The organism is Solimicrobium silvestre (genome assembly GCF_002976435.1).
GTDB classification, from domain to species: domain Bacteria; phylum Pseudomonadota; class Gammaproteobacteria; order Burkholderiales; family Burkholderiaceae_D; genus Solimicrobium; species Solimicrobium silvestre.
Window position 1 is genome coordinate 57,672 of the sequence record NZ_PUGF01000006.1, and the last position, 57,671, is coordinate 115,342.

Consider the following 57,671-nt stretch of genomic DNA (forward strand, 5'->3'; position numbering starts at 1 on the left):
CCCGATATTGCGCAACGTCATAGCGGTTATCAGGTAGGCGGCACTTCGCCGTTTGGGACTAAAAAAGCCTTGCCTGTTTATGTGGAAAAAGCTATTTTAGATTTACCAAAAATTTATATAAATGGTGGACGGCGTGGTTATTTGGTGGGAATTGCTCCGCAAATTTTGATTGAAACGCTGCAAGCTAAAGCGGTTGAATGCGCGCTCGCACAAGCTAGTTAAATGTTTGATTTCATTAATCGAGTGCCTGACAATATCATTTCAATTTAGGCGAAATATTTTATGAAAAACCTGCTCGCAGCTCTTCTTTCTCTTCTAGTTTTTAACTCAGCATCAGCCGCAACAACGGATGAAACTACTTCATCTTTTTCAGCGCCTGCGCATCGGGTTACTTTTGAATTCCACAGCGCATTTTTAATGAATCTGCATCACGTTTTGGTTGATGCTGCCGTTCATGATGGCAAGCTTGAGACATTACCTTGGCAAGAAAAACCAAGCGCCGCTGAGTGGCAAACTTTGCAGAACGCAGTAACTTTTTATCGGGATAATTACGCAAAGCGCAGCCTGTTATTTGATAAAACCATGACCGACATTAAAGTAGCATTAAGCGTGGACGATACGCGCCGCGATGCAACTGGTTTAAATTTACCTCCCGACCTGATCGCTGTACTGAACAGTGTTGCGCCAATCTATGCGCGCGGTCTGTGGTCAATTCAAGACCGCAGCAACCAGCTATGGATACAACAGGCTAAATCGCTTGATGCGTTGTATGGCGCCGAAGTGCAAGCTGGGATTGAGCATTACCTGCAACATGGCTTCCCGCTCACACCAGTACGCGATGACGTGGTAGTGGAAACCGGGGATAGAAGAGGCGCCTATACCGATGAGCAAACGGTACTGCCAAGTGGCCGGGCTGACTATTCTGGGCTGGCAACGCTGGAAATGCTGTACCACGAAGCGTCGCATATTAATGTGACCGATACATTGAGTGATGCAATTGACGCTAGGTTAAAGGCGACTGATCGATCAGATAAATTCCAGTTATGGCATGCGGTGCAGTTTTATACGGTTGGTAAAGTGGTTCAGGACGTGTACAAGCAACGAGCTAATCTTGATTACCGGCCTTATGCGGATAAAAACGGGGTATATCAGCGCGGCTGGTCTATTTTCGTGCCATCGCTGAATGATATTTGGCTGCCTTATATGAACGGAAAATCAACACTGCAAGAAGCCGTTACGGCGATGGTGGACAAACTTCCGGCTACTTAAGTTGACGCATTTGATCAGATTAAACCCCATACTCCCAAGGCTTCTTGAAAAGAAGCTGTCTTGCACTACACTAAATTGAGCAGATAATCTGCTGCTGGTCGCTTGGTCTTTGCTACGTCAGATCAAGCGCTTAAGTGTTTAACTTCCCATTTAGCAAAGGTTGGACTGTGAGTATGCCAATGCACGCGATCGCCGATGAGATTCCCGATAAGTTTATTGCCAAGTGGCAAAATACGACCAACGTCATGGCCGATATTTTTGATGTGCCCGCTGGCTTAATTATGCGTGTCCTGCCGGAGCAAATTGAAGTTCTGGTGTCTAGCCATACCGCTAAAAATCCCTATGAAGCGAAGGAAAAGGCAAACCTGCATACCGGCTTGTACTGTGAAACCGTGATGGCTAGTCGCACGATCTTGCAAGTGCCAAATGCACTGCTGGATGAACATTGGAACCACAATCCAGATGTTGCGCTGAACATGATTTCCTACCTTGGGGTTCCGCTGATGCTACCTAACGAGGAAGTATTCGGGACGATCTGTGTGTTAGACAACAAAACGCGCTCGTATCAAACCAAATATATAGATTTGCTGTGGGAAATTAAAAAAAGCATTGAGGCCGATTTTAAGATCATTGAACAGCAAGCGAAACTTCAAGCTAGTTACGCTGAAGTGCTGCAAGCCATTGAAAGCCAAAAAAGAGATGCCGTAAAACTGGAGCAGGCGAATACAGAGTTAAGCATTGCGCTCGCCTCATTGACAAAAATGCAGTGCGAACTGGTGCGAGCAGAAACGATGGCGGCCTTGGGTTCGTTAGTAGCAGGCGTTTCCCACGAACTCAACACACCGCTTGGCAATAGCATGATGGCCGCGAGTTCGTTGCAATATCAAGTTGCGACATTGGCGGCTGAACTACCCAAAGGCATCACGCGCGGACGTATTAACGAATTCGTTGCCACATTGGGCGAGGCCGCAGATATTTTGATGCGTAGCTTGAGCCGTACTGCAGACATGGTGAGCAGTTTCAAGCAGGTCGCTGTAGATCAAACCAGCTTGAATCACCGCAGCTTTTCCTTAAAGGCGACCATCGCTGACATCCTGATGACATTGACTTCACCTATCAGCGAGAGTCAAGTCGTGGTCGAAAGTGATATTCCTGCCATGATCACGATGGATAGCTACCCGGGCCCGCTTTGCCAGATATTGAGCATTCTGATCAGTAATTCAATTATGCATGCGTTCGTTGGTCGCACTCACGGCAAAATCACGGTCAGCGCTGAGTTGCAGGAAGATGACATGGTTCGCTTAATTATCTGCGACGACGGAATTGGTATACCTAAAGCCAATTTAGCACGTGTATTTGATCCTTTTTTTACTACCGCAATGGGGCACGGCGGTAGCGGGCTGGGATTACACATCGCGTATAACCTTGCTCATTCCGCTCTGCGCGGCACTATCGTCGTTGAAAGCTTGCCAGATCAAGGAGCGCGTTTCACACTTACCCTGCCTAGAGTTGCTCCTGTTACAGAGCTTAAATAGGTTTCAAACTCCTGCATCGGAGATTAGCCAGCATTCACACCCCACCCATGCCATGTGACAAGTGTCGCAAATAATTCTTGACGCAATGTGACTTATGTCACACAATCGCTTCATTGGTCACAAACCGGAGCTGATTTGATGTCTATTCCATCCATTACCGAACTGAGTCTGCTAAAAGCGCTGTGGAAGCAGCAGCCGCTCAGCGCTCGCGAAATTCACGAAAGCGTTGTTGAGGAACTGAACTGGTCGTTTTCATCTACCCGCAAAACACTTGAACGCATGCTGGAAAAGCAGATGGTTAGCCAGCAAACCCTGCACGGGGTTTTGGTCTATCAGCCGAGCCTGGACAAAGTCAACACACTAGCCGCCTTCGCACATGATTTCGGTCGACGCGTGATGGAGATGGATGCGCCGTTACCCGTCAATATGTTCACTGGCAGTAAACTGGTCGATCAGCGCGAGTTAGCTGAACTGGAACAATTGTTGCGTGACTGGCCGACAGATCAGGAGTAATCATGAACGAGATCATCACTAATTTTTCTTTGTTATTCCTGCAAGCCAGCATCAGTTGCACGGTCGTCGCATTGATTGTGTGGGGCGTGTTAGCACTCGCTGTGCGAATATGGCCGGGCTTGTCGATTCAACGTTCGGTATGGTTGCTGGCGCAAGTGGCAATTGGCGTTGCCTTCTTGTTGGTTTGGGTACCGCAAACTGCGCATCTGAGCATCCTCCCTACCTTTACTATTGCGGCAACCAGCAAACACGACATGCCAACACATATCGATATGGCGCGTCCAATTGTGGAGCAAACAAAATTAACAGATCCAGCAAGCGACGAGGAAGTTGGTACTTTTAACGTGACTCACCTTGCATGGATTTGGTTGGCAGTGTACAGCGCAGGATTAGCGCTCAACCTAACGCGCTGGTTGCTGGCAAAACGTAAGCTACAGGCTTTGCTTACGACTTCTGAAGTGCTAACTGGTGAGGCGTTGCGTACACATCCGGCGCTAAACGAATTACCTGAATATGCACTAAACCGCGTGCAAATAATGGAGACCAGTGCGGCAGTGTCACCGATGTTAGTCGGGGTTGGGCTCAACAAGACGACGCGCTTGTTGCTGCCGCAGCACTTGCGTAGTTTTAACACTGAACAACAACGCTTAATTGTCGCCCACGAGCTAACTCACTGGCGCCGGCATGATCTGCTATTCCTACATCTGAGCACACTATTGCAAACTCTATTCTGGTTCAATCCAATATTGCGCAGCCTCGGTAAGCGACTGAATTGGGCGCAGGAATTAGGCTGCGATCAGCAAGTGTTGACTGGTCGCTCGCAACAGCAGCGTCAACACTATGCGGCAGCTCTGGTTGGGCAATTAAAAGCGCAGCAAGCCCTGTTCGACACAGCTCTTCCTGCACTGGCATTCGGCGCAATGCAAGGCGCCACACTTGCCACCCGCATTAATTTAATCCGACGCAATACCTTGCCAAACTCAAACTGGCTTAGCAAATACACAGTCGCGGCTGGACTGGCTGGTGTGCTAATTTGCAGCATGTTATTGCAACCGGCTTTTGCCTTGCATGATGAATCCGTTGATCTGTCCACCAGTGTTGTAACGAATCAGAATGCGCATGCTACTGAATCAACTGCCACGTTACCGCAGTGGAGCAATCCAGTCAGCGACGTACACATTAATGCGTTCTACGGAGTGCAAGGCAAGCTGACCCCAAACGGACATCACGGAATTGATTTCTCTGCCAAGCTGGGCACTCCGGTATTAGCAATGGCGGACGGCACGGTTATCGCCTCTACTGAGCAATGGGAAAACGATCCGCATTACGGACGTGGACGTGTCGTGGTGATTCAGCATCCAGATAATTTGCGTTCGCTTTACGCCCATCTGGGCAGCAGCACAGTAAAAGTCGGCGACGTCATCAAGGCCGGACAAGTGATTGCCTATTCAGGCGCGAGCGGCAAAGTTACCGGTCCGCACTTGCATGTAGAAGCCTGGCAAGGTGAGCAGTTGATCGACCCGCAGCGCCTGCTGGCAGGATTGGACGAACATGCATCCCAGTCGGCATTGCGGGCACGTAACGCGATCAAAATGAACTAGCTTCTAACCGCGGCCGCCGCCGTGCTAACCCCCTATTAATCTTCACGCAAACTGCATCGCGCTGGCCTAGCCAGTGCGGCGTCAGCGTACCCAAATTCGAAAAAAATTAACATGAAAATACGCTATCCTGCGCTGCTCGCACTGACCAACTTCGTCATGTTATACGGAGCAACTTACGCCAGTGACGATCTGGTCAATATAGTAAATGTGGAAGCGGCTCACTATGACCAGCGCCATCAAGAAACTGCCAGCATTATTGTAGTGAACCATGATGATTTATTACGCTTTGGCGATACCAGTTTAGCTGATGCCCTGAAGCGCATTCCCGGCATCAGCATCGGCGGCGCTGGAAGTGGACTCAATGGCGAACGCGCCGGCGAAATTCGCCTGCATGGATTAGGTGGGGGTTACACGCAAATTATGTTGAATGGCGTGGTAGCACCAAATGGCTTTACGCTGGAATCATTGTCACCTGAGTTGATTGAACGTGTTGAAATCATGCCGACAGCGTCCGCCGAGCTGGGCGCGCAAGGCATCGCGGGTACGATCAACATCATCCTAAGAAAATCCGTAGCCCATCCGCGCCGCGAATTCAAACTAGAGCTGGGCGAACAAGATGGCGCACGCAGTTCTCAACTCATGCCCACGCTCAGCGGCGAAGTGGCAGGTACACTTAATAATGTGGACTACGTTGTGGTGGGAACGCTCAGCCGCACGCGATTAACAACGAGCACAGAGATTGACACCAGTGCAGCGGATGGCTACCCCGCCGCCATCGATACACTGCATCGTTTAACGCAGGAACAAAAAGACAGCCGCACCGACAACCTGAATCTGACACCCAGATTCACTTTTCATCTGAGCGACGACGACAGTTTAACTTCACAAAGTTATATCAACGCCAAACATGCAACGGTTGCACAGACCGACCAAGACACGACTCTGCTTGGCACAACTAGTCAGTACCCAGCCAGCGACAGACAATTCGATTTGGAATCAACCGTTCTACGCAGCGATCTTAACTGGACTCACACCTTCGATGAAGATACGCGCTTCACACTGAAAGCCGGTGCCAGCGATAGTTTCCGCCATTCCGACTTCCGCTTCTTTGGCACAGATGGCAGCGCCGATGGTAGCGGCTTACATCTGGTACAAGCGGGTATTAACGAATATGGAATTACTCTGGCCGGGAATCTCAACTTTTCACTTACGCCAACCCACGCAATAACGCTAGGTTGGGACGGCGCGCAAACACGACGCAGTGAAAGCCGGATGGAGCAGGATTATGTTCCTGCCACGCTGCAGAACCCGCCTGCCGCCACACAAAATGATCGCTACGACGGTACCATAACGCGGGGCGCTTTGTTTGTGCAGGACGACTGGGACATCAGCGCAGCTTGGTCATTGTCCGCGGGTCTGCGCTGGGAAAAAATGCGCACGGCAGTTATCAGCAACGCCCTATTATCTGCACCGGAAAGTAGTAACGAATTTAGCTCCATTGTCAGTCCGCTCATACAGACCTTGTACAAATTTTCGCCCGATGATCAGTTGCGCATAGGATTAACGCGCACCTACAAAGAACCGACAATGGTTGAACTGATTCCACGCCTGTACACGGTAGATAACAATAACAGCCCGACCAATCCAGACACACAAGGCAATCCGGCATTGCGTCCGGAATTGGCGTGGGGACTGGATGCAGGAGTTGAACATGAAATTGGCAAAAATGGATTAATCGGCGCAAGTATGTTCGTGCGCCGGATTGACGACGTTATAGCTGAGCAGTTATTTCAAGAAGGGATTAACTGGGTGCTGCAACCGGTCAATGCCGGACGCGCCAATGTACATGGAATAACCCTTGAAGCTAAATTTACGCTGAACAGCTTGCTAGAAGTAGCGCCGCCAGTGGAGCTGCGGGCCAACCTGACACGCAACTGGTCTAACGTCGAAAGCCTGCCTGGGCCGAATAATCGGCTCGACCAACAAACACCCTTAAGCGCCAATCTTGGCCTCGATTATCATTTGCCGGGAAATGAATTTACGCTCGGCACAAATTTTAATTTGACTAGCGGCGGCCCAGCACAAACTACGGCGCAGTTAGCGTCGTATAGCGCCCCGGTACGCAGTCTTGATGCCTTTGCGTTATGGGCTATCGACAGCCAAAGTCGGATACGTTTTAGCGCCGACAACTTACTACATCAAAATCAGATTAACGCATTCAACTATGCCGACAACGGTAGTAGTGAACGTACTATCTCCACCATGCGTACGGCAACTACGCTGCGTTTGACGTGGGAAGTTAAGTTTGGAATGTAATGCGCAAGTATTGAATTAACACCTGTAAAATGTTTCCCAAAATACCTAAATATAACGACGTCGGAGATCAATTGCTACCTACCAAATCTGCCCCCATCTCCCGAAACGCACGGGTCGACTTTCTACGTGGCGTTGCCATATCCTGCGTACTAATTTTACATTTCGCCCTCGCTTTCGGCTTTAAAAATAGTCCGCTTGGAACGCTGTTAAGCCCAGCGTTATTACATGCAATCGCGTTCAACGGCAACTTCGGCGTCACGATGTTTTTTGTCATTTCCGGATTTTTAATTACCTCCAACTCCCTCAGCCGTTGGAACAATTTAAAAGAGATTAATGCACGCACGTTTTATCTATTCCGTTTTGCCCGCATCATGCCCAGCCTGTTATTGGTACTGGCTATCATCGTCACGCTCGGCTGTTTGGATATACCGTTTTTTGACAATTCAGATAACAACCATCATCTGCCCAGTTCTTATTTTTTAATTTCCATCGGGTCAGTGCTCAGCTTTTGGCATAACGTGCTGATGCAAACTAGCGGTTATATTAATTACTGTATTGACGTGTACTGGTCACTCTCGGTTGAAGAAGTATTTTATCTGGCCCTTCCTTTGGTCTGCCTGCTGTTACGACGTACATGGCTCATCGTCGCAGTTTGCATTACGGCCATCGTCATCGGCCCGATTTACCGCAGCCAGCATACCAATAATGAGATTTTCTTTATGTACGGTTATTTTGCCTGCTTCGACGCGATTGCTTTCGGCTGCATTACGGCGTTGCTGGCGCGACGGGGAATTATCCCAATCAAATTCAATCGTGTATTACGGCTGGCTGCGGCCATCGCGCTCGGCGTGGTTTACCTACGCGGTATCGACGGGCATGAAATTTTCGGCTTTTCGCTAATCGCCCTAGCCAGCGCAGCTTTTTTACTCGGCGCAGCCAATGATAATAGCCCGGGCTGGAGCACTGGCCGGCTCAGTAGCGGTGTGCGCTGGGTGGGACGATATAGCTATGAAATTTATCTGTTCCATATCGTCGTGCTGGGGCTAATGCGTAATGTATTGACCAAAGAGCAGCTCAGCTATTCAGCAAGATTGCCATGGTTTCTATTATTTCTCGTATTAACGGCGTTAGTCGCTTGGCTGGTGGCGCGTTATGTTTCTGAACCGGCAAATACAGCAATTCGGCGACGCTATGGCCATTAAATTAATTCAATTTATTTTTCATGATTCCAACAATATTCCTGTTTGTGATACGTCTTCACAAGTATGGAAACGACGCTGAACCCCAACCAATCGATGGCTACACAAGATAAGCACATTAGCGACACCGTTTTGCGCGAGCAAGCGCGGCTTGGGAATTTTATCCGTCAGCGCGTTGCGGACCAGAGCGAAGCCGAAGATATCTTGCAAGATGTTTTTTACGAATTGGTCGAAGCTTATCGTTTGCCTGAACCTATCGAGCAAGTTGGGGCATGGCTTTTTCGGGTGGCGCGGAATCGCATCATCGACCGGTTTCGCAAAAAAAGAGAACAGCCACTGCCCGAAACAGAGGCTGATTCCGGCGACGAATATTGGTTGGAGCAAGTCTTACCAGCAAGCGACGCAGGGCCGGAAGCCGCCTATGCGCGCGCGGTGTTATTAGAAGAGCTGCACGACGCGCTCGACGAATTACCGTTAGAGCAGCGTGAGGTATTCATCGCCCATGAACTAGAGGGGCTCAGCTTTAAAGAATTGGCAGCGCTCAGCGGAGTCGGCGTAAATACCCTGCTGGCGCGCAAACGGTATGCGGTGCTGCATCTGCGTACACACTTGCAAGCGATCTATAACGAATTCAATCTGTAAAGGAAGTGTGCAATGAATTTCAAATTAAGAGTATTGAAAAAAATAGTATTTGTGGTGTTCTGCATCGCGGCATTAAGTTGGCTGGTGATGGTGCTGTGGAATTGGCTCATTCCTTCGCTGTTTATCGGGGCACGTGAAATTGATTATGCCCGTGCCATCGGCTTGCTAATCTTAAGCAGAATCTTGTTTGGCGGGCTGCGCGGCCATCACGGTCACCATGAACGTCACGCTGATCATGAACACTGGCATAGCCGTTGGCATCAACATCGCTGGGAAAAAATGACGCAGGAAGAGCGCGAGAAATTTCAGAACGGCATACTTTCTGCGCGTGATAAACATAAGCAAGAAAACCAACAATAAATACGCCTGGCTTTATCTTTTTTTCAGCGAAAAACAAGTGGAGGGAATCGACATGACTACTACGGCTAACTGCAAACAAAGCCCGGGAATTATCGTACCGGTTGTGAACTTTAAGCGCTGCGAGGGAAAAGCAGATTGCGCTGTCGTCTGCCCCGAGAATGTCTTTGAAATCCAACGCATCAAACCAGCCGATTATCAGAAATTAAATCTGCTAAATCAATTTAAATTACGGGTACATGGAATGCAGGTTGCCTACGCCCCGAATGCCGATGCCTGCAAAGCATGTGGCTTGTGCGTAACGGCATGTCCGGAAAAAGCGATTACTTTAGCCAGGCTTGCTTGAGTATTCCCAACACTCATTTACCAAACAAATCTGAATGTGTGCCGGTACGATCAAATCTGACTTCATCACCATCAATCCGATAAATCAACAACCAATCGGGTTCAATATGAAGGTCTCGCCTCGGTTTCCAATCACCTTGCAATGGATGATCTTTAAAATCACGCGGCAGTGCTTGACCATCCAACAATAACTGAATTACATCGCGTAGCTTATTCATATTCTTACCGCGCTTTTCTGCCAACTTTACGTCGCGTTTAAACTGCCCCGAGTAACTTGGCTTGCGCATTAAATACCCAGTTTTTTAAATAAATCTTGCGCACTTGATGCATGAAAAACGTCTTCATTCTGGTCGCTCTTACGGATTGTTTCAGCAGTTAATGCATTGGGTACGGCACTTTCTGCAATGTATAAACGCATTAAATCGCGAATAATTTGCGCCGCAGGACGGTGACGCCCGGCCGCCACCGCCATGAACTGATCCCGCAACTCCGACTCCATTTTGATGGACATTTGTACTTCTTTTACCATGTTAGCCTCGCTCTGGTTGGTGTTAGCGCTACCATAAGGTGTTCAATGAATACCTTTTAGGTATTCATTGAACAGTCTAGCATGCCAATTTGACTGTTTTTTGATAGTTTTCAACGCTTTAGCTTAAAATACCGTCCATTCCAACTCAATACCCATTCTCTTCATGTTGAATTCTGTTCTAGCCCCACTTGGTTTTGTGATCATTTCCTACTTAATCGGCTCCATATCTTTCGCGGTCATCGTCAGTAAAGTGTTCGGCTTATCTGACCCACGTACTTATGGTTCTAAAAACCCTGGAGCAACCAATGTACTGCGCAGCGGTAATAAAGCGGCTGCGGTGCTGACCTTGATAGGGGATGCGTTTAAAGGCTGGTTAGCGGTCTGGTTAGCGCAAGCGCTGAATTTACCGGAACATGTTATCGCCCTGGTCGCGCTGGCGGTGTTTTTAGGGCATTTATGGCCGGTGTTTTTTAAATTTGAGGGTGGTAAAGGCGTGGCGACAGCAGCAGGCGTCTTGCTGGGTTTAAATGTTTGGTTGGGGCTCGGCACTCTGGCAACTTGGGTCGTCGTCGCTTTTTGCTTCCGTTATTCGTCGTTAGCAGCTTTGATGGCAGCGTTGTTTGCACCGTTTTATTCAGCGCTGATATTTGGCACGGCCAGCCCGGTTTTTTGGGCGGTATGCGTGATGAGTGCGTTACTTATTTATCGCCACCAACAAAATATTCGTAATTTAATTGCTGGTAAAGAAAGTCGTTTGGGTAGTAAGAAAACCGCTAATTGACGCAATTTTTAGCGATTTTCATACCCGCTATCTTTTTAATAAATACTATACAAGCTGATCCAAAGGCCATTTAGGTCGCACATTAAACGCGTAATCAAACTGCGCCTGGCTTGGATCAGCCTTCAAACGCATTGCACCAGCAAAGGCGATCATCGCGCCGTTGTCGGTGCAAAATTCTAATTCCGGATAATAAACCTCAAATCGCTTCTTGGCGGCAGCCGCATTCAAGCCTGCGCGTAGTTGCGTATTCGCGCCAACACCACCTGCAATCACCAGACGCTTTAAAGCGGAATGACGCATCGCGGTGCTGCATTTAGCGACGATCACATCGACCAACGCATCCACAAATCCACGTGCGACGTTGGCTTTATCTTGCTCCGTCAATTCCCCGACATGATTTTTAACCACGGTTAATACCGCGGTTTTCAAACCGGAAAAACTGAAATTTAAATCTTTGGAATGCAGCATCGGGCGCGGCAAGTTGTAAACACTTGGGTCGCCCGACTCGGCCAAACGCGAAATGGCAGGACCACCGGGATAAGATAAACCCAATAGTTTGGCCGATTTATCAAACGCTTCGCCAGCAGCATCGTCCAAGGTCTCGCCCAATAAAGTGTATTTCCCAACCCCTTCCACGCGCATTAATTGGGTATGTCCGCCGGACACGAGCAGGGAAATAAACGGAAATTGCGGCGGCTTGGAAGACAGCAAGGGCGACAATAAATGCCCTTCCAGATGATGAATTCCCAACATCGGTCGGCCCAACGCCAAGCCCAGACCGCAAGCCACCGACGCACCCACCAACAACGCACCAGCTAAACCCGGGCCTTGCGTATAGGCGATGGCATCAATCGCGCTTTTGTCTAAGTTTGCTTCACGCAAAACCTGTTCTAACAGCGGCAAAGCACGGCGAATATGGTCGCGCGAAGCCAGTTCTGGCACCACACCGCCATATTCCTGATGCATAGTAATTTGGGAATACAAAGCATGTGAAAGCAGGCCGGTTTCGGTATCTACCAAAGCCAAACCAGTTTCATCACAGGAAGATTCAACGCCGAGTACGATCATTTGCAATACCGATTTTTTACAATGCGATATTGTAGCTGATGTGGTGAGTAGGAAAAAACGTAACGGAACTAAACAGGTGGATTATTTCTTAAAAATATCAGGCCGCGATTTATTACGTTGCTCGTAAATAGTCCGGGCGTCCAGCTGGGCGCGCTCTAACGTACACATTTCAGGATGGTCGTCATGCAGGGTAAAAAAGTCGCCAGCTTGGGCGCGCATGACATATTTGATCGCTTGGGCATCGGTTAAATCAAAAAACTCGGTCATTAAAGTTGTGACTTCGTCCAGATATTCTTCGTAGGTCATCATGTTGCATCCAATCAGGTTGTGCGGCGGTGTTATGTATCTTAAATTCGTCTTAAATTCATTTAGACGAATTTTAGCCCTAACTACTACCGCCGGACAACCTAAAGGAGCTTTATCTTCAGATCAGGCTATCTGCTGCCACGTACTCAATGCCTAATTCACGCGCCACGGCTTCATAAGTCACCTTGCCCTGACAGACGTTTAAGCCGTTTTTAAGATGCACATCTTCTTTGCAAGCCAGCTTCCAACCTTTGTCTGCCAATGCCAAAGCATGACGGATCGTGGCGTTGTTCAGCGCAAATGTAGACGTACGGGCAACTGCGCCGGGCATATTGGCAACGCAATAGTGCACAACGTGGTCAACAATATAAGTCGGCTCAGCGTGGGTAGTTGCATGCGAAGTTTCAAAACAACCGCCCTGATCAATTGCCACATCCACCACGACCGCGCCGGGTTTCATTTTTTTGATCATGTCGCGGGTGACTAACTTCGGCGCTGCTGCGCCTGGTATCAAAACACCGCCAATCACTAAATCGGCCGCTAACACGGAATCTTCCACGGTTTGCGCGTTGGAATACAGCGTGCTGATACGGTTACCGTAAATCAAATCCAAGTGACGCAGGCGATCGATATTTTTATCTAATATCGTCACACGCGCACCGACTCCAACTGCGACTTGCAAGGCACTGGTTCCGACAACACCTGCGCCTAAAATCACCACGTGACCGGGAGCCACTCCAGGTACGCCGCCCAGCAACAAAGCCATTCCCCCTTTGGATTTTTCTAAGTGTGCTGCACCCGCCTGTATCGACATACGCCCTGCTACTTCGCTCATCGGAGCCAGCAAAGGCAAGCCGCCGCCCGGGCCAGTAATGGTTTCATAGGCAAAACAAATTGCGCCGGATGCAATCAACGCTTTGGTCTGTTCTGGATCAGGTGCCAAATGTAAATAGGTGTACAGAATTTGACCGGGGCGCAACATCGCGCATTCAACGGGTTGCGGCTCTTTGACTTTCACAATCATGTCGGCGCGCTTAAATATTTCCGCCGCGCCAGCTACCATTTCCGCACCCGCGGCCTGGTAGTCGGTATCCAGCAGACCGATTGCGGTTCCGGCATCGCTTTGGACGATGACTTTGTGGCCGCGCAAACACAACTCCCGCACGCTGGCCGGTGTTAAACCTACCCGATATTCATGGTTTTTAATTTCTTTTGGTACGCCAATTAACATGTTGTCTCCCTTTGTTTTTATTTCGGAAAAATGCTTTGTATTGAACTTACTACCAACTTAAGTAAATAACTTATGCCAAAAATATTCTATTCGGCAATATTTCAGGCATAAATGTTTTGTTTTGAATGTCAGGTTATCGGTTTATGAAAGTTTAAGCTTGCGCGCAAATTTGTAAGTGCTGAACTACCCCGTTGCTTAACTACACTGTCATTTACGTCATTCCCGCGCAGGCGGGAATCCAGGAATTCACACGCCTAGCGTTGAAGGCACTACGCGCCACTGGATCCCCGCATTCGCGAGGATGACGTTTTTGAAGGCTTGTGTTTTTTTGCGTAAAGCCTAAAAAATAAATCTTATTTCCATCAGAAAACAATTAGTCTACTCCAACAAAAAAGCCATCTGCAAGCAGATGGCTTTTTTGTGGCTTTTAATCAACGAGACTAATCCAGTGCCTTCACCATATCTTCAATAACCTTCTTAGCGTCACCAAACACCATCATGGTTTTATCCATATAGAACAACTCGTTATCCAAACCGGCATAGCCTGACGCCATAGAACGTTTATTCACGATGACTGTTTTCGCTTTATAAGCTTCCAAAATCGGCATACCGGCAATCGGCGATTTAGGATCTTTAGCAGCCGGATTCACCACGTCATTTGCGCCTAACACTAATACCACATCGGCCTGGGCAAATTCGTTATTAATATCTTCCATCTCAAACACCTGGTCATACGGCACTTCGGCTTCAGCCAATAACACGTTCATATGACCCGGCATACGACCCGCTACCGGATGAATCGCATATTTAACGCTAATGCCTTTTTCCGTCAGGTGTTCGGTCAATTCTTTTAAGGAATGTTGAGCACGCGCTACCGCCAAACCATAGCCGGGCACGATAATCACGGTTTCAGCATTACCTAATAAAAACGCGACATCATCAGCCGAACCGGATTTAACGTTACGTGCTGCTTGAGTACCGGTAGCTGCTTCGGCAGGTGCGCCGCCAAAGCCGCCCAACAACACATTAAAGAACGAACGGTTCATGGCTTTGCACATGATGTAAGACAGAATTGCGCCAGATGAACCGACCAATGAACCGGCAATAATCAACATGGAATTGTTGAGTGAAAAACCAATCCCGGCAGCGGCCCAACCTGAATAACTGTTCAACATGGAAACCACGACCGGCATATCCGCGCCGCCAATCGGGATGATGATGAGTACGCCCAGCGCAAAAGCGATTGCCGCCATCACCGCAAATGGCGTCCAGCTTTGTGTCACGCAAAACGCAATGCCGCAACCGAACATGGCTAATGCCAACACTAAATTGAGCATATGTTGGCCGGTAAAACTGACCGGTGCGCCCTGGAATAAACGGAATTTATATTTGCCGGATAATTTACCGAACGCGATCACCGAACCTGAAAAAGTAATCGCACCAACAAAAGTACCGATAAATAATTCGATTCGATTTCCGAATGGAATCAAGCCACCTTTTTCAGTCAGGTTAAATGCCCAAGGTTCAGACACTACCGCAACCGCAATACAGACTGCCGCCAAACCGATAAGTGAATGCATCGCCGCGACCAGTTCCGGCATTTTGGTCATTTCTACGCGCTTTGCTAACGTTGCGCCGATCACACCACCGACTACGACACCACCAACCACTAACGCCAAACCCATTCCTGAGCCTGCCAACTGCGATTTTAATTCCATCATCATCGCAATCGTGGTTACGACTGCAATCGCCATCCCCGCCATACCGAAGGCGTTACCACGTCTGGCTGAGGTTGGGTGCGACAAGCCTTTTAACGCCTGAATAAAGCATACCGAAGCAATCAAGTACAACATCACGACTAAATTAATACTCATTATTTGTGCTCCTTGCTGTCAGCACTTACCTGCGCTTTTTTAGGCTCTTTTTTCTTAAACATTTCCAGCATGCGCTGCGTGACTAAAAATCCACCGAACACATTCACCGCCGCCAAGGCAACCGCCAGGGTTCCCATGACCTGCGCCAGCAATCCTTCAGTGAGTCCTGCTGCCAACATCGCGCCCACAATAATGATGGCGGAAATCGCGTTGGTAACTGCCATCAGCGGAGTATGCAACGCTGGCGTAACAGTCCATACGACGTGATAGCCGACGTAAATCGCCAGAACAAAAATAATGAGATTAGTAAGCGTGTGACTGACTTCCATATTGACCTCTTTGTGTAAGGGAAATATCCCGTTGTCGTTTAAATTTGCCGCTGATTTACGTCGTAATTTGATTCACACTATTTAGGACTTATACAAAATTGTTCCAGCAAGGCGTGCCGACGCAGACAGTACTTTAGTACGGCAAGGAGAGCACAACGCAGCTGGGGCGATTTTGAGTAAGTCCTATTAGTTAAACAATTTTTCCTTTTTTAGACCGGTAATCTGATTTTTTTCATCGACAAACACGATCTTTGGCTGATACTTTGCCGCGTATTCTTCCGTCATGTGCGCGTAGGTACAAATAATCATCAAGTCACCTAATTGCACGCGCCGGGCAGCTGCACCGTTGAGTGAAATTTCACCGCTGCCACGTAGGCCTTTAATTGCGTAGGTGGCGAAACGTTCGCCATTGTTGACGTTGTACAGCTCTATCCGTTCACCGGGCAGAATGTCGGCCGCATCCAATAAATTTTCATCAATCCCGCATGAGCCCTCGTAGTTCAAGTCACATTGCGTGACGGTAGCACGATGAATTTTGGCTCTGAGCATATTACGTTGCATTGTTTTTTCCTTACTTTCTTAACTGATTTTATTAACTTGCTTCTTTACTTATTAATTTACTAGGATTTACGCAAAATTGTTCCAGCAAGGCACGCCGACGCAGACAGTACTTTAGTACGGCAAGGAGAGCGTAACGCCGCTGGAGCGATTTTTCGTAAGTCCTATTTACTTCTTTAACACTTCACCACCTGAACAGATCAATGTCGCGACAACTATTTCATCCTCACGATTAATCGCCAAGGCAGCATCTTTATCGATAATTAATTTTAAAAAATCCAGCACATTACGCGCATATAAAGCGGAGGCGTCGGCTGGCACCAGCGTAGCCAAATTCGGCACGCCGATAATATGTACGCCATATTTAGTAACAGTTGTTCCGCATTCAGAGAGTGGGCAATTACCGCCCTGCTCTACCGCCATATCCACAATCACCGAACCCGGCTTCATGGCTTTAACGGTTTCTTCCGAAATTAAGATAGGCGCTTTACGACCCGGAATTAACGCCGTAGTGATGATGATATCGGCCAGCTTGGCGCGTTCATGCACCAGTTCAGCTTGACGCCGCATCCAGTCGGCCGGCATAGAGCGCGCATAACCACCCACACCTTGCGCAATTTCTTTTTCTTCATCGGTGATGAATGGCACATCAATAAACTTGGCACCCAGCGATTCGACTTGTTCTTTAACTGGTGGACGCACATCGGAGGCTTCAATTACTGCACCTAAACGCTTGGCCGTTGCAATTGCCTGCAAGCCCGCCACACCCACGCCCATAATCAATACTCGCGCTGCTTTCACTGTACCGGCAGCGGTCATTAACATCGGCATAAACCGGCCATAGGTATTGGCTGCCAACATCACTGCTTTGTAGCCTGCAATATTGGCTTGCGAGGACAACACATCCATCGCTTGCGCACGCGTAATGCGCGGCGCCGCTTCCAGAGCAAAAGCATGAATACCGCACGCAGCCATGGCAGCGGTGTTTTCAGTATCAAAGGGATTCAACATACCGACCAGCACACTGCCTGACTTCATTAATGCCCGTTCGGCACTGTCTGGAGCGCGGACTTTGAGCACCAGCTCACAACCGAAGGCATCAGCTGCGTTCACAATTTGCGCGCCCGCAGCAACATAGGCTTCGTCGGGAATGCTTGATGCAATACCCGCGCCGGCTTGCACCAGCACCTGATGCTTGGCAGCGAGATATTTTTTAATTGTTTCTGGGGTCGCCGCAACCCGAGTTTCACCTGACTTAGTCTCGGCGGGGATGCCAATTTTCATACATTCACTCCCTTTATTAATGAAATATTAATTCAGTGATATTCAATATCATTCAAGCAAAACCCGTGGAAATAGCATCAACATTCTTATTTCAATGAGGCACCGAAGTTTCGCACAACAAACTTATATCTGTGAGCGAGCTTCGCGCTCCTTGTTGCAAAAATGATGCACCAATGACACATTCAGCAGCCTTACGCGACCCCGTACTATATAGGGATACTCACTTAATTTCATCCTTTGCGCTTGAGATTTTATACATATTTTGCATTAGCAAATTACCCTTTCAACGCTTAACTGGGCAAGAACCGTTAAAATAGCGACCTTATTGATTCTGAAATCCAATAATTAGGACTTACACAAAATTGTTCCAGCAACGAGTTTATTAAACCCTTGCCGACGAAGACAGTACGAATGTACGGCAAGGAAAGGTGTAGCAGGGAATTCAACAACATCGTTGTTGCCTGCGTAACGGCACTGGCTTGCCAGTGTGCGCCCTACAAGGGCAACGCCGCTGGAACTGTTTTGTGTAAGTCTTATTAATTCTAGATCACCAGCAGACCACTAAGAGGAAGCCAATGTCGGACATCTGGAAACCAGCCGTAACGGTTGCAGCAATTATTGAGCGCAATGGACTCTTTTTTATGATTGAAGAAGAAACGTCCGATGGGCTGCGCATTAACCAACCCGCTGGCCATTTAGATCCGGAAGAATCGTTGATTGACGCCGTGATACGCGAAACCAAAGAGGAAACTGCGCACGAATTTATGCCAAGCTATTTGGTGGGCACGTATTTGTCACGTTATATGTCCAAGCGGCGCGGGATTCCGGTCAGCTATTTACGCTTTGCGTTTGCAGGCAAACTTGGGCAAGAATACCAACAGCCGTTGGACGTGGGCATAGTACGCACCATGTGGATGAGTTATGACGAATTAGTCGCCACCAAAGAACGGCATCGCAGCGAATTAATATTACGCTGCATCGACGATTATCTGGCTGGCGCACGCATACCGCTATCGTTCATCTATACCGATAGCAGTGTCACAGAACCTCTTTAATTAATATTTGTAAGTAGCAAGGTAGTAACGATGGCAAAGAAACGCGTAGTAATTGGTATGTCAGGCGGGGTTGATTCCTCGGTTTCTGCACATCTGCTGAAAGAACAGGGCTATGAAGTAATCGGCCTGTTTATGAAGAACTGGGAAGACGACGACAATTCCGAATTTTGCTCTAGCCGGCAAGACTGGATAGACGCAGTCAGCGTCGCCGATGTGGTGGGCGTGGACATTGAAGCGGTGAATTTTGCGGCGGAATATAAAGACCGGGTGTTCTCTGAATTTTTACGTGAATACCAGGCTGGCCGCACTCCGAACCCCGATGTGTTGTGCAATGCTGAAATTAAATTTAAAGCTTTTTTAGATCACGCCATGCACTTGGGCGCTGACTTTATCGCCACAGGACATTACGCTCGGGTGCGCGAAGTGGATGGTCGTTTTGAATTGCTCAAGGCACTCGATTTAAGCAAAGATCAAAGCTATTTTTTGCATCGATTGAATCAGGCGCAACTCTGCAAAACTTTGTTTCCACTCGGTGAAATTCATAAAACCGAAGTACGCAAAATTGCCGAACAATTACAACTGCCTAACGCAACCAAAAAAGATTCCACCGGTATTTGTTTTATCGGCGAACGCCCGTTCCGCGAATTCTTAAATCGCTATTTGGTACAAAAACCGGGGCCGATGAAAACGCCGGAAGGTGAATTGGTGGGTCAGCATATTGGTTTAAGTTTTTACACGCTGGGGCAGCGCAAGGGTATCGGCATCGGCGGCATTAAGAGTCATCAAAATGCCGAAGGTAGTAGTGATGCCTGGTATGTGGCGCGTAAAGATATCGCCAACAACACGCTGTATGTTGTGCAAGGGCATGATCATCCCTGGTTACTGTCACCGACGTTAGCGGCAGACCAAGCTAGTTGGGTAGCAGGCAGTCCGCCGGAAACCGGGCAATTGAATGCTAAAACTCGTTATCGGCAGGCTGACGTGGCGGGGCTATTTGAAGCCACTGGCGCTAACCAGTTTAATCTGGCATTTACTGACCCGCAATGGGCAGTTACACCGGGACAATCGGCAGTGTTATACCAAGGGGACGTGTGTTTGGGCGGCGGAATTATTTGTAGCTGACTTACAGGTGGGTTATAGCTGACTGCTCGCATCAATACACAAGGCTTATGCAAACGATTTGCATAAGCCTTGTAAATATTAAATCAAAATCCTGCGACCAATCTCAACCACCTGATCACACGGCAGCCGATAGAAATCGGTTACGTGCATGCTGTTGCGCATCATCACGGCAAATAACGTCCCTTGCCAACGCTTAAACAGTCCGGCATCTTCATTGACCACCACTGTTTCCAATCCCAAATAATAAGTTGCCGCTTTTAAGTCCAACTCGCAAGATGAAAATGCCGGTTGTTGCAGCAACTTGGGAATATCAGGACGATCCATAAAGCCGTAACGCGCACTAATTCGCCAAAAATTTGGAGCCAATTCAGTCATGGTAAATCGCTCTGCATCGCTAATCCAAGGCACCGTTTCCACTACCACATTCACGGCGATAATTTTTTGTTGCAGCACTTGATTACGCTTCACATGCCAACGCATAACTGGCGGCGTACCTTCTGCCGTTCTAGTCAGAAAAACAGCGGTGCCAGCAACTCGGGAAATTTGTTGTGCTTCAATATCAGCCATAAATTGCGCAGCGGGTATGACGTTTTCATTGATCGCCTTTGAAACAGCCGCAACGCCGCGATGCCAAACCTGCATAACGCTATACACCAGCGCAGCCAGCAACAGTGGTACATAACCACCATCCAATAGCTTGACTAAATTTGCCGCAAAAAATCCGCCGTCAATAATCAAGAATACACCAGCGACCGCGCCACTCGCCCAGAGACTCCAACGCCATATTTCACGCATGGCAATAAACAATAATACCGATGTCATCAACATGGTCAGCGACACCGCAATACCGTAGGCTGCTGCCATATTGTCCGACGATTTAAAAAACAAGGCCATGCCGACCGTGACTATCATCAGCGTCCAGTTGATAGTACCGACATAAATTTGTCCATAACCGAATTCCGACGTTTGCTTAATCTGTAGACGCGGCAACCAGCCTAATTGAATTGCTTGCCGAGTCATGGAAAATGCGCCGGTAATAATCGATTGGCTGGCAATCACGGTTGCCACCGCCGCCAGTAAAACCATTGGAATTAACAGCGGTGCTGGACATAAACGATAAAAAATATTGTCAGCGGTTTCTGCACCGGAGAGCACCAGCGCAGCTTGCCCCGCATAGTTCAATAACAGGCTTGGGAATACAATCGCTGTCCATGCCAGACGGATCGGGCGTGCTCCAAAATGCCCCATATCGGCATAGAGCGCTTCCGCTCCGGTGACACATAAAAATACACCACCCAGCACCAGGAAACTGGTTAGCCCGTTCGACATTAAAAATTTCACACCATACATGGGATTAATCGCCACCAGCACCGATGGATGTTGAATGATGCCCCAAATTCCGAGTAGCGCAATACACAAAAACCAGACTGCCATCACCGGACCAAACGCTTTACCGATGCGCTCAGTACCCATCGGCTGAATCGCAAACAAGGCCAGCAAAATGACTACGGTGGCGGGCAAAACATAGGGCTTGGCCGCAGGGAACACGATATTTAATCCCTCCAATGCCGACAGAACCGAAATCGCGGGGGTAATCGCGCCATCACCATAAATTAGTGCCGCCCCCAACAAACCGGCCGCGACCACCAAAGGCCGTTTGCGCTTTTTAATTCCCAATAGTGCCATCAGTGCCAAAATACCGCCTTCGCCATTGTTATCAATGCGCATGGCAAATGACACGTACTTGACCGAAGTAACAATGATTAAGGTCCACAATAACAAGCTCAACAAACCAAGAATCACTGGAGCAGAAGGCGTGCCGCCAGATAAAGCCAACACCGTTTTCAGCGTATATAACGGACTAGTTCCAATATCACCAAACACGACCCCCAGCGCGGATAATCCTAATGCCGTAATTCCTGCTTGCTGCTTATTGATTAGCAACGGTGTTTTAGCTGGTGCCAGCGGTGCTGCTTGCGACATAAATTATCCTATCAAGTCCATGAATAAGTGTCGCAGCATGTTTTGCGACAGTAGTTGAAAGTAGCAATTATTAGTTTTAAAGCCAGATGAATGGGCAAGCATAGCCGATTTAGCTAGCGCCATGGTGACAGCTCTGTGATATGGATAAGTTGAATTACTTTTGGTTCGATTTTTTTATTTTTCAGAATACCAGGGTATTTTTTAAAAAAATACCTCGATTAATAAATAAAGCTAATGAGCTAATAACATACTCATTAAAAAATGATTTTTAATCGATCGGAAAGCCATTGGATAGGTTAAATATTAAAATAAATATTAGGAGTATATGAATTCACTGCTTTTTACCAAAAATTTCAGCTAATTCTACGTAAATAAAAATGGCAATACTGCATCAGCCAACGTTGAAGCCCACAAGCAATGGAAAAGTGACTACACTACCCGAATTATTAATCTTGGAGCCATCGATGCAAAATCTGTTTTTGCGCTACACCACGCTACTACTTTCTGGCGCCATCTTCATCTTCAGCCTGTTATTTTTCAACGTACATGAAAGTATTAGCTGGTTGCTGGTCATTTCAGCCGCCTTAATTTGCATTGGTGTGCATGACATCATCCAGACCAAAAGCTCGATATTACGTAATTACCCGATCTTGGCGCACTTCCGTTTTTTGTTTGAATTAATCCGCCCAGAAATTCGTCAGTACTTTTTAGAAGAAGATACCTCGCCCAATCCATTCTCGCGCAATCAACGTTCAATTGTTTATCAGCGCGCCAAACAACAGTTAGATAAACGACCTTTCGGCACGCAGCTCGATGTCTATCAGGCGGGTTACGAATGGATCGGTCATTCCATTACCCCTGCACCGATCACCACCCACGACTTCCGCATCACCATCGGCGCAGATCGTGCCCAACCATACTCTGCCAGTATTTTTAATATTTCCGCGATGAGTTTTGGCGCGCTTTCTGCCAACGCGATCCGCGCTTTAAATCAAGGCGCACATAAAGGTAACTTTATGCACGACACTGGCGAAGGCAGCATTAGCCGCTATCACCGGCCAGAAAACGAGCATGAACAAGGCGGCGATTTAGTGTGGAATATTGGCTCCGGTTATTTTGGCTGCCGCAATCCCGATGGCAGTTTTAGCGAAGAAAAATTTACCGCCAACGCCAATCTTCCGCAAGTCAAAATGATTGAAGTAAAGCTCTCGCAAGGCGCCAAACCAGGTCATGGCGGTTTGCTGCCCGGCAGTAAAGTGAGCGCAGAAATTGCGAAGGCACGCGGCGTAACGGAAGGCGTTGATTGCGTTTCACCTTCATCACACAGTGCATTTAGCACCCCGATTGAATTGCTACAGTTTATCGAAAAATTACGCACCTTATCAGGCGGAAAGCCTACCGGTTTTAAATTTGCAGTTGGTCATCCATGGGAATTTTTTGGCATTGTTAAAGCCATGCTAGTCACTGGCATACATCCCGACTTTATTGTTGTGGATGGTGGCGAAGGCGGCACCGGAGCAGCTCCGGTTGAATTTACCGACCATGTCGGCGTGCCATTGCAGGAAGCGCTGTTATTGGTACATAACACGCTGGTTGGTTGCAATTTACGCGATAAAGTGAAGATTGGCGCGTCGGGCAAAATCATCACCGCGTTTGATATTACCCGCACCCTGGCGTTAGGCGCAGACTGGTGTAATTCCGCGCGCGGCTTCATGTTTGCGCTCGGCTGCATACAATCCCAAAGCTGCCACACCGACCGCTGCCCAACCGGTGTTGCCACGCAAGACCCACTGCGCCAACGCGCTTTATTTGTACCGGATAAAGCAGAACGGGTTTTCCACTTTCATGACAACACATTAAAAGCGATGTCAGAGCTCATCGCGGCTGCCGGACTGACTCATCCGAACCAATTACGTCCGCATCATTTAGTGCGCCGTGTTTCACCGGATCAGGTGCGCTTGGTATCAAGTTTGTTACCCTATCTAGCGACTGGTCAACTGCTTGAACCGGTGCAATTGCAAGGACTGCCAGATGTCTACGCGACCTACTGGCCAATTGCTCAGGCGGAATCGTTTCATCCTATAAACTAAATCCAAAGTTAAGCGAGCACAAGGTTGCTCGCTTATTCTTTATGCCGATTTTTTTATTCCAATAAATACATCCACCGCCTGCTCACCTAAATACTGCTCAAAATCAGTTTTATAGCATCGAGCCTGTTCAGGATGTTGTTCAAAATATGCCCAGACTTGGCCCCACGTTTGAATCAGGGCCGCAGGCATTGCGCCACGCGCCTCAAATACCAAATAATCACCGTCACATATTGCGACATGGCTGAATTCGTGACCGGCTGCGCTCACCAAGGCACCGACGGTCAGATCATATTCACCGCTCGCATCGGACTCATAACCAGAATACACGCCAAACACGGCTGGCTCTGAAGGCTGATGCGGAATGCTATTCAGTGCATCCGTTGCGAACAACGTGCCCCACAGCGCTGGAATTTTGGCGCGTGATGAATCAAATTCATCGCAGTTTTTAGTCCTAACCGCCAAACCCGCGACCCTGAATTCAGTTACTTGCTTAATCAATGGCTTCATTATTGCTATTCCGTTAAAAAATAATCGCGAAATTTTATCATTGAATTAATACATTCATCGCGGTGCAAAAAAATCTTGCAAATAAGGCTAACTTCAATAATAATCTAAATAAGAATAATTATCATTTAGATTTGGAGTAGTGTATGATTCCGTTAAAACAGCCCGTACCAGCTAGTCAGCAAGAAACTAAAGATGCCAAAAAGACCGAAAAAGTCGAAACATTGCGCATCCTGAGTAAAGACATCATGCGCAATTTACGCGAATTGGAAATTGATCATGAGGGCCGGATTTACCGCTTGCGTATTACCCAGTTGAATAAGTTAATTTTAACGGCTTAAAACACCAGCCATTACAGTGAGAAATTTTCATGATTAATCAATCTGCAAATGCCTCAAGCAGGCCTGAAATACTAATTGCTGCGGTGCTACATTTAATGTCGCATTACAGCACCAATAACGCGCTCAATAAAGATCACGGTGTTTGCGTAAAGTTGGCAGCTGTTATCGAAAGACATTTGACGATTTTGTCTGAACTTCCCGACTTAGCACCCGTATTACGTGCTACCTGCGAGCAACTGTCGGAGCAATGGACAATGGTTGTGGAGCACACCATGCCGCAACAAAGCAAAAGTGGCTTGCTAGCACGCTGGCGCAATGGTGCGCAGCTCAACTAACTGACCTGAACTAACCTTACTCAACAAAAAGTGAGAACAAAATGATCGTTTGCGTTTGCCATAATATTTCTGAAAGTCGTATCAAAACTGCTATCCAGCAGGGGATAAACAGTATGCCTTTGTTACGCGAGAATTTGGAATTAGGAACTTGTTGCGGCAAATGCAAGTCATGCACGAAAAAAATTCTACGTGAATGTATGCCGCATGAAGATCACAAACACGGACAACATCACCCAATCCACTTTCATGCAATGGCTGCCTGAAGTAATGCATCGAACCCATGCCGATACTTAAAACCCTATTCGCCAAACTACACCGCGCTACGCCGTTAATAATAATTATTGCTGTACATGTCAGTATCTTTGCGTTGTTGCAAAACAGCTTTTCCCCCAATACCGTCGCACCCGGTTTAGCTGTCAAGGAAGTCACCGTTAATTTTATTACCCCTGATCCAGTCAGCGAAGCACCGCCAGTACCAAAAGCATCTACACCACCAAAGACCGTGCCGATTGCTACGCCCGCTAAACCGACTATTCTGCCTACGCCTGTCGAAACAGCACTTGCAGCACCCGCACCAACTCATGAAGCGGTGAACACAACAACAGAAAGCGTAATTGCTCATCCTCAACCAGCTGAAACTACGCCGGTTGCAAGCACAGCACCGGCCGTACCGAAAACAATTACGGGTGTAAGTTATTTGCAGGAACCACAAGTGGTCTACCCGATGATATCGAAACGCATGAACGAACAAGGACGAGTCCTGTTGCATATTTTGGTCGATGAATTCGGTGTACCGCAAAAAATAAAAATTCAACAATCATCGGGCTCAGAACGACTCGATGAAGCAGCCAAAGTCGCTGCCGCCAAAGCCCTATTTAAACCTTATCGCGAAGATGGTAAATCACAGCCCGTATATGTGGTGGTACCTATTAATTTTCGGCTCAATTCTTAATATTTAGATTGGATACTTACTATGTCAGCCAACCCCTACAGCATCGAAACCCTACTTACAGACGGTGATTTTGTCACACGCGGCGTCACTTTTTTATTAATCGCTATGTCTATCGCTTCCTGGCTGGTGATTGTCACCAAATCATTGCAATTATGGCGCTATCGGCATTCATCAAAAGCCGCTGGGCAAACGTTTTGGGATACCACCAGCGTCTCTGAAGGCCTGTCTACTCTGGGTAAAGAAAATCCGTTTTCCGACATTGCTCAAGCTGGTGTGACTGCCATGCGCCACCACACTGCACATAAAGGTCATTTACATGACCAGCTCACGGTTTCTGACTGGGTAACGCTGTCGTTACGTCAGGCGATTGATGAAACTACCGCAAAATTACAAGCTGGTATGGCGATCTTGGCCTCAGTCGGATCAACCGCTCCATTTGTTGGATTATTTGGTACCGTGTGGGGAATTTTGCATGCTCTGGTATCAATCGGCACGTCTGGTCAAGCCGGTATTGAGCAAGTTGCAGGGCCTGTCGGCGAAGCATTGATCATGACGGCGCTCGGTTTGGCGGTAGCGATTCCAGCCACCTTTGGTTATAACGTATTAGTCCGCGGTAATAAAAACATCATCGCCAAACTGAATAAATTCGGCTTTGATTTACACGCCCTGTTTGTCACTGGCGCACGCTCAACAGATGAAACAAAAAACGCACCGGCCAAGTTAGTTGCAGTGCCCGTAGTGGCTAATATGGGAGCTGCATAATGAGCATGGGTTCTTTATCTGACAGCGACGAAGACGACTTCAATCCCGAAATAAATACCACGCCGTTAGTCGATGTGATGCTGGTATTGCTGATTATTTTCATCATTACGATTCCCGTGCTCAACCACAATATCAAAATTGATTTGCCGCATGCCTCCAGCAAGGTAGATAAGGTGAAACCGGAAAATATTCAGTTAGCCATTGATGCCGATGGCCAACTGTTCTGGGATAAAGAATTACTCGACCAGAGCGAATTGCAAGCGCGTATTGCCAGTGCCGCATTAAAAGAACCGCAACCGGAATTACATCTACGCGCCGAACGGCTCACGCCATATGAAAAAATTGCTCAAGTCATGTCGGCAGCGCAGTCAGGTGGTTTAACCAAGATCGGTTTTGTTACCGAACCAGGAAAACACTAATTTCAGCTTAGGATTTAAGACTAAGTTCGCTGGGAAATACCGGCGATGTAATAAGAATTACGTATTACTACTTTACCCTTCACTTACCTTCTAGCCAGCTTTCATGCCAGCGAATTGATTTATTATTCACTGGAGAAATATGGCCTTTTTACATCAATCAAGTGTTGCAGTCGCCGTTACGCTGGCACTGCAACGCCTAGCTAATGCAGAGCAATTAGCTGACCCTATCCCCTTAGATGAAATCACCGTCACTGCTACGCGCAGTGCCAGCGATGTGAATAAGGTCGCCGCCACCGTCACGGTACTACCAAGCGAAAAATTAGATACCGGTTTGGTTCACGACATCAAAGACCTGGAACGGCTAGATCTCGGAATTTCGATACGACAGGCACCAACCCGCTTTGGTGCATCGTTTGGCTCCACTGGCCGCGCAGGGAATGAAGGCATTAATATTCGCGGATTGGAGGGCAATCAAATATTATTGCAAGTCGATGGAATTCGTCTACCGAACGCGTATTCATTCGGCCCGCAAAGCACCGGGCGTGGCGACTATCTCGACATGGATTCCCTGAAAACCGTTGAAATTTTACGCGGCTCCAGCTCGTCTTTATACGGTAGTGATGGTTTGGCTGGCGCAGTCAGTTTTATTACTAAAGATCCTGAAGATTATTTCGACTCGGCTGACAAAAACACTTACTTCAGCGTAAAAAATGCCTTTAACTCATTGGACAATAGTTGGGGTTTAACTGGCACTGCGGCACTGCGTAATGATCAGCTACAGGCCCTATTATTACTGTCACATAAACAAGGGAACGAAACCAAAAACATGGGCGATCGTGACGCGCCCAACTTCACTCGCGACCAACCCAACCCACAAGACAAAAAAAGCGACTATGCGCTGGCGAAACTGGTGTTCAATATCGATGCGCAACAGCGTATTAAACTCACTGCCGAAAGCCTACGCCGCGACAGCGATACCAATGTTCTCACTGCTCGCCTGGCACCGCCACCGCCTGCATCCGACAACACATTAATTGTGCCGCCGTTACGCCCAAATACGGTGCTCGATTTGCAGGCCGCCGATAACCTACAGCGTGACCGCTTCAGCTTGAATTACATCTACGAGGAGAATAATAACCCTTGGTGGCAAACCGTAGATTTGAACGCTTACCATCAGTCCAGTGAAAACCAGCAAGCCAGCTTTGAAACGCGTAATACCGCAGCAAACCGGATACGCGACAACAGCTACTCTCAAGACACCACGGGCATCAGCGCGCAATTCAACAGCAAACTAGGACAGCAACAGCAATTAATTTACGGCGCTGACTGGAGTCGCGCCAACATCAGCTCGCTACGTGACGGCACCGTGCCAGGCAATGGGGAAACATTTCCCACCAAAGCGTTTCCCGACACAACTTACTCACTGTTCGGCGCTTTTCTACAAGATGAAATCCAGGTCGGTAACTGGAATATCACCCCAGCACTGCGTTACGACAAATACACATTAACCCCGCACACAGACGGGCAATACAAAATTAGTTCTGCTGCATCAAACGGCAATTCTTTTTCACCAAAACTAGGCGTTGTCTATCAAGCCCAGCCGGGATTAAATTTATTTGCACAATACGGACATGGCTTCCGGGCTCCGACGCCGGAGATGGTTAACAACGGTTTTTCCAATCCGGCTCATGGCTATGTCACCATTTCCAATCCGAATTTAAAACCGGAAGCAAGCAACAATTTTGAACTCGGCCTACGCGGCCAAACCGGCACCTTACGCTACAGCGTCAGTGCCTTTATAGGGCGCTATAGCGACTTTATCCGGCAAACCATAGTAAGCGGCGCTGGTACACCAACCAACCCTACCGTTTATCAATATGTGAATATGGACAAAGCGCAAATACACGGCATGGAAGCGCGTGCCAAATGGGAAGTGAATCCCAAACTCAATGTGTTGGCGGGGCTGGCGATTACACGCGGCAGTCTGGAGCAAAACGGAATTAGCAATCCCCTTGATACGGTTGATCCCGCCAAACTCAATTTAGGTATTAATTATCAGTTCAGCGATGCGTGGAGCAGCAATGCCACGCTTACCCATGTTGCCGCCAAATCTGCCAGTCAAAGTGAATTCGGAAACCGTGATTTTTTACCGGGTAGTTATCAGGTTTTTGATCTGAGTACCCAATACCGCTTTAACAAAAACTTAAGCGTGAACGCAGGAATTTTCAACCTGTTCAATCACAAATACTACCAGTGGTCAGATGTCCGAGGAATAGCGGCCAACTCCGTGTTCAAGGATGCTTATAGCGCTCCAGGCCGCAATGTCAGTTTAAATATCACGTATCAATTTTAAATTCGCAATTTTAAATACACCACTTTAAAAAGGAACAATCATGCAAAGCAATGTACAAAAAAATTATTCGGAATCCAGTGACTTATCTACTGACTTGCAAGCCCGCTATCAAAAATTAAAGCAGCAAACAAAAATTCGGGTTCGAGATGCGGCACAACAACTTGGTGTGAGCGAAGCGGAATTAGTCGCCTCAGGTATGAACGAAAATGTGATCCGGCTGGATGGGCCATTTCACGATTTAATGGCCCGCATTCATGAACTCGGCACCGTGATGGCACTTACTAGAAATGAATCTGTCGTGCATGAAAAAGACGGGATCTATCTCAACATGAGTTGTCAGGGTGAAGTCGGCATGGCATTAGGTGCCGAGATCGATTTGAGAATTTTTTATCGCCATTGGCACCACGGCTTTGCTGTCATTGATATGCTTGAAACCGAACACGAAACCCGGGCGCAGCGCAGCCTGCAATTTTTCGATGCGCAAGGTACAGCGGTGCATAAAATCTACTTGCGCAACCACAGCAATGTCACAGCTTTTAGCCAATTGGTTTCTGACTTTGCATCACAAGATCAAACTAGCCAGCTCGCCATTTTGCCTGCTGCGGTAAAGTCACGCATCAAACCGGATCAAGAAATTGACGTAGACGGATTAAGAGCCGCCTGGTCATCCATGCAGGACACGCATGAGTTTTTTGGTTTATTGAAAAAATTTGAAGCGGACCGGCATCAGGCACTGCGCCTGACAAAAACTGAATTCGCTTATCAGGTGAGCCTGTCATCGGTACGGCTGTTATTACAAACCGTCGCCATGCGCGCAACGCCGATCATGGTGTTTGTTGGCAATCAGGGCATGATACAAATCCACAGCGGCCCAATACAAAACGTTAAGGTGATGGACTCATGGCTAAACATTCTCGACCCCGGCTTTAACCTGCATTTACGGGAAGACGATATTGCCTCCGTCTGGGTGGTAAAAAAACCGACTGCCGATGGCATCGTTACCTCGCTCGAGTTATTTAATGCCGACAATGAAAACATCACCATGTTTTTCGGCCAGCGCAAACCGGGCAAGCCGGAACTCACCGAATGGCAGGATGCGATCAACGAACTGTCCTGAGCTAATCTACAAAAAATCATCCTATGAAAATAAGTGCCCTACTAGTTATGCTGGCCTTACTACCCAGCGCACATGCCGCACGCGTGATATCGATAGGCGGCTCGATGACTGAGATCGTGTATCTACTCGGTGCCGAAAAAGAATTGGTGGCCGTCGATAGCACCAGCCAGTTCCCGGCTGCCGCGAGTAAATTACCGCAAATAGGCTATCAACGCTCCTTGTCTACCGAGGGCATCTTGGCACTGCGCCCCGATCTGGTGTTAGCCACTGCTGACGCAGGACCACCGGTAGTTCTAAAACAATTACAGCAGGTTGGTGTCAAACTCAATCAGGCACAGGTTCAACATACCGCTGAAAATGTGCTGGAAAAAATCCGCCTGATTAGCCATGCATTGAATCTGCCCAGCACCAGTTTGGAACAGCAATTTCAACGGCAATGGCAGAGCACTAAAACTAAAGTGGCTGAGTATGGATCGCATCCAAAAGTGTTATTCATTCTGGATCACAGCGGTACCAGCAGCATGATTGCCGGTGACCAAACTGCCGCGCAAGCCATGATCGATTATGCCGGTGGCAGTAATGCGGTACGCGGCGTAACTGGCTATAAACCACTGACGGCGGAAGCTGTGATTATGGCCGCGCCCGCCGTAATTTTGATTAGCCAGGAAGGGCTGGATGCTATCGGCGGTGTAGATAAATTGCTGCAACGCCCAGGATTATCCATGACACCAGCCGGAAAAACACGCCGGATTGTGGTCATGGATGCGGCCTATCTACTCGGTTTTGGACCCAGGCTGCCGCAAGCAGTTCTGGATCTAGCAACTAAAATTCATTGAAAGTCATTGCTTATGGAAACGACGTTGACCCACACCAAATTACCTCGCTTACATCAGGCCTGCCCGGTATTGGCCTCGCTAGATTTTGAGCGCAGTTATCAATGGTATTCCCAATTAGGTTTTCATCGGGCACACGATCATCCTCTGGTACTCAAACGTGACGATGTGACCTTGCATTTCCGGGCTTGCAAAGAGTCGCACATCGCGGCCACGACTTCATGCAGAATTGCCGTGCACAACATCGCTGATTGGTATGAATTTTGTCTCAATTTGCAGATAGTCCATCCCAAAGCGCCTCTTACTACGCAGCCGTGGGGATTGCAGGAATTTGCAGTTCTGGATGTGGATAATAATTTACTAGTGTTCTTTTCATGATCCTGGCTCCAGCACAACAGTCTCTGCAACTTCGCAGCGTGAATCTGACCATTCCAGTCTTGCTGCTAATTTTATGCGCCATCATTATTATCAGCATCGGCAGTGGCGCAGTTCCCATCGCGCCGCGACAAGTACTGGCTATTTTAGGTAGCAAAATAGGCTGGGGTGGAGAGTGGATTAAACTCGCCGATTTTTCTGATCAGCAAGCCGCGGTGCTATCGCTAATCCGCCTGCCACGCGTATTGCTGGGCATATTAGTCGGCGCTGGTCTGGCTTGCAGCGGCGTTGCATTGCAGGGCTTATTCAGAAATCCATTGGCTGATCCCGGCTTAATCGGCGTGTCAGGTGGCGCGGCGCTAGGTGCGACTTCTGTGATTGTCATGGGCGCGACTTGGCTACCTGGTTTGTCGCAAAGTCTGGGCTTATTCACGCTACCGCTCGCAGCATTTTTAGGTGGCTTTGGCATTGCCTTTTTAATTTATCAATTAGCCCGCAATGGCGGAATAACGGCCTTACCGATCATGCTGCTGGCCGGCATTGCAGTGAATTCATTAACAGGCGCTGCTATTGGCAGTTTCACCTATATCGCCGACGACGCCCAATTGCGCAGCCTGACTTTTTGGAGCATGGGTAGTCTGGGTAACGCAAGCTGGGACATCATCGCCTTGCTCACCCCAATTGTTACGATTGCAATCTATGGCATGGCACGTTTAATTCCAGCTTTAAATGCCTTGGCATTAGGAGAAGCCGAAGCTGGTCACATGGGTTTCAATACCAACCAAATCAAACGCTGGGCAATCTTCTGGAGTGCCTTGGCAGTTGGTAGTTTAGTGGCGTTTACCGGCATGATCGGTTTCATTGGATTGGTAACGCCGCACGTTATCCGATTACTATGCGGCCCGAATCATCGCATCGTCATGCCCGCCTCTGCTTTACTCGGTGCTATTTTTATTTTACTGGCCGACTTATGCGCCCGTACCGCGGTTGCTCCGGCAGAAATTCCGATCGGGATATTAACCGCCTTAATTGGCGCGCCATTCTTCCTCGGGTTACTTCTCAAACAACGCGCTAACTGGAGAGGCTAATGCTCATAGCTGACAATATTAAAGTACGCATCGGCACCAATACACTGCTCAACAAAGTTTCAATTACTATCAAGCCCGGTGAGTTAGTCGCCGTGCTTGGCCCCAACGGGGCTGGCAAATCTACCTTGCTGAAAGCCTTGTCCGGCGAACGTAAGCCGGAACACGGTAGTATCACCCTCAACCAGCGGCCACTACAGCAGTGGAGCTCACGGGAGCTGGCTTATATGCGCGCCGTGCTGCCGCAGGAATCCCATCTGTCGTTTGCGTTTTCGGTACAGGATGTAGTGCTGTTTGGCCGACTGCCGCACTGCCAGGGACGGATGGGTGGTATTTCACGACATGATGTGTCGATTGCCAAACTGATGATGGAAAAAATGGGCGTTAGCCATATGGCGCAGCGCGACTTTACCCAATTGTCCGGCGGTGAAAAGTCCCGTGTACAACTTGCTCGGGTCTTTGCCCAGATTTGGGAGCCATGGCAAGACTTGCCGCGTTACCTGATGCTGGACGAACCGACCGCGGCACTCGATTTGCCGCATCAACATTATTTGTTACAGGCTGCCAAAGAATTATGCCGTGATCAAGCCGTTGGCATTGTGGCGATACTGCACGATGTTAATCTGGCCGCTCAATATGCTGATCGTATTGTTTATCTAAAACAGGGACACGCATTAGCCAGTGGCAATGTACGCAGCATGTTGACAGCCGATTATATTAAAAGCTGTTTCGGTATCCCCAATATCGTGATTGATCATCCACTCACAGGAGTTCCGGTAATGTTGCCCGCACTGTGATCAAATCTTTATTTCACTTTTGCTATTTTTGAACTATCATCATTCTTTCAATCTGGTCGTTTTAAACGCTCAACTACTTTTTTATAGAATATGAGAGGTCGCTATGAAAGGTGATGCTAAAGTTGTTAAATTATTGAATGCACAACTCACTAATGAATTAAGTGCTATCAATCAATATTACTTACACTCCAGAATGTACAAAAACTGGGGATTTGACAAGATCGCCAAGAAAGAATTTGAAGAATCTATCGGCGAAATGAAGCACGCTGATAAATTAATTGATCGCATCTTGATGTTAGACGGCTTACCTAATCTGCAAGCGCTACATAAACTCATGATCGGCGAACATACAGCTGAAATGTTGGAATGTGATCTGAAACTTGAAACCGCTGCGCAAAAAACCGTTAAAGAAGGTATTTCCGTCTGCGAAGCACATGGTGATTATGTTTCTCGCGAATTATTCCAAGAGATTCTTGAAGACACCGAAGAACATATTGATTGGCTGGGAACTCAGATTGATTTGATTGCTAAAGTAGGCATACAAAACTACTTGCAGTCACAAATGAGCGCTGGTAGCTAACAAATAAAAAAGGACGCTGAGCGTCCTTTTTTGTGCCTGCTTATTTCTAGCTTATTTCAAACTCATTGCGGAATCGTTTCTTTAAACGAAGGACGCTCTGATAATTTATCAAATAACTTAGCCAAATTCGGATAATCAGTGCGCCAGTCAAGTTCAGGAAAGCGGAAGCTTAACCAACCTAAAGCGCACCCAACGCAAACGTCTGCCAGGTTGTAATGCACACCGCCGCAAAATGGCGCGTCACCCAAACCCGTCGACATTGCTTTTAAACCTGCATGAACCTTACTCATCTGGCGCGCAATCCAGTCGTTGCTTTGCAACTCTGGAGCACGTTGGGTTAATTCCAGACGAACCAAAATTGCCGCATCTAACACGCCATCTGCCAAGGCTTCCCAGCATTTGACGCCAGCACGTTCCCGCCCGTGGCTTGGAATTAATTTGCTGACTGGCGTTAACGTATCTAAATATTCCACGATGACATGGGAGTCAAACATGGAACTATTGTCTTCCATGATTAAACAGGGGACTTTGCCGATGGGGTTTGAGCTTTGAATAGTTGTGTCTGGTGCCCAGACATTTTCCAGAATTAAATCGCATTCAAGTTTCTTTTCCGCTAAAACAATGCGGACTTTTCGTACAAAAGGGCTTGCCGTTGAGCCAATTAGTTTCATAGGTTCTCTAAATTTTAGTGTAGTCAAATTATAACATTGCGCCTATTCAAAACCGTTGCGCATAAAAAATATACCCGTTGAACAACAATTCCCATTGACCTTTATAGAAACCCGTTGCCTGCTTATGGCATAAGAAATGGTAAAATCACGTCTGACCAAACTAGGCTGTGAATTACAGTGCATATTCAACACTTATTGCAGAATGAATTACAGCACGTACTACAGAACGCATTGCAGCGAATTCTTACTTTATCAGCCTAGTCGACTAATGCATAATAATTTTTGGCATTCTTGAGCATTCCCCACCATTTTTTTGTTTTCAACACACATCATGTCACTCACAACTCTCTCCGCACTTTCCCCTCTAGACGGTCGCTACGCAAGTAAAGTTGATCCTTTGCGCGCCATTTTGTCTGAAACAGGTTTCATGCATCATCGTGTCAAAGTGGAAATTTCCTGGCTTCAAGCACTCTCCAATGCCGGTTTTGCAGAAATCAAACCATTTTCCGCGAGTGCGAATTCATTTTTAGATAAAATTGCCAGCGAATTTGGCGAGGCTCAAGCAGCGCGGATTAAAGAAATTGAAGCAGTGACCAATCATGATGTAAAAGCCGTTGAATATTGGATTAAAGAGCAAGTCAAAGATGTTCCTGAATTGCTGGCAGCTTCAGAATTCATCCATTTTGCCTGCACGTCTGAAGACATCAACAATACTTCGCACGGCATGATGTTGTTAGCTGCGCGTAATCAAGTTATGTTGCCAGCTTTGCGCAACTTAATCGCCAAACTGACTGAAATCGCGCATGACAACGCGGCCTTGCCGATGTTGTCGCGTACTCACGGACAACCTGCCAGCCCAACCACGTTAGGCAAAGAAATCGCCAACGTCGTGGCTCGTTTGCAAGGTGCGGTAACACGAATTGCTGCTGTTGAAGTACTGGCAAAAATGAATGGCGCAGTAGGTAATTACAACGCCCACTTATCAGCTTACCCTGATGTTGACTGGGAAGCTTTTTCCAAGCAAGTGATTGAGCAACGCTTAGGCTTAAAACATAACCCGTACACAATTCAAATTGAGCCACACGATTACATGGCTGAAATGTTTGATGCGTTTGCACGCGCCAACACGATTCTGCTCGATTTAAACCGCGATATCTGGGGTTACATCTCCATCGGTTATTTTAAACAACGTACCAAAGCAGGTGAAATTGGTTCTTCAACCATGCCGCACAAAGTTAACCCGATTGATTTTGAAAATTCAGAAGGCAATCTTGGTTTGGCAAATGCAGTTCTGAAACATCTTTCAGAAAAATTACCGGTTTCCCGCTGGCAGCGTGACTTAACCGACTCCACTGTATTGCGTAATATTGGCGTGGCATTCGGCTACACATTATTAGCCTATGACAGTTGCTTACGCGGTTTGAATAAACTGGAAGTGAATCCTAGTCGCATTGCAGAAGATTTGGATGCAACATGGGAAGTATTGGCCGAGCCAGTGCAAACCGTGATGCGTCGTTACGGGATTGAAAATCCGTACGAACAATTGAAAGAATTAACGCGCGGTAAAGGTATTTCTAAAGACGCATTGCGTGAATTTATTTTAGGTTTGGCGATTCCAGAATCAGCGAAAAAATTATTGCTTGAAATGACACCAGCCAATTACATTGGTATTGCGGCTGAGTTAGCTCGCAAGGTTTAAAGCGCAGGGTTATACCTATATTATAAAAATCCATCTTTTAGCGAAGATGGATTTTTTTTGCTATGATCAGTCCTCATTAGAACTAAATTACTTTTAAGCATCTAACCAGAATATGAAAAAATACACGAAAACAGCCATGTTTTTCCACTGGTTGACTGCCCTACTCATCATCGCGGCCTTTTGGCTGGGCCTGACGATGGTTGATATTCCCGGCATTACCCCAACCAAGCTGCGTTATTTTTCCTGGCATAAATGGCTGGGCATTACCATTTTAGGTTTAAGCTGTTTGCGCTTGTTATGGCGTCTCGGTAATCGCCCACCAGAGTATCCAGCCAACATGACGTCATGGCAAAAAAAAGCCGCTTCCGGCTTGCATATTCTATTGTATGTATTAATTTTCAGTATTCCTATTTCGGGTTATTTATACAGCTTAGCTTCCGGCATTCCAGTGATCTACTTGGGTATTTTCCCTTTGCCAGTCATCATGGACCCAAATCCAGAACTTAAACCGCTGCTAAAACAACTGCACTACGTTTTAAACATGACTTTATTGGCCAGTTTTTGCTTGCATGTATTGGCGGCGCTAAAACACCAGTTCTTTGATCGTGATGGCGTATTGAAACGTATCCTTCCTTAACTTATTGGCTTAACTTATTGGATTAAATCCTTGGGACAAAATGATGACTAATTCTTTCAAAAAAATAGCTGCTACCAGCATCGTTGCAGCTCTCCTGGTTTCTAGCCTGGCCTATGCTTCACTCGCCGCGCTCAAATTTGATGCAAAAAATAGCAATGTCAGCATTACCATCAAACAAATGAATGTGCCGATTAGTGCAAAATTCACTAAATTAAATGCGGTAATTGACTACAACCCAAGCGCACCTGATACTGCCAAAGCCGGCGTAGAAATTGAGATTGCCAGCTTTGATCTGGGCGACCCTGATTACAATAAAGAAGTCTTGAAAAAAGAATGGTTTAACGCGGCGCAATTCCCTAAAGCCAGCTTCGTATCAACCAGCATGAAATCGGCGGCCAATGGCACATTAACTGCCACCGGCAAGCTCACCATTAAAGGGAAAACAGTGGATGTGAGTTTTCCAGTAAGCATCAAAAAAGAAGGTAGTAATCAGGTGTTTGACGGCGTTTTACCGATCAAACGGCTGACTTTTAATATTGGCGAAGGTGACTGGAAAGATACCAGCATGGTCGCCGATGAAGTAGTTATCAAGTTTCACGTAGTAGCCGCGCAATAGCCGCGTAATAGTCATCCCTTCCATTTTTTATTCAACAGGATATCGACATGAAATTATCTCAATTAGTCGCTCTCGCTTTAATCGTCGCAGCACCGCAAGCCTTCTCGCAAACGTACAACATTGATCCTAATCACACTTACCCAAGTTTTGAAGCCGACCATTTTGGCCTGTCAACATGGCGCGGTAAATTTGATAAAACCAAAGGTACTGTGACGCTTGATAAAGTCGCTAAAACCGGTAGCCTGGATATCATCATCGATGCCAGCTCGATTGATTTCGGCCATGCAAAAATGAATGAGCATGCTAAAACACCGGATATATTTAACGTCGCCAAATACCCAACCATTACCTACAAAGCCAGCAACTTCAAATTTGACGGCGAAAAACCGGTAGCAGTGATGGGTGAGTTGACCTTGTTGGGCGTAACAAAACCAGTAACGCTGACCATCAACAAATTCAAATGCATTATTCATCCGATGATGAAACGTGAAGTCTGCGGCGCGGATGCGTCGGCTGAATTCAACCGGACCGATTTTGGTTTGAGTGCCTATTCCCCGCCTTTTGCACCAGAAGTAAAACTCGCGATTCAGGTTGAAGCCATTATTGCCGACTAACTGAAACCGACTAAGAAAGCCATATGAATAGCGTTCATTTTTTGAGAAACTTAGATGAGTGAACGCTATCTACGCAGCATTCGATTATTAGCAGAATGCATGCAGCAATTTGAAAAACAGTCAGGCACATTTATCCGCCAGTTGGGTCTCACCCACGCCCAATTCGACATCATCGCTACGCTGGGTAATACGACAGGAATGAGCTGTAAAGAGCTCGGAGAAAAAACCCTGATTACCAAGGGCACGCTGACTGGCGTGCTAGATCGTTTAATCGCCAAAGAGTTAATTAGTCGCACGCGCAGTTGCCAGGACAGGCGGCATTTTTTTGTTTGCCTGACACCTAAGGGCGAGCAGGTTTTTACTGACACATTTCCTAAAGTAATCAGCATGATGCAACAGCGTTTTGATGATTACGATGTAGCTGACTTTATTAGTCTAGAGCAGCAATTGAGCAAACTTAAAGCCAGGTTGGAATAGCTGGGATGTTTATCAGCGAGCAGTTAAGTTTGTAATCCCAAAAATGAATCGCTGTTTTCAACGGTACGCGAATGGCTGGTGAAGTGCGGGTAGCGACTTGATGAAATAATGATTGCTATGATTGCTATGATTGCTATGATTGCTGAGTGCCCTTTCCGGCCTGTCGACTTGCTCCAGACCGGCCATTCAAAAACAGTGTGCCTCTGCAAAACTTGATTATTCTAGTTGTTCGATTTTCCGATAGAACTCTACGCTGAATAAACACGTTGCCCGAAGTAGGTGCAGGTGCTGGTGATATCCATTTATAAGTAGCTTCGCTCGCGATGGGACAATTTACACCTCTACGTGGTGCGTTAAAGAGTTCGCAATGAGTGATTGAGTTTGACTTGGCTCATCGACAAATAGCAATATATATTTTGGTGCAGACATTTTTAAGCTTTTTCTTTTAACGTGCAAGGTGGAAGACTCTACCAATTCAATAATCAAATTTGGCTTATCTACTAAAGAACATGGGCTTACTATCTCAAATGAAAAGTTTAATTTCCGTTTGGCAAGCTTCCACTTTTCTAGCTCTTCTTTAAATATAGCTATGTTTTTAATTTGCTCGACCGGAATGTCAGCAAAGAATCGGTCAGCACAACGAAGATAAAGAAAATTCCGGTCGAGTTGATGGTGCTGATTTTTGAGCTTCCATCGATCGCCTAAAACTAGTATTAGGGTATAAATAGAAATTGTAATCATTAGTACATGTGCCCAATGGCGCTCTATTGGGTCTTTTATGCTAAAGCCAAAAGCAAAAGATGAGATTGGTACCTCAACGAGAAGCATCAAAAGTAACATTATGAATGCAGTCTGATAGTCACTTTTATTCATAAAAGGAATAGATGCCCCATCCGGCAAGTCCGGTTCATATTTTTTTCGGCTCAACCAGCATAAAAATCCATAGCAGAGGGAATAATGAAACCGGAAGCTACTAACTAATGCTGGAGGAAAAAATTGAACCAAAACTCTTAAAAACGGTAAATTTTCCTGGGCACCTTTAATTGATCGAAGCAGTCCTTGATAGATTTCAACGAAAATCTTTGGCGATACTAGCAACCCAAGGAAATAAAATCTCAAATCATCAATCGGATTTAACATGGGGAAAATTTTGACTAATATCCTCAAAAAAATTAGCAAAAGTATGCATATGCCGAACACTTCAATCCATTTTTTGTGTGTAATAAAAGTCAAATATGTTCGAACTGGTGCTAATTGTTGTACTTGCGAAAATCTATCAATTCGAAACATTCCTGCTCTTCCTAAAAATTAACAATAATAAAATATTGAAGCGAGTAACAAATGGCGCGCACTATTTCTTGAGGTCTTGCTTCACCGGTTCTGTCAGTGCTTCTAAGCGGCGCTGGGTATTCATCAACATTCCGGCGACGAAAATTATTGTAGGTAACAGTAAAAAAATGGAGCTATACAAGGGAAGCTCGGCCTTACTAACAATGCTGACCCACACGCAAGAAATCGGTATTGCGATCATAAAAAACAACGCGATCAGCTGCGTTAAGATGGACATTGGCCACTCAATTACGGCTAGAGCCTTAGCTCGCCGTATGGCGTTGATCTTTTCAGTAGTAACGTCAATGGAATTTGCTGATTCCATCTGATAATTTCCTCAATGAGTCCAACTTTGATTTGCGACGCAAGTTTGTGCTAAAAAGAGCAAGGCACCCTAAAACCTTGAACGCCCCCTTAACCTACGCATTGGAGCCACAAACAAGTACTAGACAGTATCATAAAATTAAAATTCGGCAACATTATTAACGTTGAAGTCCATATAACCTACAACCAACTTTAGATGCGAATTGGTAATCCTTTGAAATGTGAATATGTAAATACAATTCAACGTGTGATTACTTGGAACATGCTCTTCGCGCGTCAATGGATAAAAACTTATCTTATTGGTAGTGCAAGCGATTGCCCCAACTGGCAGCGATAAGCAAGGAAACCGTGATATTTTCTTGTCTTCCAGGTTACATCGTATTGAATTAACACTAAATATTTGTTGTAAATCCCCTTCCACACTCGTCAAAAGAATTGCCTTTGATCACTATTTAAATTATTGTATTCACCCGTAGCACAGGCTCCTAAAAACTGCCGATTTGAATTTGAACTATCTAGAGAAAGAGTAGCGATGAATGAGACTTTTCAGGTCAAAATTAATGGGATAAAAGATGGGGTTGAAATAGATCACGTTATTTACCGACTCGTTATCCTATTCAAACGATCAAAAAACGAAGTGCAACGGATGTTTGAAACCGAAGGTTTTATTGTCAAAAAAGGGGTAGACCTTCCAAAGGCAATAAAATATAAAACCGTTCTTGAAAATTCAGGTTGTGTTTGCACTATCGAACTTGTGAATAAACCCGACCCCTTTACTATTCATGACATTAGCGTCAGAACTGATAAATTTCGCACAAAACAAGAGAGTCAAACAAGCTCTGCCAACATTTCCGGCCTCAATATTACTGAGACCAATGATGCTGCGACACATGCCTCTGCAACAATAACTAATGAGATTGGTACCACCATCGGTGGCGAACGATTTCTGGCTCAAACCCCTCAGAAATTTTGTTGTCATTGCGGAGGAAACTCGGAAGTGTCGACAATAGAAACTGATTTCTTCATGGATTTAGTATTTTCCACCCAGTTTAAAAAAGAGAAATCAATCAGTTTGGCATTACCGTATTGCCCGACCTGCGCACTTGGGATTGATGCGCCAAAATCCAGTTCAAACACGCCAGTAAAAATTAAAGATTTCTCCCGCAACCCGAATCCAACCCGATATGAACGGAGCGCCTTGCTTTTCGTGTCCATGATTACGGCACTGATGCGGATGATTTTCAAGTTGTTAGGTCAACAGGATACTGATTACATCAAAAAAATTGCCATTAAATTTTCTAATCCTGAATACGCCAAAGCCTTCAAGAAAAACAATAAACATTTTATTGATGAAGGATTTATCAAAATTTTGTGACTAAGATGCCCCGCCACTAACGTTAAACGCAAGCAGACAGGGTGTCACTACACACATGGAAATGAAGGCGCCTTGTGCCCTGCAATGATGTTCAGTTAAGCTCAGAATAATTACACGGCTATACCTTCATTAATGTTATTCCCGTGCAGGAGTGACGTTAAAGGTGAAACAGCATTAAATAACTATGCTGGACTTAACTGAACGAAATTCCTCTCATAGCAATTGCTGCATAAGTCAAAAAAAACCAGCATCTCTGCTGGTTTTTTTGTAACTCTCAAACGGGCATTATTTAAACTACCGCGCCATCTGTTTCATCTTTTGGTTTGATCGGTTTAATCAAGTCTTCCCGTTTCACGCCCAACCACATCGCAATCGCAGCGGCCACAAAAACTGAAGAGTAAATACCGAAGCAAATACCGATGGTCAACGCCATAGAGAAGCCGTGCAGGGTTGCGCCACCGAAGAAGTACATCGACAACACCATCATTTGCGTGGAGCCATGCGTGATGATGGTACGTGAAATGGTACTGGTAATTGCGCTGTCGATCACTTCGGTCACCGACGTTTTGCGCTGCTTGCGGAAGTTCTCGCGAATCCGGTCAAAAATAACTACCGATTCATTCACCGAGTAACCCAATACCGCCAATACGCCCGCCAACACGGACAAGCTGAATTCCCATTGGAAGAAGGCGAAGAAGCCGAGAATAATCACCACGTCATGCAAGTTGGCGATAATCGCGGAAACAGCGTATTTCCACTCAAAGCGTATCGCCAGATATATTGCCACGCCAACTATCACCATCAATAACGCGTACATACCATTGGTCCACAGTTCTTCACCTACCTGCGGGCCGACAACTGAAAACCGTTTCTTGGTCGCGCTTGCATCATGCTTTTGCAAGGCCGCTATCACCGCATCGGTTTGCTCTCCGGTTGATTCACCGGCTTTTGGTGCTGGCAAGCGAATCAGGACATCTTGGGCACGTCCAAAAGTAGAAGCGCTAGTGTCATGAAAACCTAATTGCTCTAAAGTCTGTTTAACGACATCGACTTTGGCCGCTTGATCATAACTAACTACCATCTCCGTGCCGCCGGTAAATTCAATCGACAGATTCAAGCCGCGATGCAGCAGAAAAAACACGGCCGCCACAAAGGTCAAGGCTGAAATGACATTGAATATCAGCGCATGGCGCATGAAAGGAATGTCTTTTTTAATGCGGAATAATTCCATAATAAATCCTAAAAGTCTGGCTTAAAGTAATGCGTAATTAATCGGCGGGTTTCCAAATCTGACCGATAGACAGCTTGGTCAGTTTGCGTTTACGTCCGTACCAAAGATTGACTACGCCGCGCGATACAAAGACGGACGAGAACATTGAGGTCAAAATACCCAGACAATGCACCACCGCAAAACCGCGAATTGAACCAGAGCCAAATGCCAACAAGGCCAGACCGACAATTAAGGTCGTCACGTTAGAATCAAGAATGGTCGCCCAGGCACGGTCAAAACCGGCGGAAATTGCCGCTTGCGGAGAATTACCGGCGCGCAGTTCTTCGCGAATTCGCTCATTAATCAATACGTTGGAATCAATCGCCATACCGAGTGCCAGGGCAATCGCCGCCATACCTGGCAAAGTCAGCGCGATCTGCATCAGGGACAATATCGCCACCAGCAGTAGCAAGTTGAACGACAGTGCCAAGACGCTGAAACCTCCAAACAACATGTAGTAGCAGATCATGAAAATCGAGATGGCGATAAAACCGTATAGGGTTGAATCGAAACCTTGCTTAATGTTGTCGGCACCGAGTTGCGGCCCGATCACGCTTTCTTCGATAATCGCCATCGGCGCAGCCAGTGCACCGGCACGTAACAGCAAAGCTAAGTCGCTAGCCGCTTCGGTAGAACCCATGCCGGTAATCTGGAAAGAAGAACCGAGTTCGGCCTGAATAGTCGGCACGGTAAGGACTTCGCCTTTGCCTTTTTCAAACAGCACAATCGCCATGCGTTTACCGATTTTGCCGCGCGTGGCTTCACGCATTTTACGGCCGCCGTCGCCATTCAAATCAATGCTGACAGCAGGTTGCTGATGCTGATCAAAGCTGGCCGATGCGCCGGAAATAGATTCGCCAGTCAGTACCGGGTCTTTAAGCAAAATCACCGGAACGTTTTTACCTGCTTTAAATAATTCGGAACCGTAAGGAACTGTTGCAGTTCCGTCGGTGCCTTCCAAAATAGTTTCATCGCGCATCCGCACTTCTAACGTGGCGGTGCGGCCGATAATGTCTTTGGCGCGCGCAACGTCAACTACACCCGGCAGCTCAACCACAATGCGGTCGATACCTTGTTGCTGGATGATAGGTTCTTGTGTTCCCAATTCATTAATACGCTTGGCTAAAGTAGCGATATTTTGCTTAACGCCGTCGGCTTTGGCCTGTTGCAAGGCTAGCGGTTTTAAGGAAACAGTCAACGTTAAATCTGTACCTGCGCCGGATTCAATTACGTCAGCATCACGTTGCTGATCGAGGATTAAATTTTTGGCTTTAGTGCGGGTATCGGCATCGGTAAATTTGATGATGATTTGTTCGGCATTACGCTCGATACCGGAATGACGGATATCTTTATCGCGCAAACTGCTGCGTATGCTGGCTTGCATGCCTTGCAAACGCTTGGTCAATACGCCGTTAGTATCTACCTGCATTAAAAAGTGCACCCCACCGCGTAAATCCAGCCCAAGAAACATAGGCAAGGCATGTATGCTTTGCAACCAGCTTGGCGCGCTCGACATAGAGTTAAACGTAACGCTGTAAGCCGGATCAGTCTGATCGGGATTCAGCGCTTTTTCTAAAGCTTCTTTAGCCTTAAATTGCGCATCCGGATCAACAAAGCGCGCTCTAACTACGCCTTGTGTGCCATTAACATTAAAAAATATGCCGGTATTCGCCAAATTGGCGGCTTTCAGTGCATCTTCTACGCGCGCTTGCATAGTGGAATCAACTTTAACGGTTGCTTTGGCACTATTGACTTGGAGAGCGGGAGATGGACTATAAAAGTTCGGCACGGTGTACAAAATACCAAACGCCAATGCTAAGACGATAAGTACGTATTTCCAGGCAGGATAACGATTCATAGGAAGGGAAGGAAAATCTAACTAAGTTAATAAAAAATGCAACGCTGGAAATGAAAAAAGCGGAAGGAAGAGCTAAGCCCTTCTCCGCTTCATCTGATCATTTATACCGTTTTGATTGTGCCCTTAGGCAGCAACATCGTCACAGCGCTTTTTTGAATGACGACTTCAGTGTTGTCAGCGATTTCTACTGTAACGTAGCCATCAGCGACCTTGGTGACTTTGCCTAAAATACCGCCAACTGTAATTACTTCGTCATTTTTAGCCAATGCATCCATCATGGCTTTTTGTTCTTTTTGACGTTTCATTTGTGGACGGATCATCAAGAAATACAACACCACAAACATCATAATGATAGGTAAGAAACTCATTAAGTTGCCATCCATTAAACCTGGAGTAGCAGCTGATTGAGCATAAGCATTGGATATAAACATAATTTCCTCGATTGTTATAGTGGGCAAATTTAACGACATCGCGTTAGATGGTGCCCTATCGTTATTTTTAAAGCGTTTTTTGTACTGAGCACGCCAATAAAGTTGGCTATTCTAGCATTGCTAACTAGACTCCTCGCGCTCTATCTGCATGAAATTGCACAACAAAGGCAGAAAAAGCATCCACATCCAACGCATTTCGCATTTCTTGCATTAACTCTAAGTAATAGTGCAAATTGTGTATGGTATTTAAGCGCGCGCCCAAAATCTCGCCGGTACGGTGCAAATGATGCAAGTAAGCACGGGAAAAGTTTTGGCATGCGTAGCATCCGCAAGTGGAGTCAAGCGGGGCTGTGTCTTCTTTATAACGGGCATTTTTAATTTTGATGTCGCCAAAGCGGGTAAACAACCAGCCATTACGCGCGTTTCGGGTTGGCATGACGCAATCAAACATATCTATGCCGTTTGTCACGCCGGCCACCAAATCTTCTGGCGTACCGACTCCCATTAAATAATGCGGCTTGTTGGCAGGCAAACGCGGGCCGACGTGTTGCAGCACGCGCAGCATATCTTCTTTGGGTTCGCCAACCGATAAACCACCAATTGCCACACCGTGAAAATCCAGTTCTTCCAAACCCGCCAACGATTCATCACGCAGATGTTCAAACATACCGCCCTGCACAATCCCAAATAAAGCATTAGGATTTTCTTCACGATTAAACTCATTCATCGAGCGCTTCGCCCAGCGTAGCGACATGCGCATTGAGCGTGCCGCTTCGTCATTAGTAGCTGGCCGACCATCAATTTCATACGGCGTGCATTCGTCAAACTGCATGACGATGTCGGAGTTTAAAACCTTCTGAATTTGCATCGAGATTTCTGGCGATAAAAATAAGCGCTCACCACTAATCGGTGAAGCAAATTTCACACCTTCTTCGGTGATTTTTCGCATGGCGCCGAGAGAAAACACCTGGAATCCGCCGGAGTCGGTCAGGATAGGCTGATCCCAACCCATGAACTTATGCAAGCCGCCGAATTTTTTAACGACTTCCAAACCCGGACGCAACCAAAGATGGAAGGTATTACCCAAAATAATTTGCGCCTGAATTTCTTTCAATTCCAGCGGCGACATCGCCTTCACCGAACCATAGGTTCCCACCGGCATAAAAATCGGCGTTTGAATTACACCGTGATTCACCGTAACTTGGCCGCGCCGTGCCGCGCTGTTGGGGTCTTTTTTGATGAGTTTAAAATCTAACATTTCAGGACTCTTTCTTTACATTGTTCGTTAACAACATCGCGTCGCCGTAACTGAAAAAGCGGTATTTTTGTGCGATGGCGTGCTGGTAAGCGGCGCGGATTTCGTCATAGCCAGCAAAGGCCGACACCAGCATTAATAAAGTGGATTTAGGTAAATGGAAATTCGTCACCAGACGCGTAACGGTTTTAAAACAGTAGCCTGGGGTAATGAACAAACGGGTATTGGCATTGCCCGCTTCCAGCTGCCCGGATTGCGAAGCAGATTCCAAGGCGCGCAAACTGGTGGTGCCAACCGCAATTACATCGCGCCCGGCGGCTTGCGCTTTTTTCACTGCTGCCAAAGTCTCTTCCGGCACGCTATACCATTCGCTGTGCATGTCATGCTGCGATAAATCTTCATGTCGCACCGGCTGAAAAGTACCTGCGCCGACATGCAATGTCACATAGGCGAACTGCACACCCTTGACGCGACATTGTTCTAATAAGGCTTCGTCAAAATGCAAACCAGCAGTGGGTGCAGCAACGGCGCCTGGCACTTTGGAATACACGGTTTGGTAGCGGGTTTCGTCGTAGTCATCGGCGGCGTGTTCGATGTAGGGCGGTAACGGCAGTTTGCCGTAAGCTTCCAATAAATCGAATACATCGCTGGGGAAATGCAGGGTATAAAATTCGCCAGCGCGTTCGCCTACTTCAACTTCAAATGCATCTGCCAGACGGATTGTACTGCCGATGGCTGGCGACTTTGAGGCGCGGATTTGGGCTAATACGCTGTGCTGTTCTGGATTGTTGAATAACACTCGCTCTACTAAGACTTCAACTTTGCCGCCGGTGTTTTTTATGCCAAAAAAACGGGCTTTCAAGACTCGGGTGTCGTTGAATACTAGTACGTCGTCTTTGGATAGTTGTTGTACCAGGTCTTCGAAATTGCTATCTATTAGCGTTGAACCGGCTACTTGCAACAGGCGTGAGGCGCTGCGCTTGGATAGCGGGGTTTGGGCGATTAGCTCTTGGGGGAGATCGAAGTTGAAATCTGATAGGGAATACGTTGGCTGGTGCATACAATTTAAATGGTTACTTTTCGCGGCTCTTAATTTACTAACTTTACTAACGCGATGAATTTAAGGCTTGGGGCCGGTGGTAGACCGGCGGCTACTTACCTTTTTTGCTTCGCCAAAAAAGTGTAAGCCAAAAAAGGCGACCCACTGCCGCTGAATTCCCGATTTTGTAAACTAAAAATGGGAAAAGTTCGAAACTCGCCTTCGGGCTAAAAACCTTGGGTACCTGTGGGAGACTTCTCTTGCAAGAAAAGTCCGTTCCGCAAGCGCGGAGCAATGCTCCACGAAACCCTTGCTACACCTCAAACAACGAACCTTTCTTATCCATTTTTAGTCTACAAAACCGGCAGCGTCAGAATGGGAGGTAGATCAAAATCAACATCAAAACCGCAAATTAACCAATTCGGCATCTAAATTTTATTACTAAATACAACTTGGACTGTATAAAAACACAGTAATATGCTAATTTATTGCGTTGGCGAACCCGCCATTTTACGCTTTCTTGCCTAACTCCGATATGCCAGCTGCTAACAAAGTCACCGTTATTGAAAAAGCCAAACCTACTGCGGCGTCTAAACTTGCCGCTAACTTGGCTAAATTAGGGCTGCGCACGGACATGGATTTAGCCTTGCACTTGCCAATGCGCTATGTCGATGAAACCCAAATTACGCCAATTCAGCAAGCCGCGCTGCAAGGTGGGCACATGGTGCAGGTGGAAGGATTGGTGACGGCTTGCGATGTGCAATATAAACCACGCCGACAGTTAGTAGTTACTCTTGCTGACGATTCCAGCCAATTGGTACTGCGATTCTTAAATTTTTATGGTAGCCAAATTACCCAGTTAGCCGTTGGCACTCGAGTACGGGCGCGAGCGGAATTGCGGCATGGTTTTTTTGGTTCGGAAATGGTGCACCCTGAATATAAAGTGGTGAATGAAAATGCACCGCTACCTACTCAACTGACCCCCGTTTACCCTTCCGGTGTTGGTGTTTCTCAAGCCAGCTTGCGCCGCGAAATTCGCGCGGCGATGTTACGGATTAATTGGCAAGATACGCTACCCGCTGATCTGCGCGCGCAATTCGATCTAATTGAATTTGCCGAGGCCGTTAAAGTGCTGCATAACCCACCAGCCAACGTCGATGAATACAGCTTGGAAGATCGCTCGCATCCGGCTTGGCAACGTATGAAGTTTGATGAATTACTGGCGCAGCAATTGTCGCTACAACGCGCGCAGTTTTCACGGCGAAGTAAATCGGCACCAAGCCTGGCTTGTGTTGGTGAGGTTTCCAATGCGTTTTTAATGGGCTTGCCGTTTGCGCTGACTTCCGCTCAACAACGCGTTTTAAGTGAAATTCGCACAGACATTTCTGCCGCCCATCCTATGCAACGCTTGCTGCAAGGCGATGTCGGTAGTGGCAAAACTATTGTGGCGGCCTTGGCTGCTGCGCAAGCGATTGATAGTGGCTACCAGGCTGTGTTAATGGCACCGACCGAGATTTTGGCCGATCAGCATTTCCGAAAAATTGCCGCTTGGTTGGAACCACTGGGAATTTCGGTGGTTTGGCTAACCGGCAGCTTGAAGAAAAAAGAAAAACAAACTGCTCGTGAGCAGATTGAAGCCGGTACAGCACAACTGGTGATCGGCACGCATGCGCTGTTGCAGGATGAAGTTAAATTTGCCCGATTGGGTTTGGTCATCGTCGATGAACAACATCGCTTTGGGGTTGATCAGCGTTTGACCTTACGGAATAAAGGCAATGGCACAGACACTATAAATAAGCTCATTCCACATCAACTAATGATGTCCGCCACACCGATTCCGCGCACCTTGGCGATGACTTATTATGCCGATTTGGAAATCTCGGTCATAGATGAATTGCCACCCGGCCGCACACCGATTATGACGCGCGTGATTGATCAGGAACGGCGCAGCGAAGTCATCGCACGGGTTAGCGTAGCCGCAGCCGATGGGCGGCAAATTTATTGGGTTTGCCCGTTAATTGAGGAATCGGAAGCTCTGCAATTACAAACAGCAACCGACACTTATTTAATGTTGCAAGAGGCTTTGCCTGATTTGCAAATTGGGCTGGTGCACGGGCGCATGAAACCCACTGAAAAACAAGCAGTGATGGCGAACTTTATCGCTGGCATTACCCACTTATTAGTAGCCACAACCGTCATTGAAGTCGGCGTGGATGTGCCGAATGCTTCGTTGATGGTCATTGAACATGCGGAACGTTTCGGCCTTTCGCAACTGCATCAGTTACGTGGCCGGGTTGGGCGCGGCACGGCGGCGTCAGTATGCTTATTACTGTATCAGGCGCCTTTGGGCGGCATTGCCAAACAACGCTTGATGATGATGCGTTCGAGTACCGATGGCTTTGAAATTGCTCGCAAAGATTTAGAAATTCGCGGACCTGGGGAATTTTTAGGCGCGCGTCAGGCTGGTCAGGCAATGCTACGTTTCGCAGATCTGGAAAACGATCAATGGTTAGTGGAGCAGGCGCGCGGCTTAGCGCAAACGCTCTTACAAAACTTGCTGCCAAATTCACCTGAAATTGTTGCCGCACATTTGCTACGCTGGATGAATCACAAAGAAGAATATTTGCGGGTTTGATTATTTAAACCAAATTTGGGAGGATTTTTCCAAAAGTCAGATAAAATCGCGAGCTTTCATATACTCCCATTGTTTCTTGAAGTATTTAACGTATTTAATGGCTTTTCCATTTATTAAAATAACATTTTTTAACGGTATATTTAATAACCAATGTAAACATTGATTAATACGACGAAAATTTGAATTTTATGCTCCGGTATCCTCAAACAAAAATACCAACTTATTCTGTAAAATCATTTAAATTTTACGATAAGGATAGCAAGGCGCCGCAGTTCTCACTAAACTAACAGCACAACTAAAAGTAAAATCAGCATAAGATTACTGTACCGCAATTGTACGGACAGCACACAAGCCTTTATGACACTCACCGAACTCAAATACATCGTCGCAGTTGCCCGCCATCGACATTTTGGCCATGCGGCTGAGGCGTGTTTCGTGGCACAACCGACTCTTTCAGTGGCGATAAAAAAATTGGAAGATGAGCTGGGCGTCATTCTGTTTGAACGCGGCGGATCAGAAATCACCACCACACCGATCGGCGCACAAATCGTAGCCCAAGCCGAGCGCGTTTTAGAACAGACCGCCGCGATCAAAGAAATTGCCAAACAAAATAATGACCCGCTGGCCGGCGTGTTCCGCTTAGGCGTGATCTACACAATAGGCCCGTATTTATTACCAACACTAGTCAAAGGCATGATTGCGCACGCGCCGCAAATGCCGCTGGTTTTGCAAGAAAACTTCACCACGCGCCTATTGGAATTACTACGCCAAGGCGAATTAGATGCCGCCATAGTCGCACTGCCTTTACCCGAAAACGGCTTCATGACCTTGCCGGTGTATGACGAACCGTTTGTGGTGGCCGTACCCAATCAGCACGCCTGGGTGGAACGTACAGGCATTAACGCAGACGAATTAAAATCGGAAACCATGCTCTTGCTGGGCAACGGCCATTGCTTCCGCGACCAGGTGCTGGAAGTTTGCCCTGAAATGGCACGCTTTGCGACCAGTGACGACGGCATTGCCCGCACCTTTGAGGGCTCTTCGCTAGAAACCATCCGCCACATGGTGGCATCGGGCATCGGCATTACCGTACTACCCAAGGCCTCTGCCCCCAACCCGACTTCTGCCGACGGTATGCTGCACCACTTACCGTTTAATGAGCCTATCCCCATGCGTCAGGTCGCCCTGGTCTGGCGCAAAAGTTTCACCCGCGGCGCTGCCATCTCGGCCTTACAACAGGTCATTTTGAACTGTGATTTACCTGGCGTCGCCATGCTGCCGGACGCTGTTGCCAGCTAAAAATTATCGTTCAGGGTGTTCACCCCTACTACTCATCCAGAATTAACATAATCCAATCGTTCAACACTAGCCCGCTTAATTTACTCAGGTTTAATTATTGCGGGCATTGCCTGCTTGAAATTCCTGCCGCCTAATTAATATGACTTTTTTAGCTGTTTTTTGACGCTTAATTTTCTTTTTTCAACATAAACATGTAAAAAAGATGCAAAAATTAGTGATTTATGACAATAATACGTGCGGGATTTTTTGACTAATCCAAGTGCCGTACATATAAAAATAGGAGACAAGACATGCAACATCTTCAGTCAGAATTTGATAGCTTAGTTGGTGGTAAAGATAAAACAATAGATAGACGAGATTTTATAAAAACAGCTGTCGGTGTTGGGTTTGCGGCCGCGGTATTACCTGTATGCGCCAAAACTCTGATCAGAACCGATGCCGAAGGCTTAAAAGACGGTGAATTCACACTGGAAATTGCCGGGCAACCGGTTCCGGTCTATATGGCTCAACCCAAAGACAAAGAAAACCTGCCGGTAGTGATCGTGATTTCTGAGATTTTTGGCTTACATGAACATATTACCGATGTCGTGCGCCGCTTCGCAAAACAAGGCTATCTGGCGGTAGCCCCTGAATTATTCATACGTCAGGGCGACCCCTCCATCTACGACAATATTGCACAGATAATGAAGGAAGTGGTCTCTAAAGTCCCGGACAAACAAGTACTCGGCGACTTGGATGCCTGCGTCGCTTGGGCCAAGCGCAATGGTGGTAATCCAGACAAAATTGCCGTCGCTGGATTTTGTTGGGGCGGCCGCTTTGCATGGCTATATGCCGCGCACAATCCAAGCATCAAAGCTGGGGTAGCCTGGTATGGCCGCCTCACGTCCGATACCGCGCCATCGGCACTTAACCCAGAAAACCCTATCGACATCGCACCTACGTTAACAACGCCGATGCTAGGTTTATATGGTGGCAAAGATCCCGGTATTTCCATGGCATCCATCCAGCAAATGAAAGATGCTTTAGCCAAGGGAGCCAGTCTCTCCGAGATCGTGGTTTATCCAAAATCTGGTCACGCTTTCCATGCCGACTATCGTCCAAGTTATGTTGCAGATGATGCCAAAGATAGCTGGAAACGTTGTCTTGAGTGGTTACGTGCGCATGGCGTAGAGTAATTTTGAGTGGGCACGTAATGTGCCCACCAATTACAAATAAACAAACATAAGCTGTCAGTTATTTGCAATTAATAGTAGCTCTATGTTTTAATGCCTTGCATCTTTTCATTGTCCTATCGGCGAGGCTCAAAATTCACTCCACTTTAATCTCCATTCTATTTACCACCGCCATTGCTGGGGTAATTAGCATCAGTGCTGCCGCCATTTTTTCATTTGCGCTGCTTTCAAAAGCAGTTGAACGTATGGTGAGTTTATCGGTAGGCATCATGCTGTCCACCGCGTTTTTACATGCACTACCGGAAGCATTTGAATCACAAGCGGACACGCACGGTTTATTTGCCTTGCTGCTGGGTAGTCTACTGGGATTCTTCCTGTTAGAAAAATTCGCCATTCTGCGTCATTCGCATCACCACGAAGGTGACGGACATCATCACGCTCATGGTCATGACGCGCGTGAAGCTGGCAAATCCGGCTGGATGATTTTAGTTGGCGATGGCATGCATAATTTTACTGACGGGATTTTAATTGCTGCCGCTTTTTTAGCTAACCCACAATTAGGTATCGTGACTGGCTTAGCGATTATTGCGCATGAAATTCCACAAGAAATTGGCGACTTCATCGTGTTACTGAACGCCGGATTCACCCGCCGCCGCGCATATATGTATAACCTGATTTCCAGCCTGATGGCAGTGGTTGGTGGCGTTTTAGGTTACTACACACTGGAAAGCGCGAGTAATTTAATCCCCTACGTATTAGTTATCGCTTCATCCGGCTTTATCTACATTGCAGTGAGCGACTTAATGCCGCAAATGCAGCGTCGCGCCACGATGCGCGAAACTATTCCGCAAATTATTTTAATCAGCATTGGTGTGTTGATTGTGCTGTTTTTAACCGGGCAGCAACATTCGCATTAACAATCAATGCAAAATAAATATCGCCAGTACCCGACTTAATTTGCACACAAAGTTGACACGTAAAGCCAGCAAAACTAATACTGATGCTGGCTTTAGCGATGTTATAAATGTCTAAGAGGTTGGTTTAATATTCATCATTTCCGATTGAAACCGACTCACAGTGCCGTCCGGCATGCTTGCCAGAACACTGAGTCCCGGCACCTTCAGCGTGCCATCGTCATATAACTTACTACTGAAATTGGCGACTATACGAGTCCCATCGGCAAAACGGGTTTCCTGCACCTGCCCATCCGCATTTTTCCAACTAAATTTGGTTAACGCCTGAAATGCCAGGCGCTGATGTAATGGCCGGAAGAAATCATCCAGATGCTTTAAATAAGGTAGCCGCTCGGCATTAGTATCCAGACTCAGATTGAGTAACGGCGCTACGTTATATAGTTGCGCCAACAGTTCAGTGGTTTGACGTGTTTCCGGAAATTTCAAACTATCGATTAGCCAGTGATGAGTAGTGATGATACTGTCGTGAAAGGCGGCCTGAAACAGCGGCAGCCGGGTTGCCGGGTCAAAATACAGGGCGCGGTAAACCGGCTTAATGGCGGCAGCCCTGAAAAATACTTGCGGCTGACTTTCCGGAAACCAGCGTCCCATAAAGTAAGGAGATGCGCTGTTATTGCGCATGTCCGGATCGCGCCAGCCAAAGCCGTTGGTTTGCAGCCCGTGGGCAAAGGCAATACTGCGATTGACCGTAGCATGGCCATTTTCCGAACCGACCACCAGCCCCAGATTATTGCTGATCCACGCCATGCCAGCCTGCCGGCTTTCAGCATCTTGTGCCTGTGAAGTAGGTTTGGCTGGATCCATGTCGTCAAACAACATGCCACTGGCATCGGCATCGATAAACCAACTGTTATAACCACTTTCATATTGAATATCGCGCACCCGTTGCTCCAGAATCGGGCGGATGCAGGCGGAATTGGTGTACACACCCTCCCCCTGAAAACCGGATCTGCGCTGACCATCGTCCTGCATAATGCCGCAGCGCTCAAATGCGTCCTGCCCCAGATGAGACGAACTCCAGTCCTGATTTCCGTTATCTGGCAGCGCCGTATTATAAGAATCGTAAGGCGCGATTAAATAACCCGCTAAACGCGCGGCGGCAATCGCTTCGGGGTGGGCATAACCGGCTTCCCACTGCGGCAAACCCAGCCATAGACGGCTTAAGCCAGCCTGCTGCAATGCGGCGATCATTTTTGTAGAAGCACCTTCACCCCAACGCTCCGGATTAATCAATACCTCGCCAAATTGTTGAATAGCATAATTTTTGCGCTGACGGATTGTTTGTACATCATTGCCGGCAAAGCGGCTTTCCAGTGCGGTATTGAGATTATCAATAAGCACCCGTTGCAGCCAAACTTCGTTGCTAGTGGCGAGCTGACGCAAGGCCTGTTGGCCGACGTCGTCAAATTTTCCGATCAGCCTGGGCAGTTTCTTTAAGCGAGTTTGCAGACCACGCCAGTCGCGCACGTCGGTAAGCGCCAATAACCGGCTACCCCATAAATAAGCATGACTGGCACCGATCAAGGCTTCGCCATCCTGCGCGGCGGCAAGTTTGGACTCCAGGGAAATGAATCGCCCCTGTGCTTTCAGCCATTTCCGGTATTCCAGAGCTGGTGCCAACCAGTTAGCATCATTCAGGCTGATCTGTATCTCGTAAGGTGCCGGGCTGGTAAAACGATGCTCTGCCACCAGCGCAATGCCGTTTGGCTCCGGCGTAAAATGCAGGCGATTATGGAACGGATTAATAAACAGTACCGATAACACTTGATCGCCATGATCCAGCCCCAGCACGGGCAAGCTTAAACCTTCGGTGGTGTCGATATCGTTATAGTCGCCAGCAAGCGCATCGCGCCAGATGCTGTGCTGTGCAGGTATATAGTTCCCTTCAGCTAACGGCAAAATCAAGCCGCGCGCGCCGGAAGGTATCAGTGGCCATTGCATGACAGAAGTAGTAGATGAGCTGAAGCGCACTATCAGCTTGTGTCCATCCAACCGCGCGTTGACCTGAATGCCGGTATCGCCCAGACGCCAACTGGCCTCGGATGCGCTGTTCTTCAGGCTCATCACGCGGTCTGTGTTTTGCGCGCTGGAAATAACAAGGCGTTGGCCGTCGGGCAGTTGTGCCGTAGCGCTGAGAGTGGCCGGATCAATCTCTATAAGCCAATCAGGAGAAGACAGAGTAAGCGCCTGCCCGGATAGAGGTAGGAGTAGGATAAACAGGAGGAAGTAAGTAGCAAGTCGAATAAAGTAGGGAGGAGGCATGGGCAATTAACTGGTCACAAAAGAAGAAGGCAATATGACAAGCTAGAACAGTGTTTGTTTCTTCAAAGGTAAAATCAACTACGAGACAGTCAATGCAAATTACATTTCATTCTTGAATTTATTTATTCACTGGATAATATTAATCGCATGAACATGCGCCTCTTGTAGCCGCAGAACGATGAAACCAATTAGATTGGTTAATAGTAATGGAGGCAATAAGGCGATATGTATTTCTTTTATAGACAAAGAGTGCCCAAAATGCGATCGACTTATGCGCCAATCCTAGCGCTGTTGTTGATACTTGGATGTGTAACATCAGCAAAAGCAGAAGTGCCGAAAGAACTACGTGTCTGCGGAGATCTGGCTGAATTTCCGCCCTTCACGTATTTTGTGCGAAACGAAACGCAAATTTCACAAGTCGTTGCTGGCTACAATATTGATGTCTTGAACGAAGTCCTAGCCACCTCCAATAGGAGCGCCATAGTCACTTTACTGCCATGGAAGCGTTGTCAGGCGGTTGCAGCTCAGGGACAGTACGATATTGTATTAGATATTTCCAAAGCACCTGTACGCGAGCACGATTTTGCTTTCACCAAAGTTGTATATACCCTCAATACAATTTACATCTACAGCATGGAGCGGCCCGAGCCAATAATTAACTCCACAGATGACTTTAAACGGTTTAGTTTCTGTATCCCAATCGGCTGGGAGCTTACGCAATTTAACATTCCAGTTAAATCCATAACAGGTCAGCCTTATAGCTCAAAGCAGGCAATTGAAATGCTTAAAGTAGGGCGTTGCGATGTGGCGATATACTATAAGGAACTCTTGCGCGGAGATCGTCTGATTGGTAGCGGCGGCATTCTCAACGACCCGAAAATAAAATATAAACTGGTTCCTGGACTTCCAAAACCTGAATTTTTTATGGCAGTAAGTCGTGCATTACCTTACAGCGACGATCTGGTGCAATTGCTTAATAGTGGAATCGAGCAAATGAAAAAAACGGGAGAAGAAGAGCGTTTATTACGGCTATATAATTTGCGCTAAGCTACGCTAACCTAACTTTCGTCATTTACCTGCTTCTATCATCAAACATAATACGCCACCGTCGTCATCACCTTGGCCATGCCAGTCATCAAGTGTTTAACGGGTAACGGCAAATCTGCCGCGCCTAATGCTTGTGCTGCTGCGCCGTGTGCAATTTCGTCGTCACGCATTTGCTCAACAATCGCCCGTGACTTAACATCATTGGCCGGCAAATTTGTTAAGTGACTATTTAAATGCGCTTCCACTT

General features: G+C 47.1%; 59 protein-coding genes (2 of these 59 cut by a window edge). 39 read left to right on the plus strand and 20 right to left on the minus strand.

What is annotated here, in order from left to right; translation table 11 throughout:
• The 10 genes from ybaK to S2091_RS07950 all read left to right on the plus strand — a co-directional run.
• Nucleotides 1-222, plus strand: the final stretch of a protein-coding gene (ybaK, locus tag S2091_RS07905; protein WP_105531257.1) for a Cys-tRNA(Pro) deacylase. The gene continues 276 nt to the left of window position 1, outside the view; only the last 222 of its 498 coding nucleotides appear in the window; its start codon lies beyond the left edge, outside the window; the stop codon is at nt 220-222.
• Between the two features lie 60 nt (nt 223-282).
• A complete protein-coding gene (locus S2091_RS07910) occupies nt 283-1,269 on the plus strand; it encodes a hypothetical protein (RefSeq protein WP_105531258.1) in 987 nt (328 codons plus the stop codon).
• 173 nt (nt 1,270-1,442) lie between these two features.
• Nucleotides 1,443-2,804 carry a GAF domain-containing sensor histidine kinase gene (locus tag S2091_RS07915; protein ID WP_243405350.1) on the plus strand — a complete coding sequence of 454 codons (1,362 nt, stop codon included), beginning with the start codon at nt 1,443-1,445 and terminating at the stop codon, nt 2,802-2,804.
• A gap of 138 nt (nt 2,805-2,942) precedes the next feature.
• Nucleotides 2,943-3,317: a BlaI/MecI/CopY family transcriptional regulator gene (locus S2091_RS07920; RefSeq protein WP_105531260.1), complete on the plus strand. Its 375-nt coding sequence runs from the start codon at nt 2,943-2,945 to the stop codon at nt 3,315-3,317.
• 2 nt (nt 3,318-3,319) lie between these two features.
• Nucleotides 3,320-4,918, plus strand: coding sequence for a M23/M56 family metallopeptidase (locus S2091_RS07925; RefSeq protein ID WP_105531261.1), 1,599 nt, complete (start codon nt 3,320-3,322; stop codon nt 4,916-4,918).
• Between the two features lie 111 nt (nt 4,919-5,029).
• Nucleotides 5,030-7,234, plus strand: a complete 2,205-nt coding sequence (locus tag S2091_RS07930) for a TonB-dependent receptor plug domain-containing protein (RefSeq protein WP_105531262.1) — start codon at nt 5,030-5,032, stop codon at nt 7,232-7,234.
• A 71-nt stretch (nt 7,235-7,305) separates the two neighbouring features.
• Entirely contained in the window at nt 7,306-8,436 is a 1,131-nt protein-coding gene (locus S2091_RS07935) for an acyltransferase family protein (protein WP_243405351.1), read from the plus strand.
• A 93-nt stretch (nt 8,437-8,529) separates the two neighbouring features.
• Nucleotides 8,530-9,075, plus strand: a complete 546-nt coding sequence (locus tag S2091_RS07940; RefSeq protein ID WP_423828232.1) for an RNA polymerase sigma factor — start codon at nt 8,530-8,532, stop codon at nt 9,073-9,075.
• A 12-nt stretch (nt 9,076-9,087) separates the two neighbouring features.
• The gene (locus S2091_RS07945) at nt 9,088-9,435 is read left to right on the plus strand and encodes a hypothetical protein (RefSeq protein ID WP_105531265.1); all 348 of its coding nucleotides are present in this window, start codon (nt 9,088-9,090) and stop codon (nt 9,433-9,435) included.
• 52 nt (nt 9,436-9,487) lie between these two features.
• Nucleotides 9,488-9,778 (plus strand): 4Fe-4S dicluster domain-containing protein, encoded by a 291-nt coding sequence (locus S2091_RS07950; RefSeq protein ID WP_207769658.1) that lies wholly within the window; start codon nt 9,488-9,490, stop codon nt 9,776-9,778.
• A gap of 13 nt (nt 9,779-9,791) precedes the next feature.
• Here the strand turns inward: S2091_RS07950 and S2091_RS07955 are convergent, their stop codons facing one another.
• Together S2091_RS07955 and S2091_RS07960 are read right to left on the minus strand one after the other, a co-directional pair.
• Entirely contained in the window at nt 9,792-10,064 is a 273-nt protein-coding gene (locus tag S2091_RS07955; protein ID WP_105531266.1) for a type II toxin-antitoxin system YafQ family toxin, read from the minus strand.
• A complete protein-coding gene (locus S2091_RS07960; protein ID WP_207769659.1) occupies nt 10,064-10,288 on the minus strand; it encodes a type II toxin-antitoxin system antitoxin, RelB/DinJ family in 225 nt (74 codons plus the stop codon). Before S2091_RS07960 ends, S2091_RS07955 begins: the two co-directional genes overlap by 1 nt.
• Nucleotides 10,289-10,469: 181 nt before the next feature.
• On the opposite strand from S2091_RS07960, the gene plsY reads away from it, so the two are divergent.
• Nucleotides 10,470-11,087 (plus strand): glycerol-3-phosphate 1-O-acyltransferase PlsY, encoded by a 618-nt coding sequence (plsY, locus tag S2091_RS07965; protein ID WP_105531268.1) that lies wholly within the window; start codon nt 10,470-10,472, stop codon nt 11,085-11,087.
• Between the two features lie 45 nt (nt 11,088-11,132).
• Here plsY and tsaD read toward each other — a convergent pair whose 3' ends face one another.
• The 7 genes from tsaD to S2091_RS08000 form a co-directional block, all read right to left on the minus strand.
• The gene (gene tsaD / locus S2091_RS07970) at nt 11,133-12,155 is read right to left on the minus strand and encodes a tRNA (adenosine(37)-N6)-threonylcarbamoyltransferase complex transferase subunit TsaD (protein WP_105531269.1); all 1,023 of its coding nucleotides are present in this window, start codon (nt 12,153-12,155) and stop codon (nt 11,133-11,135) included.
• 81 nt (nt 12,156-12,236) lie between these two features.
• Nucleotides 12,237-12,461 carry a hypothetical protein gene (locus S2091_RS07975; RefSeq protein ID WP_105531270.1) on the minus strand — a complete coding sequence of 75 codons (225 nt, stop codon included), beginning with the start codon at nt 12,459-12,461 and terminating at the stop codon, nt 12,237-12,239.
• Between the two features lie 118 nt (nt 12,462-12,579).
• The gene (gene ald, locus S2091_RS07980; RefSeq protein ID WP_105531271.1) at nt 12,580-13,692 is read right to left on the minus strand and encodes an alanine dehydrogenase; all 1,113 of its coding nucleotides are present in this window, start codon (nt 13,690-13,692) and stop codon (nt 12,580-12,582) included.
• A 440-nt stretch (nt 13,693-14,132) separates the two neighbouring features.
• On the minus strand, nt 14,133-15,566 hold the full coding sequence (locus S2091_RS07985) for an NAD(P)(+) transhydrogenase (Re/Si-specific) subunit beta (RefSeq protein ID WP_105531272.1): 1,434 nt from the start codon (nt 15,564-15,566) through the stop codon (nt 14,133-14,135).
• A complete protein-coding gene (locus S2091_RS07990) occupies nt 15,566-15,895 on the minus strand; it encodes an NAD(P) transhydrogenase subunit alpha part 2 (protein WP_105531273.1) in 330 nt (109 codons plus the stop codon). The genes S2091_RS07985 and S2091_RS07990 overlap by 1 nt, the downstream gene beginning before the upstream one ends.
• Before the next feature lie 186 nt (nt 15,896-16,081).
• A complete protein-coding gene (panD, locus tag S2091_RS07995) occupies nt 16,082-16,456 on the minus strand; it encodes an aspartate 1-decarboxylase (RefSeq protein ID WP_105531274.1) in 375 nt (124 codons plus the stop codon).
• Between the two features lie 165 nt (nt 16,457-16,621).
• Nucleotides 16,622-17,737: a Re/Si-specific NAD(P)(+) transhydrogenase subunit alpha gene (locus tag S2091_RS08000; protein WP_105531275.1), complete on the minus strand. Its 1,116-nt coding sequence runs from the start codon at nt 17,735-17,737 to the stop codon at nt 16,622-16,624.
• A gap of 575 nt (nt 17,738-18,312) precedes the next feature.
• On the opposite strand from S2091_RS08000, the gene S2091_RS08005 reads away from it, so the two are divergent.
• The gene (locus S2091_RS08005) at nt 18,313-18,792 is read left to right on the plus strand and encodes an NUDIX hydrolase (protein WP_105531276.1); all 480 of its coding nucleotides are present in this window, start codon (nt 18,313-18,315) and stop codon (nt 18,790-18,792) included.
• 3 nt (nt 18,793-18,795) lie between these two features.
• Nucleotides 18,796-19,914, plus strand: coding sequence for a tRNA 2-thiouridine(34) synthase MnmA (gene mnmA / locus S2091_RS08010; protein ID WP_279337561.1), 1,119 nt, complete (start codon nt 18,796-18,798; stop codon nt 19,912-19,914).
• A gap of 78 nt (nt 19,915-19,992) precedes the next feature.
• Here mnmA and S2091_RS08015 read toward each other — a convergent pair whose 3' ends face one another.
• On the minus strand, nt 19,993-21,897 hold the full coding sequence (locus tag S2091_RS08015; RefSeq protein ID WP_105531278.1) for a potassium transporter Kup: 1,905 nt from the start codon (nt 21,895-21,897) through the stop codon (nt 19,993-19,995).
• A gap of 464 nt (nt 21,898-22,361) precedes the next feature.
• Between S2091_RS08015 and S2091_RS08020 the strand changes: the two genes are divergently transcribed.
• Nucleotides 22,362-23,987, plus strand: coding sequence for an FMN-binding glutamate synthase family protein (locus S2091_RS08020; RefSeq protein WP_105531279.1), 1,626 nt, complete (start codon nt 22,362-22,364; stop codon nt 23,985-23,987).
• 39 nt (nt 23,988-24,026) lie between these two features.
• Here the strand turns inward: S2091_RS08020 and S2091_RS08025 are convergent, their stop codons facing one another.
• Nucleotides 24,027-24,494: a GyrI-like domain-containing protein gene (locus S2091_RS08025; protein ID WP_105531280.1), complete on the minus strand. Its 468-nt coding sequence runs from the start codon at nt 24,492-24,494 to the stop codon at nt 24,027-24,029.
• A gap of 143 nt (nt 24,495-24,637) precedes the next feature.
• Between S2091_RS08025 and hemP the strand changes: the two genes are divergently transcribed.
• The 13 genes from hemP (at nt 24,638) to bfr (ending at nt 34,440) form a co-directional block, all read left to right on the plus strand.
• On the plus strand, nt 24,638-24,832 hold the full coding sequence (gene hemP / locus S2091_RS08030; protein WP_105531281.1) for a hemin uptake protein HemP: 195 nt from the start codon (nt 24,638-24,640) through the stop codon (nt 24,830-24,832).
• A gap of 29 nt (nt 24,833-24,861) precedes the next feature.
• Nucleotides 24,862-25,167, plus strand: coding sequence for a hypothetical protein (locus tag S2091_RS08035; protein WP_105531282.1), 306 nt, complete (start codon nt 24,862-24,864; stop codon nt 25,165-25,167).
• Nucleotides 25,168-25,208: 41 nt separating this feature from the next.
• Complete coding sequence (locus S2091_RS08040) at nt 25,209-25,430, plus strand: (2Fe-2S)-binding protein (protein WP_105531283.1); 222 nt, start codon at nt 25,209-25,211, stop codon at nt 25,428-25,430.
• A gap of 17 nt (nt 25,431-25,447) precedes the next feature.
• Nucleotides 25,448-26,119, plus strand: coding sequence for an energy transducer TonB (locus S2091_RS08045; protein WP_105531284.1), 672 nt, complete (start codon nt 25,448-25,450; stop codon nt 26,117-26,119).
• A gap of 21 nt (nt 26,120-26,140) precedes the next feature.
• Nucleotides 26,141-26,881 (plus strand): MotA/TolQ/ExbB proton channel family protein, encoded by a 741-nt coding sequence (locus S2091_RS08050; protein WP_105531285.1) that lies wholly within the window; start codon nt 26,141-26,143, stop codon nt 26,879-26,881.
• Nucleotides 26,881-27,300, plus strand: a complete 420-nt coding sequence (locus tag S2091_RS08055; RefSeq protein WP_105531286.1) for an ExbD/TolR family protein — start codon at nt 26,881-26,883, stop codon at nt 27,298-27,300. Before S2091_RS08050 ends, S2091_RS08055 begins: the two co-directional genes overlap by 1 nt.
• Before the next feature lie 139 nt (nt 27,301-27,439).
• The gene (locus tag S2091_RS08060) at nt 27,440-29,653 is read left to right on the plus strand and encodes a TonB-dependent hemoglobin/transferrin/lactoferrin family receptor (protein WP_105531287.1); all 2,214 of its coding nucleotides are present in this window, start codon (nt 27,440-27,442) and stop codon (nt 29,651-29,653) included.
• Between the two features lie 37 nt (nt 29,654-29,690).
• Entirely contained in the window at nt 29,691-30,770 is a 1,080-nt protein-coding gene (locus S2091_RS08065) for a hemin-degrading factor (protein ID WP_423828233.1), read from the plus strand.
• 23 nt (nt 30,771-30,793) lie between these two features.
• Nucleotides 30,794-31,606, plus strand: a complete 813-nt coding sequence (locus S2091_RS08070) for a heme/hemin ABC transporter substrate-binding protein (RefSeq protein WP_105531289.1) — start codon at nt 30,794-30,796, stop codon at nt 31,604-31,606.
• A gap of 24 nt (nt 31,607-31,630) precedes the next feature.
• Nucleotides 31,631-31,981, plus strand: coding sequence for a VOC family protein (locus S2091_RS08075; protein WP_133166878.1), 351 nt, complete (start codon nt 31,631-31,633; stop codon nt 31,979-31,981).
• Nucleotides 31,978-33,066 carry a FecCD family ABC transporter permease gene (locus tag S2091_RS08080; RefSeq protein WP_105531291.1) on the plus strand — a complete coding sequence of 363 codons (1,089 nt, stop codon included), beginning with the start codon at nt 31,978-31,980 and terminating at the stop codon, nt 33,064-33,066. The genes S2091_RS08075 and S2091_RS08080 overlap by 4 nt, the downstream gene beginning before the upstream one ends.
• Nucleotides 33,066-33,860: a heme ABC transporter ATP-binding protein gene (locus S2091_RS08085; protein ID WP_105531292.1), complete on the plus strand. Its 795-nt coding sequence runs from the start codon at nt 33,066-33,068 to the stop codon at nt 33,858-33,860. The genes S2091_RS08080 and S2091_RS08085 overlap by 1 nt, the downstream gene beginning before the upstream one ends.
• A gap of 103 nt (nt 33,861-33,963) precedes the next feature.
• Nucleotides 33,964-34,440, plus strand: a complete 477-nt coding sequence (gene bfr / locus S2091_RS08090; RefSeq protein WP_105531293.1) for a bacterioferritin — start codon at nt 33,964-33,966, stop codon at nt 34,438-34,440.
• Nucleotides 34,441-34,502: 62 nt separating this feature from the next.
• On the opposite strand, the gene S2091_RS08095 is transcribed toward bfr, so the two are convergent.
• Nucleotides 34,503-35,111: a glutathione S-transferase family protein gene (locus tag S2091_RS08095; RefSeq protein ID WP_105531294.1), complete on the minus strand. Its 609-nt coding sequence runs from the start codon at nt 35,109-35,111 to the stop codon at nt 34,503-34,505.
• A 331-nt stretch (nt 35,112-35,442) separates the two neighbouring features.
• Between S2091_RS08095 and purB the strand changes: the two genes are divergently transcribed.
• The 5 genes from purB (at nt 35,443) to S2091_RS08120 (ending at nt 39,154) form a co-directional block, all read left to right on the plus strand.
• Entirely contained in the window at nt 35,443-36,810 is a 1,368-nt protein-coding gene (purB, locus tag S2091_RS08100; RefSeq protein WP_105531295.1) for an adenylosuccinate lyase, read from the plus strand.
• Nucleotides 36,811-36,922: 112 nt separating this feature from the next.
• Nucleotides 36,923-37,447: a cytochrome b gene (locus S2091_RS08105; protein WP_105531296.1), complete on the plus strand. Its 525-nt coding sequence runs from the start codon at nt 36,923-36,925 to the stop codon at nt 37,445-37,447.
• A gap of 40 nt (nt 37,448-37,487) precedes the next feature.
• Entirely contained in the window at nt 37,488-38,063 is a 576-nt protein-coding gene (locus tag S2091_RS08110; protein ID WP_243405352.1) for a YceI family protein, read from the plus strand.
• Between the two features lie 47 nt (nt 38,064-38,110).
• A complete protein-coding gene (locus tag S2091_RS08115) occupies nt 38,111-38,677 on the plus strand; it encodes a YceI family protein (RefSeq protein ID WP_105531298.1) in 567 nt (188 codons plus the stop codon).
• A gap of 54 nt (nt 38,678-38,731) precedes the next feature.
• Nucleotides 38,732-39,154: a MarR family winged helix-turn-helix transcriptional regulator gene (locus S2091_RS08120; protein WP_105531299.1), complete on the plus strand. Its 423-nt coding sequence runs from the start codon at nt 38,732-38,734 to the stop codon at nt 39,152-39,154.
• 333 nt (nt 39,155-39,487) lie between these two features.
• Here S2091_RS08120 and S2091_RS08125 read toward each other — a convergent pair whose 3' ends face one another.
• Nucleotides 39,488-40,294, minus strand: a complete 807-nt coding sequence (locus S2091_RS08125) for a hypothetical protein (protein WP_133166879.1) — start codon at nt 40,292-40,294, stop codon at nt 39,488-39,490.
• 95 nt (nt 40,295-40,389) lie between these two features.
• Here S2091_RS08125 and S2091_RS23830 point away from each other — a divergent pair, with 95 nt between their 5' ends.
• Entirely contained in the window at nt 40,390-40,812 is a 423-nt protein-coding gene (locus S2091_RS23830) for a hypothetical protein (protein WP_133166880.1), read from the plus strand.
• Between the two features lie 527 nt (nt 40,813-41,339).
• The gene (locus S2091_RS08135) at nt 41,340-42,182 is read left to right on the plus strand and encodes a hypothetical protein (protein WP_105531302.1); all 843 of its coding nucleotides are present in this window, start codon (nt 41,340-41,342) and stop codon (nt 42,180-42,182) included.
• A gap of 289 nt (nt 42,183-42,471) precedes the next feature.
• Here S2091_RS08135 and secF read toward each other — a convergent pair whose 3' ends face one another.
• The 5 genes from secF to queA form a co-directional block, all read right to left on the minus strand.
• The gene (gene secF / locus S2091_RS08140; RefSeq protein WP_105531303.1) at nt 42,472-43,413 is read right to left on the minus strand and encodes a protein translocase subunit SecF; all 942 of its coding nucleotides are present in this window, start codon (nt 43,411-43,413) and stop codon (nt 42,472-42,474) included.
• Nucleotides 43,414-43,450: 37 nt separating this feature from the next.
• The gene (secD, locus tag S2091_RS08145; RefSeq protein WP_105531304.1) at nt 43,451-45,310 is read right to left on the minus strand and encodes a protein translocase subunit SecD; all 1,860 of its coding nucleotides are present in this window, start codon (nt 45,308-45,310) and stop codon (nt 43,451-43,453) included.
• 101 nt (nt 45,311-45,411) lie between these two features.
• Nucleotides 45,412-45,741, minus strand: coding sequence for a preprotein translocase subunit YajC (yajC, locus tag S2091_RS08150; protein WP_105531305.1), 330 nt, complete (start codon nt 45,739-45,741; stop codon nt 45,412-45,414).
• Nucleotides 45,742-45,865: 124 nt separating this feature from the next.
• Nucleotides 45,866-46,999 (minus strand): tRNA guanosine(34) transglycosylase Tgt, encoded by a 1,134-nt coding sequence (gene tgt, locus S2091_RS08155; protein WP_105531306.1) that lies wholly within the window; start codon nt 46,997-46,999, stop codon nt 45,866-45,868.
• A 1-nt stretch (nt 47,000) separates the two neighbouring features.
• Complete coding sequence (gene queA, locus S2091_RS08160; RefSeq protein ID WP_105531307.1) at nt 47,001-48,056, minus strand: tRNA preQ1(34) S-adenosylmethionine ribosyltransferase-isomerase QueA; 1,056 nt, start codon at nt 48,054-48,056, stop codon at nt 47,001-47,003.
• A 514-nt stretch (nt 48,057-48,570) separates the two neighbouring features.
• Here queA and recG point away from each other — a divergent pair.
• The 4 genes from recG to S2091_RS08180 all read left to right on the plus strand — a co-directional run bounded on the left by recG (nt 48,571) and on the right by S2091_RS08180 (nt 54,058).
• On the plus strand, nt 48,571-50,670 hold the full coding sequence (recG, locus tag S2091_RS08165; RefSeq protein WP_105531308.1) for an ATP-dependent DNA helicase RecG: 2,100 nt from the start codon (nt 48,571-48,573) through the stop codon (nt 50,668-50,670).
• A gap of 357 nt (nt 50,671-51,027) precedes the next feature.
• The gene (locus tag S2091_RS08170; protein ID WP_105531309.1) at nt 51,028-51,969 is read left to right on the plus strand and encodes a LysR substrate-binding domain-containing protein; all 942 of its coding nucleotides are present in this window, start codon (nt 51,028-51,030) and stop codon (nt 51,967-51,969) included.
• A gap of 290 nt (nt 51,970-52,259) precedes the next feature.
• Nucleotides 52,260-53,144: a dienelactone hydrolase family protein gene (locus tag S2091_RS08175; RefSeq protein ID WP_105531310.1), complete on the plus strand. Its 885-nt coding sequence runs from the start codon at nt 52,260-52,262 to the stop codon at nt 53,142-53,144.
• Between the two features lie 152 nt (nt 53,145-53,296).
• Nucleotides 53,297-54,058: a ZIP family metal transporter gene (locus S2091_RS08180; RefSeq protein ID WP_243405361.1), complete on the plus strand. Its 762-nt coding sequence runs from the start codon at nt 53,297-53,299 to the stop codon at nt 54,056-54,058.
• A gap of 111 nt (nt 54,059-54,169) precedes the next feature.
• On the opposite strand, the gene S2091_RS08185 is transcribed toward S2091_RS08180, so the two are convergent.
• Complete coding sequence (locus S2091_RS08185; RefSeq protein WP_105531311.1) at nt 54,170-56,377, minus strand: glycoside hydrolase; 2,208 nt, start codon at nt 56,375-56,377, stop codon at nt 54,170-54,172.
• A 258-nt stretch (nt 56,378-56,635) separates the two neighbouring features.
• On the opposite strand from S2091_RS08185, the gene S2091_RS08190 reads away from it, so the two are divergent.
• Nucleotides 56,636-57,424: a substrate-binding periplasmic protein gene (locus tag S2091_RS08190; protein WP_165794948.1), complete on the plus strand. Its 789-nt coding sequence runs from the start codon at nt 56,636-56,638 to the stop codon at nt 57,422-57,424.
• A gap of 41 nt (nt 57,425-57,465) precedes the next feature.
• On the opposite strand, the gene coq7 is transcribed toward S2091_RS08190, so the two are convergent.
• Nucleotides 57,466-57,671: the end of a 2-polyprenyl-3-methyl-6-methoxy-1,4-benzoquinone monooxygenase gene (gene coq7, locus S2091_RS08195; RefSeq protein ID WP_105531313.1), read on the minus strand. 451 nt of this gene lie beyond the right edge of the window; only the last 206 of its 657 coding nucleotides appear in the window; its start codon lies beyond the right edge, outside the window — the gene reads right to left on this strand; the stop codon is at nt 57,466-57,468.

Bases quoted from the DNA above. Each gene is read 5' to 3' on its own strand.
- S2091_RS07910 (WP_105531258.1), top strand. From the start codon at position 283: ATGAAAAACCTGCTCGCAGCTCTTCTTTCTCTTCTAGTTTTTAACTCA.
- S2091_RS07915 (WP_243405350.1), top strand. From the start codon at position 1,443: ATGCCAATGCACGCGATCGCCGATGAGATTCCCGATAAGTTTATTGCC.
- S2091_RS07920 (WP_105531260.1), top strand. From the start codon at position 2,943: ATGTCTATTCCATCCATTACCGAACTGAGTCTGCTAAAAGCGCTGTGG.
- S2091_RS07925 (WP_105531261.1), top strand. From the start codon at position 3,320: ATGAACGAGATCATCACTAATTTTTCTTTGTTATTCCTGCAAGCCAGC.
- S2091_RS07930 (WP_105531262.1), top strand. From the start codon at position 5,030: ATGAAAATACGCTATCCTGCGCTGCTCGCACTGACCAACTTCGTCATG.
- S2091_RS07940 (WP_423828232.1), top strand. From the start codon at position 8,530: ATGGCTACACAAGATAAGCACATTAGCGACACCGTTTTGCGCGAGCAA.
- S2091_RS07945 (WP_105531265.1), top strand. From the start codon at position 9,088: ATGAATTTCAAATTAAGAGTATTGAAAAAAATAGTATTTGTGGTGTTC.
- S2091_RS07950 (WP_207769658.1), top strand. From the start codon at position 9,488: ATGACTACTACGGCTAACTGCAAACAAAGCCCGGGAATTATCGTACCG.
- S2091_RS07955 (WP_105531266.1), bottom strand. From the start codon at position 10,064: ATGCGCAAGCCAAGTTACTCGGGGCAGTTTAAACGCGACGTAAAGTTG.
- S2091_RS07960 (WP_207769659.1), bottom strand. From the start codon at position 10,288: ATGTCCATCAAAATGGAGTCGGAGTTGCGGGATCAGTTCATGGCGGTG.
- plsY (WP_105531268.1), top strand. From the start codon at position 10,470: ATGTTGAATTCTGTTCTAGCCCCACTTGGTTTTGTGATCATTTCCTAC.
- tsaD (WP_105531269.1), bottom strand. From the start codon at position 12,155: ATGATCGTACTCGGCGTTGAATCTTCCTGTGATGAAACTGGTTTGGCT.
- S2091_RS07975 (WP_105531270.1), bottom strand. From the start codon at position 12,461: ATGACCTACGAAGAATATCTGGACGAAGTCACAACTTTAATGACCGAG.
- ald (WP_105531271.1), bottom strand. From the start codon at position 13,692: ATGTTAATTGGCGTACCAAAAGAAATTAAAAACCATGAATATCGGGTA.
- S2091_RS07985 (WP_105531272.1), bottom strand. From the start codon at position 15,566: ATGAGTATTAATTTAGTCGTGATGTTGTACTTGATTGCTTCGGTATGC.
- S2091_RS07990 (WP_105531273.1), bottom strand. From the start codon at position 15,895: ATGGAAGTCAGTCACACGCTTACTAATCTCATTATTTTTGTTCTGGCG.
- panD (WP_105531274.1), bottom strand. From the start codon at position 16,456: ATGCAACGTAATATGCTCAGAGCCAAAATTCATCGTGCTACCGTCACG.
- S2091_RS08000 (WP_105531275.1), bottom strand. From the start codon at position 17,737: ATGAAAATTGGCATCCCCGCCGAGACTAAGTCAGGTGAAACTCGGGTT.
- S2091_RS08005 (WP_105531276.1), top strand. From the start codon at position 18,313: ATGTCGGACATCTGGAAACCAGCCGTAACGGTTGCAGCAATTATTGAG.
- S2091_RS08015 (WP_105531278.1), bottom strand. From the start codon at position 21,897: ATGTCGCAAGCAGCACCGCTGGCACCAGCTAAAACACCGTTGCTAATC.
- S2091_RS08020 (WP_105531279.1), top strand. From the start codon at position 22,362: ATGCAAAATCTGTTTTTGCGCTACACCACGCTACTACTTTCTGGCGCC.
- S2091_RS08025 (WP_105531280.1), bottom strand. From the start codon at position 24,494: ATGAAGCCATTGATTAAGCAAGTAACTGAATTCAGGGTCGCGGGTTTG.
- hemP (WP_105531281.1), top strand. From the start codon at position 24,638: ATGATTCCGTTAAAACAGCCCGTACCAGCTAGTCAGCAAGAAACTAAA.
- S2091_RS08035 (WP_105531282.1), top strand. From the start codon at position 24,862: ATGATTAATCAATCTGCAAATGCCTCAAGCAGGCCTGAAATACTAATT.
- S2091_RS08040 (WP_105531283.1), top strand. From the start codon at position 25,209: ATGATCGTTTGCGTTTGCCATAATATTTCTGAAAGTCGTATCAAAACT.
- S2091_RS08045 (WP_105531284.1), top strand. From the start codon at position 25,448: ATGCCGATACTTAAAACCCTATTCGCCAAACTACACCGCGCTACGCCG.
- S2091_RS08050 (WP_105531285.1), top strand. From the start codon at position 26,141: ATGTCAGCCAACCCCTACAGCATCGAAACCCTACTTACAGACGGTGAT.
- S2091_RS08055 (WP_105531286.1), top strand. From the start codon at position 26,881: ATGAGCATGGGTTCTTTATCTGACAGCGACGAAGACGACTTCAATCCC.
- S2091_RS08060 (WP_105531287.1), top strand. From the start codon at position 27,440: ATGGCCTTTTTACATCAATCAAGTGTTGCAGTCGCCGTTACGCTGGCA.
- S2091_RS08070 (WP_105531289.1), top strand. From the start codon at position 30,794: ATGAAAATAAGTGCCCTACTAGTTATGCTGGCCTTACTACCCAGCGCA.
- S2091_RS08080 (WP_105531291.1), top strand. From the start codon at position 31,978: ATGATCCTGGCTCCAGCACAACAGTCTCTGCAACTTCGCAGCGTGAAT.
- S2091_RS08085 (WP_105531292.1), top strand. From the start codon at position 33,066: ATGCTCATAGCTGACAATATTAAAGTACGCATCGGCACCAATACACTG.
- bfr (WP_105531293.1), top strand. From the start codon at position 33,964: ATGAAAGGTGATGCTAAAGTTGTTAAATTATTGAATGCACAACTCACT.
- S2091_RS08095 (WP_105531294.1), bottom strand. From the start codon at position 35,111: ATGAAACTAATTGGCTCAACGGCAAGCCCTTTTGTACGAAAAGTCCGC.
- purB (WP_105531295.1), top strand. From the start codon at position 35,443: ATGTCACTCACAACTCTCTCCGCACTTTCCCCTCTAGACGGTCGCTAC.
- S2091_RS08105 (WP_105531296.1), top strand. From the start codon at position 36,923: ATGAAAAAATACACGAAAACAGCCATGTTTTTCCACTGGTTGACTGCC.
- S2091_RS08110 (WP_243405352.1), top strand. From the start codon at position 37,488: ATGATGACTAATTCTTTCAAAAAAATAGCTGCTACCAGCATCGTTGCA.
- S2091_RS08115 (WP_105531298.1), top strand. From the start codon at position 38,111: ATGAAATTATCTCAATTAGTCGCTCTCGCTTTAATCGTCGCAGCACCG.
- S2091_RS08120 (WP_105531299.1), top strand. From the start codon at position 38,732: ATGAGTGAACGCTATCTACGCAGCATTCGATTATTAGCAGAATGCATG.
- S2091_RS08125 (WP_133166879.1), bottom strand. From the start codon at position 40,294: ATGTTAAATCCGATTGATGATTTGAGATTTTATTTCCTTGGGTTGCTA.
- S2091_RS23830 (WP_133166880.1), top strand. From the start codon at position 40,390: ATGTTCGAACTGGTGCTAATTGTTGTACTTGCGAAAATCTATCAATTC.
- S2091_RS08135 (WP_105531302.1), top strand. From the start codon at position 41,340: ATGAATGAGACTTTTCAGGTCAAAATTAATGGGATAAAAGATGGGGTT.
- secF (WP_105531303.1), bottom strand. From the start codon at position 43,413: ATGGAATTATTCCGCATTAAAAAAGACATTCCTTTCATGCGCCATGCG.
- secD (WP_105531304.1), bottom strand. From the start codon at position 45,310: ATGAATCGTTATCCTGCCTGGAAATACGTACTTATCGTCTTAGCATTG.
- yajC (WP_105531305.1), bottom strand. From the start codon at position 45,741: ATGTTTATATCCAATGCTTATGCTCAATCAGCTGCTACTCCAGGTTTA.
- tgt (WP_105531306.1), bottom strand. From the start codon at position 46,999: ATGTTAGATTTTAAACTCATCAAAAAAGACCCCAACAGCGCGGCACGG.
- queA (WP_105531307.1), bottom strand. From the start codon at position 48,056: ATGCACCAGCCAACGTATTCCCTATCAGATTTCAACTTCGATCTCCCC.
- recG (WP_105531308.1), top strand. From the start codon at position 48,571: ATGCCAGCTGCTAACAAAGTCACCGTTATTGAAAAAGCCAAACCTACT.
- S2091_RS08170 (WP_105531309.1), top strand. From the start codon at position 51,028: ATGACACTCACCGAACTCAAATACATCGTCGCAGTTGCCCGCCATCGA.
- S2091_RS08175 (WP_105531310.1), top strand. From the start codon at position 52,260: ATGCAACATCTTCAGTCAGAATTTGATAGCTTAGTTGGTGGTAAAGAT.
- S2091_RS08185 (WP_105531311.1), bottom strand. From the start codon at position 56,377: ATGCCTCCTCCCTACTTTATTCGACTTGCTACTTACTTCCTCCTGTTT.
- S2091_RS08190 (WP_165794948.1), top strand. From the start codon at position 56,636: ATGCGATCGACTTATGCGCCAATCCTAGCGCTGTTGTTGATACTTGGA.